Source organism: Metabacillus sp. 84, from assembly GCF_050107715.1.
Taxonomy (GTDB): Bacteria; Bacillota; Bacilli; order Bacillales; family Bacillaceae; genus Metabacillus_B.
On the sequence record NZ_JBNILN010000003.1, the window covers coordinates 340028 to 397698 of the forward strand.

A 57671-nucleotide genomic window follows, 5' to 3' on the forward strand; every position below is an offset into this window, starting at 1 on the left:
GAAACATTCAATCATCCTCTCACAACTATTTTTAATGAAGCTGATGCACAATAAGATACGTCTAGAAAACCGGATTATCCTTTAAATGCGGGCTGCAGTCCATTATATGCCGTGGGAATTCCTTTTGCTTGTTAAGCTTTAGCCGGGAAGAGTATAATGTGCATGGAGAAGCAGGGAGAGTGGATGAATGCATCACGAACATGGCAGGTACGATAAAACCGGTATGATGCTCACCGCCGGTTCTTATTTTTTATGGGGAATTCTTCCCTTGTACTGGAAGATGATCGATGAAGTCCAGTCGGAGGAAATTTTAGCTCACAGGATTGTCTGGTCGTTTATCTTTATGCTGGCCGTCATTACAGCAGCAGGAAAATGGAATGTATTGAAAACAGCCCTTTCTGAGATGAAGAGACATCCTATCGTTATTTTGAGTTTGATTTTATCTTCTGTATTGATCAGCGCCAACTGGTTTGTATATATATGGGCGGTTAACAACCACCATATTGTGGAAGCAAGTCTTGGGTATTACATTAACCCGCTAATCAGTGTCATGCTCGGTGTCCTGTTTCTTAAAGAGAAATTAAATGGCTGGCAGAAGCTTTCTTTTGGGCTTGCTTTAATCGGTGTCCTGATCTCAAGCGTTCATTTTGGAAGCTTTCCGTGGGTATCCGTCATTCTGGCCCTGAGCTTTGGACTATATGGACTAACGAAAAAACTGACAAGGCTCGATCCGGCAGCAGGACTTACTTTTGAAACACTGGCAGTTCTGCCCGCAGCAGCGGCCTATCTCGGAATGCTTCATCTAGAGGGAGATGCTGCTTTTCTATCTGGAGATGCCGGTCTTGATTTGCTCCTGGCGGGGGCCGGAGCAGTAACCGCTGTCCCGCTCCTTCTTTTTGCAGGAGGAGCGAAGCGAATTCCTTTATATTTGACGGGGATTTTGCAATATATTGCACCGACCCTTACCCTTATTGCAGGTCTTGTGCTATTCGGAGAAGCATTTACAGCGGTTGATATGATTACATTCACCTTTATTTGGTCTGCACTGCTTATATTTACCTTTTCGGGCACTAAAGCAGCCGGATTACCATCCGGTCGGAGAATAAAAAATAAGTCAGCTCGTATATAAAGGGTTTGCCTTACTGAGACAGCGCTTCATCCAAATCTAAAAGCTAAAATCCCCAATTTTAAATCCGGGAGTGGTGGTCAATGGACGAACAGCATCTTCTCGAATGCTACCGCAGGATATGGCATAACCGGAGGCTTGATTCACGCCTGCCGCCTGAAGAAGCATTGGAGGACGCTTTGATGAGGGATCTTCTGGATGAAGGAACACATCCCAGGGTCCGGAAAAGCATCACTGATAAGTACGCGCTTTCTGTCAGCCGGGTACAGGATTCCCTTCTGCAGAAAGAGGAAAAGAACGAGCTGATCATTAGATATAATACGGTTATGAACCGCTTATTGAATCATTGAATAAAGGAGCCTCAGCATGAAACCAATTGTACCTACTGAAATACAGGAATTTCTGGACAGGCACACGAATCAGGATGTATATATTCATCTTGAAACAACAACAGGTGCTTACAACGCGCATCAAAATGAGAACAGCATGACAGTCGTAGCCTTTATCAGAAATGCTAAATTGAAGTACTCCCTTGCAAAAATTACCGGCTTCGGCCCCTACCGTGTCGGCTTAAAGATGGAAGAAGGATGGACCTACGCAGAGGGCTTAACGGATTTTACGGAGGATGAACAAGGCCGCTTGCTGATTGCCGGACATCATCCTGATGGAAAACTGGCCATCGCCCTGCAGATCAGTACAAAACCATTTCCATCATGAGAAAAGGAGAATTAATAATGAATGAACATGTATTAGTTGTATTGCCGCATCCGGATGACGAATCCTATGGAGTTGCTGGCCTGATTGCCTTAAAAAGAAAAGCAGGGATTCCGGTTACATACGCATGCGGGACGCTTGGAGAAATGGGAAGGAATATGGGCAGTCCTCTGTTTGCTAACCGGGAAGTGCTTCCGCTGATCAGGAAGAGAGAGCTCGAGGATGCGTGCAAAGCAATGGATGTAACAGACCTTAGAATGCTCGGTCTCCGGGACAAGACCCTCGAATTCGAAGATATTGAAGAATTTGCCGATCGGATTGAGAGCATTATAGACGAGGTAAAGCCTACACTTGTCGTAACCTTTTACCCGGATCATGGGGTCCATCCCGATCATGATGCGACAGGCAGAGCGGTCATTCATGCCCTTAGAAGGATACCTGCTGATCAAAGACCTGTTACTTATTGCATCGCTATTACAAAAAACAGAGAAGAGGTCCTCGGACAGCCGGATGTCGTTCTTGATATCAGGGAAGCTGCAGAAATTAAGTTACAGGCCCTAAAAGCACATCGTTCCCAGACAGAAGGGTTAATGAAGCAGCTGGAGGAGAGCTTTAAAAAAGGCGGGCCTCAGCTGATGAATTTTTTCGAATCCGAAAGCTACTATCATTATAAATGGGATGCTGAAGCATAGGCACTCAAACAGGCAGTGGCTTATAAAGATTTGAAGATAAAGAATAAACCCGGGAAGCTCAAGGGGGCTGCCCGGGTTTTTTACAATTCGGTAAGCGTGATCATGGATGCAGACATAACGCTGGAAAATTTACTGCTTCTGTTGAACAGGGAGCCCAACCGTTTTTTGGATTTTTACAAGCCGCAGCGATAATCCACCAGCACCGGCTGCGAGCCCGGCAATTAAACCAATCCAGTATCCGAACGCCTCAAGACCTGTGTATTGAGCGAGGCAGAATCCGACCGGCAGGCCGATTGCCCAGTACGACACGAGAGCTGCATAAAAGGTAAAACGAACATCCTTGTAGCCCCGCAGTGCACCTTGAATCGGAGCAGCCACTGCATCGGAAATCTGGAAAAAGACCGCATAGATTAAAAAAGTTTTCGTCAGATTCAGAACCTCGGCATCCTCTGTATAAATAGAAGCGATTTGACCTCGGAACATGAGGATAACCGCTGCTGTGATCAAAGACAGGATGACGCCCGTCAGAATGCCTAAATAGCTGTATTGCTTGGCGTCCTGCCACCTTTTAGCCCCTGATTCAAAGCCGACAACGATCGTTAATGCCATTGAAATGGCCAGTGGAATCATGTATAGAAATGACGCAAAGTTCAGCGCTGCCTGGTGAGAGGCAATGGTCACCGTGCTGTATTCGCTCATAAACAATGTGACCGCAGCAAAAATGCTTGTTTCAAAAAAGATCGCCATTCCGATCGGAATCCCGATCGATAATATTTCTTTCCACTTTTGCAGAGAGACTTTATAAAATTGTTCAAAAAGAGAAAAGGAAGCAAGAGGAGCATGCTTTTTCAGCAGGATCAACGTTATGCCTGCAGCAGCCCAGTAGGTTAAGCTCGTTGCTGCTCCTGCCCCTGCTCCGCCGAGAGCAGGAAAACCGAATTTTCCGAAGATCAATAAATAATTCAAAATAAAATTGACAGGCAGGGTAAGAAGCGTAATTAGCATCGTAATTCTTGTCATACCCAATGAATCAATAAAACTTCTTAAAACTCCATAAATGAACAGCGGCAATATGCCGAAGGAAAGGGCAATCAGATAATCCTTTGCAATCGTCTCCACCTCGTTCTCAAGGGGCAGAAGCGAAAGTACCGGTTCTAGGGCCAGAAACCCTGTGAGCAGGACAACGATCGTCATGGCAACGGATAAATACAGCCCTTGAATGACGATAAATGGAACACCGTCTGTTTTTTTAGCTCCTGCAAGCTGCGCCACCATCGGAGTAACGGCCATAAAGATTCCGCTTAATCCGGTATAAACCGGGACCCATATGCTTGAACCGACCGCTACCCCTGCAAGATCCTCAGGGCTCACCTGGCCGGACATGGCCGTATCGAGGAAGGACATGGAGTAAAGCCCAAGCTGGGTAACCAGGATGGGAAAAAGTATCACGGTGAACAGTTTGATTTTTTCCTTATAAGTGTTTGTCTGATGCATCATTCCAACCTCTTCTATTCATGACATAATGTTGAATTATATCACGAATTGAAGAGAGTATTACGGCTTTTGCTTCTGGACTTTGTCAGGATTTTTTCTAAACATGCGGTAATAGAAGCATCCGAGGATAACGGTGCCGGAGATGGAAAACAAATATTGAAATATTTTGGCAGCGGTCAATGAAGCTGCACCTCCTTTACGAAACGTCTATCTATAGTATGTACCACCATTTTCCAATCAATTCCCGTTTTGATCACACCGGATCTGCAAAACCTAAACAAAAGGAGCGAATTAAAATGAGCATACCAGAGGACCAATTTGTACTGCACCAAATAAAGGGCAGCATCCAGCGAAATCTCCAGGACATCATCAACAGCTCAACCAGGATATTAAACGAACTCGGTGAAAGTGAGATGTGCCTCCTTTGTGAACTGGACGAAATAAATGGGAGGTTTAAAGTCATACAATCAGCAGCTTCTACCTTTTACTTGCAGGCGTACTTGTCCGCCTATACGGAAAGTTTTCACGCTCTTGCTTCTGCTATGCAGAATCTCTCCCAGAAGCAGCATGGCGGTCTGATTATTGTTGAAAGAGAGCAGGAGGTCGCCCCCTTCATTAAAAATGGAATCCAGGTCGGAGCGGATCTATCTGCTTCCCTTGCAGAGAGTATTTTTTATCCCGGCAATCCGCTGCACGATGGGGCGATGCTTGTAAAAGGAGATAAAATTCTTTCTGCCTCCAATGTCCTGCCGCTGTCGGATGCTTCCTCAGACGGGAGCAAATTGGGCACCCGGCATAGAGCCGCCATGGGACTTACTGAAAAAACGGATGCCGTTGTCCTGATCGTATCTGAAGAAACAGGAAAAATGTCGTTTGCGAAGGACGGCACCATTTATCCGATTAGTACAAATAATCTTTAAATTTTACCGTTGAATAAAGTTCTTTCTTCCCTGCGAATTGTAAGATATAATGTCGGATATGTTTGAAAAAAGGAGGTTTGAAGGTGAGCAGGATCATCGATCAATACTTTAAATTAACAGAGCGCAAAACCTCAATCAGGCAGGAGTTTCTTGCTGCCCTTACTACATTTGTAACCGTCAGCTATATTATCCTAGTTAATCCCGTTATTTTATCTGAAGCAGGTATACCAAAAGAGGCTGCCCTTGCCGCCACCATATTCGGAATTGTCATAACAAGCTTGATCATGGGATTTTGGGCAAATCTCCCAATTGTAATAGGCCCCGGAATGGGACTCAATGCTTTTTTTACATACACCGTTGTATTAAAACAAGGACTGTCTTGGGAAACGGCACTCGGTGCGGTTTTTATTTCCGGTTTGGTTTTTTTCCTTTTGTCCGTATTTGGAATCAGCGAAAAGGTAGTAAAGGCCATTCCCAAAACATTAAAAGCTTCGATTACAGCAGGTATTGGTTTGTTTATAGCCTTTATCGGCTTGAAAAACGGCGGAATCGTAGTACCGGATGAAGCAACTTTTGTGGCTTTAGGAGATATGTCGAACATCGGCACCATCCTCGCCCTTGCAGGAATCGTTCTCACAGCGGTTTTATCTGCTCTAAATGTAAGAGGCGGAATCATTCTATCTATTCTGGTCATTTCGGCGGCTTCCATCTTACTGGGGAATTCTCCGTCACCTAAGGGGATATCGGACTTTCTCTCCTTCCAAATCCCTTCCATTGAACCGACATTTCTGGCAATGGATTTAAAAGCAGCCGTCGGCTACGGAATCTTATCAATTATTTTCTCATTTACAATTGTAGAGCTTTTTGATACCCTTGCCACTCTGATCGGCCTGACGAAGAAGGCGGACCTTACAGATGAGAACGGAAATGTTCCCAATATGAATCGCGCTTTAACAACAGGTGCTTTCGGAACGATGGTCAGCAGTGCTCTTGGAAGCACGGCGATGAATACATATGTGGAAAACGCTACAGGAATTGCAGCAGGGGCAAGGACAGGATTAAAAGCTATATTTGCTTCGATCCTCTTCCTTTTGACGCTTCTGTTCGCCCCCTTTATTCAATTCATCCCGGCTGTTGCTACAGCACCTGCTCTGATTATTATTGGGGCATTTATGCTTACTGAGCTAAAGGAAGTTGATTTTGATGATTTAACGGAACTCATTCCAGCCTTTCTCGCTCTGATCATGATGCCGCTCACTTATTCGATTGCAGAGGGAGTAGCCTTTGGCTTTCTTTCCTACACATTAATCAAATTGTTTACAGGCCGTGCTGATGAGCTTCATTGGCTCATGTATGTGATTTCAGCGGCTTTTATTGTCAATTTCTTCCTGATAGGCTAATAAGGCAGGGCGCAGCCCCTGTCTTTTTTTGCAGGAAATTTCGGGTGGCGAAATATCTTCCCCGGTGCTATAGTTAAGGCATCTTACAAAATTGGAGAATGCATATGTGGAAAAATAAAAATGTTTGGATTCTGCTATCGGGGGAGTTTATTGCGGGTCTTGGATTGTGGATGGGCATTATTGGGAACCTGGAATTCATGCAGGCTTATATCCCATCGGATTTCATGAAATCGCTGCTCCTGATTGCGGGCTTACTTGCGGGAGTTGCAGTGGGACCGGCGGCAGGAAGAGTAATCGACAGCCATTCGAAAAAGAACGTGCTTATCGTATCCGGAATCGGCCGGATCCTCAGTGTAGTTTTTATGTTTGCAGCCATCTCCTATGGTTCGGTCTGGCTTATGCTGTTATTTTTAATCGGCATTCAGATTTCAGCTGCATTCTATTTTCCGGCACTTCAGGCAATCATCCCTCTTATAGTTAAGGATGAACATCTGATCCAAATGAACGGGATCCATATGAATGTTGCGACTCTTGCGAGGATAGCCGGAACGGCGCTTGCGGGAATCTTCCTCGTTTATATGAGTTTGACCGCGCTGTATGCATTGTCTACCGCTGCATATATCCTTCTGCTTTTTTCAACCTTCTTTCTGCAGATCAAGGATGATGGAGGGCAGGCAAGCAAAGGAAATAGCGGCGGGTTTCTGGAAGTTATGCCTATTTTAAAAGGAGCTCCGGTCGCTTTAACAGCCCTGATTCTCACAGTGATACCGATGCTGTTTATAGGCGGTTTTAACCTTATGGTCATTAATATAAGCGAGCTTCAGCAAAGCACAGAGATTAAAAGCCTGCTATACACAGTAGAAGGGTTAAGCTTTATGCTGGGCGCTTTTCTGGTCAAAAAGCTTACTGACCGCTTTAATCATGTTTTTCTGATGATTATGTTCTCTTTTATTACATCTATTGCGCATTTGTCATTGTTCTTCAGCGACCATTTTACCATGTCGCTTATATCATTCGGATTGTTCGGCCTGAGTGTGGGATGCTTCTTTCCGGTAGCCTCCACAATCTTTCAGACAAGGATCGCAAAGGAATATCATGGCCGCTTTTTTTCATTCCGCAATATGCTAGACCGCATCATGTTTCAAGTCGTTCTCCTTGGAACGGGCCTCCTCCTGGATACGATCGGCCTGCAATATATGGTTCTGGTGTTTGGAGCGGGATCCCTTGCCCTTGTGATTGGGTATGGGGGGAGACAGCTTAAAAACCCGAAAGACAGGGGAGGAGCTGTTTCTGTACCGGAGCCTGAAAAAGCAAGCAGCTGATCAAGGCATGCTTGAACTTCCCATTCTATGACATGCTATACTCTTAGAAGAGAGTATCCTAAATAAAGGGTGCTCTCTTTTTATTGCTCTACATGTACCGCTTATCGCCGGGATCCTCAAATCCCCTTTTATCCCCTCTTTCAATATCCTCATTAAACTGAACTCCTGCTAAATGAAAACAAAAATCAATTTTTAACAGGCCTTTAACCGCTGATTTGAAAGGAAGCTGGGATCAGATGGTAAATAATAGACTCTTTTCGCTATTTTTCCACAAAACAGTAGTTTAAGAGACGGTTGTCTAGTAAAATAAATGTAGAAATTAGAGGAGGCATACAGAATGAACCATAAAATTCTCGGTTTGACTGTTACAGCAGTAGCGGGAGCTTCATTTTTTGCAACCGCAGCTTCTGCAGAGAGTGTCAAAGTAAAAAGCGGCGATTCGCTTTGGGAGATTGCGAACAAATACGGCACATCCGTAGCGAAGCTAAAGGATGTAAACAAATTGACGCACAACACCATTTACATTGGACAGGTTCTTCATATCCCGGGCGCCCCAAGTGAGAAGCCGCAATCAGCTGATTCTCAATCTCAAACCAGTACATATAAAGTAGAAAGCGGCGATTCCCTTTGGGTGATTGCCAGAAAAAACGGAATGTCTGTTAGTGAACTAAAATCCATTAACAGCTTGAAAGGCGATACCATTTACATCGGGCAAGTGTTAAAGCTGAAATCCGGAAGCACGTCCGCTTCCCCTCAGCCAAACCCTCCTGCACAGAACAGCGGCGGCTCAAACGGACAGGGCACATACAAAGTCCAGCCCGGCGATTCACTATGGAAAGTGGCCAATAAATTTGACCTTACGATTGCAGAAATAAAGACAGCGAACAATCTAACAAGTAATGTAATCTATGTAAATCAGGTGCTGAAGCTTTCAGGCTCCGTAAAACCTGAAACAAAGCCGGACACAGGAAATAATGGGAACGATTATAGTGAAAGCAGCAAGATTGAAGGCATGATTGCAGAAGCGAAACGCCATATGGGTGTTCCGTATAAATGGGCCGGGAATACACCTTCGGGTTTCGATTGCAGCGGTTTTATCTACTATACAATGAATAAAGTGACTTCTGTTTCCAGGCTTAGTGCAGCTGGCTACTCCAGCATAATGAAGCCGGTATCCCAGCCGCAAAGAGGAGATTTTGTTTATTTCGAGACCTATAAGCCAGGACCTTCCCATATGGGGATCTACCTTGGAAACGGGGACTTTATCCATGCCAGCAGTTCACAGGGAGTGACGATTTCCAATCTGTCCAATTCCTATTGGAAATCTCACTACCTGGGAGCAAAACGATACTTCTAACAGTTAAGGAGAGCTATATGCTCTTCTTTTTTTTCTGGAAATTCAGGGAGCGGATTTGCCATCACGAGGGGAAAGAGTCTAATCGTTTAGATAAAGGGCATTATATTGCTGCACTGGCATCCGCCCTTCACCATACGGAAAGGATTTTTTGTCGGGAAGTTTTTTTTTCTGTATACTGATGAAAGAAAAAGATTTGTTGAAAAGAGGCTGACTGAAATGCAAGAATTAACGATAAACCTGCCTGCTGAAATTCGGGCTATTATGGAAAGAACATCTAATGCTTCGGAAAGAGATTTAACTTTAATAGGCAAGGGGGGCTTTATAACCGGAGATCTCTCCATTGTGGAGGACGCGGTAATTGCTTTGGCTCTGGGCAAAAATGTGCTGCTCAAAGGCCCTACAGGTGCAGGGAAAACGAAGCTCGCCGAGACCATTTCCTCCATATTCGGCCGCTCGATGCACAGCATCAACTGTTCGGTGGACCTTGATGCGGAAGCTCTGCTTGGCTATAAAACCATTCATTCTTCAGGAAATAATACATCGATTGAATTTGTTCCGGGTCCGGTCATAAAGGCCATGGAGAAAGGACACTTTTTATACATAGACGAGATTAATATGGCAAAGCCTGAAACACTGCCGATTTTAAACGGGGTGCTCGATTACCGCAAAATGATTACAAATCCCTTTACGGGTGATGTGGTAAGAGGGACAGAAGCGTTCGGTGTCATAGCGGCCATAAATGAAGGGTATGTCGGGACGGTTCCATTAAATGAAGCATTGAAAAACAGGTTTATGATTATTGATGTCCCGTACATTCAGGGAGCGGAGCTTGAGCAGATTATCAAAAGCCAATCCGGCTTAAAGGATGAAAGGTTAATCCAGTCGTTTATTCAGTTTTCTGCTGATTTGATTGTCCAGGTTCGAAATGGACAAGTCTCTGAAGAAGCGGCTTCCATCAGAGCTCTGCTGGATACGTGTGATCTGGCTGCATTTATCCCTCCTTTAAGAGCGATTGAGCGGGGGATTACGGAGAAGGTGGAGGATGACCGGGAAAAGGCTGCTATACGAAATATTGCGGAAACGCTGTTTGAGTGACGGGCGATGAGATTTATTAAATTTAACGACAGTCAAATCGATTCATTTCTATACATGGAGCTGGCTGATCTCGCCAAAACTCTCTCCAAAAATCCGGACCTGGAAATGGAATATGCGCCCTACTCCTATTTAAATCCGGCCGAAAACAAAATCTACCTCACCCATTTTTGGGATCACCGGCCGGCAGCCGACCAAATCAGCGGTCTGAAAAGCGACGTTTATCTGCATGCTGCCGGAAGTGTGTTTCACACCGGCATGGAAGAAACGCAAAATTTTATCTTAAAGGTGCAGCAACTGTCTGTAAAAGAGTTTGCCAAACAGCTTTTCATCATTCTGGAATCGGTCAGAATGGAAGAAATCATTAAAAAAGAGCGGCCCGGCACCAAAAAATACTTTGCCAGGAGAACAGAAATGTATAGAAGGCATTTCCGTTCCCAGCTAACGATTCATCTTGATAGAAACATTGCTGCAGATGCTTTGTTTAATGCTTTATATTTAAAGCTCACTGCTCAATCCCCGCTTGAGACAATCCCTGCCCTTAATGAAGATTTTGAAAGAATGCTGCCTTTTTTTCAAAGAGAGCTTGAGCAGGCCTATGAAAGCCGAAGCACTGCAGAAACAGCAGGGATCGCATACCGAATCAGTGAAGCAGCTGAAGAATTCCTTGAAAAGGATATGCTGAATACGTATTTCTTTCTTCCGGAACAAGGATACGCGGAGAACAGCGGTCTTTCATTTAAAGACTTAAAACGAATGAATGAGCTGGATAATGATGACACGCTGGAACTGGACCGTAAAGAAGAGCGTGATGTACATGATCAGGAAATGCCGACCTGGCACAGGGAGACAAGCAAAGCAACAGACAGTTTTCTGCAGTATGACCTGGAGCATGGGTCCAAAACAGATTTAATGGGGAACGGGCTCCGTGAAGGAGAAGACGGTGATCAGGCGATGGGGACTGTACAGGGCTCATCTAAAGAATCAAAACAAAATAAGTACGATCAGTCTGAAGTTTTGGAGAACCGCCAGGACGGAGACAGGACCGGGGATGAATTCACATTCGGCAAAGAAAATAAGTTTGCTTTTGCTGAAAATCTGGAACCTGTCAAACCAAATGATCAGGATAAGATAAGCTACAGCGAAAATAAAGCGGCAGTGTCCCATTATCAGAAAAAGCTTAAACAGATGATCAGGAAGACGCTCGAGCATAAGAAAACCAATCCCCGGACTAATCTCCATACGGGCCGGCTCGGGAAAAACCTTTTGCGGTGGGTTACAGATGACAATCCAAGACTTTTTTACAAAAAAGAGGAGCCCTCTATTCAAATCGATGCCGTCTTTACACTTCTCGTTGACTGCTCGGCATCCATGTACGATAAGATGGATGACACAAAGCTTGGCATTACGCTGTTTCACGAGGCGCTGAAATCGGTAGGGGTCGTCCATCAGATTACGGGATTCTGGGAAGATACAAACGATGCCACTGAAGTGCGAATGCCCAATTACTTTCACAGGGTTGTCCCATTCAAGACATCGCTTAACCAAAGCACCGGTCCGGAGATTATGCAGCTCAATCCGGAAGAAGACAACAGGGACGGGTACGCAATCAGGCATATGACGCAGGAGCTCGTGATCAGACCTGAAAAACAAAAGTTCCTTATTGTCTTTTCTGATGGGGAGCCGGCAGCCATGAACTATGAGCAAAAAGGGATTGTGGATACGCATGAAGCGGTAATTGAAGCGCGTAAAAGAGGAATAGAAGTGATCAATATTTTTCTTGCTAATGGGGAAATTGAAGAAAGCCAGCGCAATACCATCCAGGACATATACGGAAAGTTCAGCATCATCGTTCATAAAGTAAGTGATTTGCCTGATGTGCTTTTTCCTCTTCTAAGAAAGCTTTTAAAGAAAAGCATCCAGGGGGGATAAAAGAAGTGCAGACTGCAGAAAAAGTCGGAGAAATCCGGAAAGAGGCTCCGTGTTCTCCTGTTTTTTCCGCCTATTTCGATACAATTTTTTGTTTTTCAATATTATTTACAATTTTCGATAGATTATTGTTGGAAACACGAAATGGTAGTGTTAAAATATCTATGGAAGCGTTTTAAACAGTTTTTCATTAGACGCAGTCAGCTGAAATTTATTCCAGAATAATATCCTATTACTTACATTTGGTAATTATTAGTTGGGGGTAATGTGAAATGCCGCAAACAAAGTCAAAGGTCAATGTTACATGGGAAGATTTCCATGGTCCTAACCTTGGCTATGTCATGGACCTGTATGATCAATTTACGGAAAATCCCGAATCAGTTGAGCCTGAGCTACAGGAGCTGTTTCATCAATTGGGGCATCCGCCGGATAATGGCTCCACATCCGCTGCTGCTGCACCTGAATCCAATCAGACGAGAGCGGATTTCGGTCCTGAAAAAATTGTTAAAGTAGCTTCAGCTGTCAAATTGGCTGAAGATATTCGTACGTACGGACATTTAAATGCATCCATTTTCCCGATTGACGGGATGGGCGACAGTCAGGATTTGCTTAGCATTGAGGCATACGGGCTTTCTGAAGAGGATTTAAAGGAAATTCCTTCTGCTGTCCTGTGCGAGGACGCTCCATCCAGCGTAAAAAATGGATATGATGCCATTATGCACTTAAAAGAAAGCTATAAAAAATCCCTGTCATTTGAATTTGACCATGTTCATCGCTTTGAGGAAAAGAACTGGCTGAAACGGATGGTGGAAACTGGCGATTTATTTAAACCGCATACTAAAGAGAAGAGAAAAGCTCTTCTGAAAAGGCTTTTTGAAGTAGAAGGCTTTGAAAAATATCTTCATAAAACGTTTGTCGGCCAAAAAAGATTTTCCATTGAAGGTCTTGATATGCTTGTCCCAATACTGGATGAAATGGTGCAGAGCGCTGTAGAGTATGGGACGAAAACGATTAACATCGGAATGGCCCACCGCGGCCGGCTGAATGTTCTCGCCCACGTTCTCGGAAAGCCATATGAAATCATCTTTTCCGAATTCCAGCATGCACCGAACAAGGATCTAGTTCCTTCTGAAGGATCCACAGGAATCAATTACGGCTGGAGCGGCGATGTTAAATACCATTTGGGAGCGGACAGACAAATTAAAGATGAAAACATGGTGCGGGCCCGCATTACTCTTGCAAACAACCCGAGCCACCTGGAATATATTGATCCAATTGTAGAAGGCTATACACGCGCTGCGCAGGAAGACAGAAACGTGAGCGGCTTCCCTGAACTGGATACAAGCAAGTCTATGGCTGTTCTTATTCACGGCGATGCTGCTTTTCCTGGAGAGGGAATTGTTGCAGAAACGCTGAACCTCAGCCAGCTTAAGGGCTATCAGACTGGCGGAACCATCCATATCATAGCGAACAATATGATTGGTTTCACGACTGAAAGTACAGATTCAAGATCAACCCGCTATGCGAGCGATCTGGCTAAAGGATATGAAATTCCCATCCTCCATGTAAATGCGGATGACCCGGAAGCCTGCCTGGCTGCAGCGTATCTTGCATCTGAATACAGAAGGCTGTTTAAAAAGGACTTCCTTATCGATCTGATCGGCTACCGCCGTTTCGGACACAATGAAATGGATGAGCCGATGACAACACAGCCTCAGCTGTACACAAAAATCAAAGCACATGATACAGTCAAAACGCTTTATTCCAAAGCACTAAAAGAAGAAGAGGTTTTGACAGCTGAAGAGATAGAAGCTCTTGAAAATGAAGTGCAAAACAGATTTGAAACAGCCTACAAAAAGGTACCGGATAAGAAAGTTGCCCAGGTGCATGAAATCCAGCTTCCGGAAACGATTTCCCATGGAATCCCTTCCATAGACACAGCCGTCGATATCAGCAATATCCACGCTATAAACCGCGCGTTGGTTGAATGGCCGGAAAACTTTAATGTGTTTGGAAAACTGCAAAGAATTCTTGAACGCCGCTCAAGTGTATTGGAAGAGGACCACAAGGTCGAGTGGGGGCTTGCTGAAGCTCTTGCTTTTGGATCCATTCTTCTTGATGGGACTCCGATCCGTCTGAGCGGACAGGATTCTGAACGGGGAACGTTTGCTCAGCGGAATCTAATTCTGCATGACAGCGAAAATGGGGCGATCTACTCTCCGCTTCACAGGCTTGAGCAGGCAAAGGCTTCCTTTGCTGTTCATAACAGCCCGCTCTCTGAAGGCTCAGTAATCGGGTTTGAGTATGGCTATAATGTGTTTTCTCCAGAAACGCTCGTGTTATGGGAAGCTCAATACGGTGATTTTGCCAATGCAGCTCAAGTTTTTTTTGATCAGTTTATCTCAGCCGGACGGGCAAAATGGGGCCAAAAATCCGGACTGGTGATGCTTCTGCCTCATGGCTATGAGGGTCAGGGGCCTGAACATTCCAGCGGAAGATTAGAGCGTTACCTTCAGCTTGCAGCGGAAAACAACTGGACAGTTGCGAACCTTACAAGTGCAGCCCAGTACTTCCATATTTTAAGAAGGCAGGCGAAGATTCTTCAGATGGAAGAAGTGCGGCCGCTCGTTATCATGACTCCTAAGAGTCTTCTGCGAAATCCAAACACGGTTTCTGATGTACAGGAGCTAAGCAGCGGATCCTTCAAAAAGGTACTGGAGCAATCTGGTATGGGCGGAGACCGAAGCATGGTAAGCAGGGTTGTTCTCTGCAGCGGTAAACTCGCAATCGATCTTTCAGATAAAATCCGTCAATCAGAAGAGAACTCAGATTGGCTTCATATCCTGCGGGTGGAGGAATTGTACCCTTACCCTCAAAATGAAATCGACTCGATTTTTTCGAGATATGAAAACCTGCAGGAAGTTATCTGGGTTCAGGAAGAGCCGGAGAATATGGGGGCTTGGACTTATATCGAGCCGAGGCTGCGCAAATCAGCACCAGCCGGAGCAGAAGTATCATATATTGGAAGAGACAGGAGATCCAGTACGGCTGAAGGAGATCCGACCGTCCATAAAAAAGATCAGGAACGCATTATCATGCAGGCGATTACACGAAACTAAGGGGGAAATAATCATGGCTGAAATCAAAGTACCGGAACTGGCAGAATCAATCTCGGAAGGAACAATTGCTCAATGGCTGAAGCAGCCGGGGGATTTTGTAGAACAGGGAGAGTATTTGCTGGAGCTTGAGACAGACAAAGTAAATGTTGAATTAACAGCCGAGGAATCCGGGGTTTTAAAGGAAGTGCTCAAGGAAGCCGGGGATACCGTTACAGTAGGTGAAATCATCGGAACAATCGATGAAAAAAATGAAGCGGGCGGCGGGGAAAACAAAGAAGAGCAAAAGCAGGAAACGGCTGAAGCCAAGCCTGTGAAAGAAGAGTCCAAAAAAGAAGAACCAAAAACGGATCATATTCCTTCCAGAGAAAATGAAACACCGGTTCAGCAGGACTCCAGAAACCGGACCATTGCCTCCCCGGCAGCGAGAAAGCTTGCCAGAGAAAAAGGCATTGATTTAAGTTCAGTCAGCACTTCTGATCCGCTTGGACGGGTACGCAAGCATGATATTGAGAACCATCAGAACGTCCAGCAGCCATCTGCTCCTGCTAAGCAGACAGAAAAAGCACCTCAGCAGCAGGCAGATAATCCTGCAAAGCCTGTGGAACGCGTCAAAATGTCCAGACGAAGACAGACGATTGCTAACCGGCTCGTTGAAGTTCAGCAAACAGCTGCCATGCTTACTACATTTAACGAAGTCGATATGACAGCCGTTATGGATGTTAGAAAACGACGGAAGGATAAGTTCTTCGAGCAGCACGACGTGCGCCTTGGCTTTATGTCCTTTTTCACAAAAGCAGTTGTAGCTGCCCTTAAGCAATTCCCGCTGTTAAATGCTGAGATTCAAGGGACTGAGCTGGTCCTTAAGAAATTTTATGACATCGGGATCGCCGTTGCTGCTCCGGATGGACTTGTAGTCCCGGTGGTCAGGGATGCGGACCGCTTGTCCTTTGCAGGAATTGAAGGAGAGATCTCCAATCTTGCCAAGAAAGCAAAAGATAACAAGCTTGCGTTAAACGAGCTGCAAGGCGGAACGTTCACCATTACAAACGGAGGGGTTTTCGGCTCTCTTCTTTCCACGCCAATCCTTAATGCTCCGCAGGTAGGCATACTGGGAATGCATAAGATTCAATGGCGTCCGATTGCCCTTGATCAGGAAAGAATGGAAAACCGCCCGATGATGTACATTGCCCTTTCATATGATCACAGAATTGTTGACGGCAAAGAAGCGGTAAGCTTCCTTGCCGCGGTGAAAGAGCTTCTTGAAGATCCAGAGTCTTTGCTTCTTGAAGGCTGATAGCACCGGAGAAAGACCCATTCCGTCCGGAATGGGTCTTTTTGCAGGTGTTCGCTTTCCGTAAGAAAAATACCCGGGGTTCGTATTCATAGAATCTTGTATTTTAGCTTTTATACGAAATGGCTGAATCCATTGGCTGATGCTTTTTTTGATGCTATATTAAGAGTAATTAGGCCGCAAACAGACGAATAGGGCTGAACAAGAAATGCACGAAGCGGAGGGACAGTATATGATTCAGCTTATGATTAGTGAGGCATTGAGACAGAAAGACGGGATATTTGATAAATGGAAGGCTGACCTGAATCGAAGAGGAGAGGCTGAGTTCCTGCCATTTTTAGCACGGACTGGTGAGCTGGATCAGCTTTTTCAAGCAGTTTTTCACTATTTTACTGATTTTCAGAGCATAAGGACTGAACAGCTGGATGAGCAGCTGGTGAGGCTTTTAAAAGAAAACTGGCCGCCGGTTTTCTTGAATATGGCTCTTCAGTCCTTTCGAAATGCCATTGCAGAGACGATGGTCGACGGCTCCACTGAGGAACTGGATCTGCCGATTTTTTTCAAAACATTAAATGAGTGGATGGATGCCGTTATTAATCTCATTTCCCATAGAGCTGCTGAATCCAGGAACCCATAAGCCGGTGGGTAAGGTCAATAAGGAGTCCATCTTAGTTTTCTTGCTTCCATATACCGCTTCGATGCTTCCTGCCAATTCACAGTGTTCCACCAATTTGATACATAGGTGCTGCGGTCATTTTTATACTTTAAATAATAGGCATGCTCCCACATATCGAGGACGAGAATCGGGATGGCCTCCCATTGGCTTAAATTTTGATGCTTTTCAGCGTTTAGAATTTCCAGTCTTCCCGCTCTGGGGGACCAGACAAGCAGAGCCCATCCTGATCCTTCCACATTCACTGCCGCACTTGAGAAGTGTCGTTTAAAAGCATCAAAGCTTCCAAAATAACTGGTAATGGCATCCAGCAGGGGTCCTTTTGGTTCGCCGCCGCCGGCAGGAGACATGATCGTCCAGAATAGAGTATGAAGATAATGCCCTGCGCCATGGAAAGCAGCTTCCCGTTCCCAATGTTTAATCAAGGAAAAATCATTCGTCTCTCTTGCACGCTTCATTTCCAGTTCAGCTTTATTCAGTCCATCAACGTAGCTTTGATGATGCTTAAGATGGTGAAGTCTCATAATCTCTTCCGGTATATAGGGCTCAAGGGCATTATAGGCATAAGGGAGAGGAGGAAGCTGGTGTCCGCCTGCAGGGACTCCCTGGGACCGGGATTGAAGCGGATTCCCAAATTGCGTGATTTCTTCTGCTTCCTGAGTAAATCTTTCCAGCAGGAAAAAAAGTTCATTGGCTTCTTCGTACAGCCTGGAAACGGATACTTCAGGCATCCGTGCTTCGCTTTGAAGCCGGAGCTGACTAAAGCGCATTTCCCAATCCAGTATTTCATCAAGATGGACTCCCTGCAAAGCGAATGCTCTTATATCCGCCCAGGAAGAGCCGATTTGCCTGCACCAGGTCTGAATCGCAATGATGTAAGGATTAACTGCTTCCAAAACATAGATCCCTCCATTAGGAACAGCTGTATGATCCCCTTATATTTATTCAGTGGATAGGCCGACGATTCTGATTTTCCAATGTACGCTAAACTCAGGAAGGAGCTAAATCGTTAGAAAGGGGCGTTTGCCATTGAAGATTTCCTTGCTCAGCCATAAAAGTCCGGAAAAAAATGAAATTGAAGATGCCTTTTATGTATCTCCGAATCAAAAGACATTTGGTGTTTTTGATGGAGTGACACCACTGACTCCTGATCTGTTTAAAGGTGGCCATAATGGAGCTTATCTCGCATCGCATCATCTGGCAGGCACTTTGGAATCTGCAGAGGATGGGGAGAATTTAGCAGAGTGGCTCATTAGTGCGAATGACTCATTAATGAGGGTTATGAATGAAGCCGGAATATCCGTGGATGACCGGCATCTAAGGTGGGCATCCTGTGCAGCTGTGATCCGGATAACAGGGAATCGGCTGGAATTTGTCCAATGCGGGGACTGTATGATTGCAGCAGAAAACCGTGACGGCAATGTTCGGATCCTGACAGAGGACTCTGTGAAGGGGATTTCGGACCGGGCACGGCTTTATCGTGAAAAGGCCAGAAATCTGGGGGCAGCCGTGCCCCCGGAAAGCTTTTATGATGAAAATCCTGTGGAACGCATGAAAAGTCACAGGTCATTGGCTAACCGCCCTGAAGGATATTCTGTAGCAAACGGAGACAAGGAATTCAGGGAATACATTCAGACCGGGGAAATAGATCTGACTTCCGTTACCCGTATTTTTCTAATGAGTGATGGACTTTTTCACCCTGAATGGAGCCTGGAGGAAGTATGCAAAGAGGCATTTATGTATGGGCTGGAAAACTATGCTGAAGCCCTCAGATACAAAGAACATACGCTGGGTCACAGACATGACGACATGACGGGAATCATCATTGAGCGATGATGCTCGTCAATTTGCGAAAAAATTTAACGAATTTCCGAAAGAAGTCTCCCTCTTCAAGCGTGTGAAGGTGCGACAGCACCAACGGTAAGGCGGAGATGAATTTCGGTTGGGCGACAGCCCTAAGGCTTTTGTTCCTCAACTGTTTACGGTAAAATAAGAATAAAATATGGGTAGTTCCCTTGTGGCGCTGCAAAAGTATGCCAAGATTGAAAAGCATAAGAAGCCCGTCTAAATGAGGAGAACCAGCGCAAATTTTAAAAATAAATTCCAGTAAAGGGGTACTAAACCAATGAATCATTTAAATTGGCAGGATAAAGAAACCATTAAAACGGTCACTTGTGTACACACAGATGCAGAGAAATATATTGTGAACCGCAAGCTGACGAAAGGTGCAGCGTATGAGGTGAAAAATGAAACGGACGAGTTTTATTTTGTAGCCGACAACTCAGGGAAAATCAGCGGTTTTTATAAACATTACTTTCAAGATGCATAAAAATTATACAGGCAAAAGGAGGCTATAACATACGAAAGCGAGGTCTTGAGCTGTTGGAAAAACCGAAGGAATTGCTGCAAGGCGTTAACCCGGTCGGCCTGCTGAATTGTGTTGGGGAGTCTCTCATTCTCACAGATGGCGAGCTGAACATTGTTTGGTTTAATGATAGTGCAGAGAAACTGCTGAACACAGTGGCCCCCCATATGAACCTGCCTGACGCTGCATCTTTTACTGGCATGAATCTAAAAACGTTTCACAGGGAAGAACACATACATAAAATCGAGAACGGCCCGCTTCCTTTCTCCGCTTCCATCCAGCTTTTCCGGACCTATTCAGCCCATATCGTTGTAGACCGGCTTCCTGAAGCGCGTGGGTACATTCTTACCTGGAAGGATGTAACTCATTATGAAAATGAGCTGCTTTCCGGCCGTAAGATGATGGAAGAACTGTATACGCCCATTATAGGAACCATGCTGGATCATACTTTTTTAGTGGCGATTACAGGCTTTTTATCTGAGCCGCGAATGGAGCACATGACCACTAAGATTTTATCGTTTGCCGGTAAAAATCAAGCCCGCTTTATCCTGCTTGATTTTTCCGAAATGTATTCGGTTCCAGAAGAGGCGGTTGTAGAAAAACTTGAACAGCTTGTTAAAGCGCTGGCCCTGATGGGTGTGGAAACCATATGTGTAGGGCTGCGGCCGCAGATGGCCCGGCAGATGATCAGCAGAGGATACGGCTTATCGCTTCAAGCATTCTCCTCTTTTAAGCAAGGGATCCAATACATTTGGAATAAGCTCGGGTACAGTCTTGTAAAGTCATAACCCGGATGAAAATAAGTGATTATAATATAATTATGTAAACAAATAAACAAGGGCACAACGCGCTTGTTTTTTTCCTTGCAGCTGTAATACAATAATGGATTATAAACGAGGGCGGTCTTTCGATGCAGGAGGGATGTACATGAAAACTACGATATCCGATATTGCGGCAATGGCTGGAGTTTCTAAAAGTACAGTATCCAGGTATTTAAACGGCGGCTATGTTAGTGCTGTAACCTCTGAAAAAATACAAAAAGCAGTAGCTGAAACAAAATTTGAACCGAACTCCTTCGCGCAAAGTCTAAAGCAGAAACGAACCAATTTTATTGGAGTCATTATACCAAGACTTGATTCTTTTACGATGACAAAAATGCTGATGGGGATTGACGAGAGGTTAAAAGAACTGGGCTTTCAAATGCTCGTGGCGAATACCGATCAGCGGCTTGATAGGGAAATCGAAAACATTTATGCTTTTACAAGGCAAAAAGTTGCCGGAATTATTCTTATGGCAGCAGAATTAACTGATCAGCATGACGAAGCATTAAAAAGCGCGGATATGCCGGTATTAATTATCGGACAGGAAAATGACAGGTACCACTTTATTATTCATGATGATTACCATGCAGGATATGATTTAGGCAAATTTATTGATGGGAAAGGTCACCGAAATGTAATGTATATCGGGGTTAGTGAAAAAGATAAAGCGGTTGGTGTAGCCCGGAAACGCGGCTTCCTCGATGCACTAAAGCAGCGCAGCTCCTGTACGGTCCAAGTAGTAGAAGCTGACTTTTCTATGGAAAAAGCAAAAAAGGCAGCAGAAACAGCTTTAAGCAAGCACCATCCGGATATCATAGTTTGCGCAACTGACAATATGGCACTCGGGGCTATGAAAGCTATTCAGGAAAAAGGATATTCTGTGCCGGATGATATTTCTGTCGCGGGATTTGGCGGATACCGAATCTCTGAAATGGTCCATCCCGGATTGACTACCGTCAGCTTTCACTACTTTGATGTAGGGATGAATGCAGCCTGGTCCATCGTCTGTCTTCTGGAAGGAAAAAAAGTACCTCCAAAAATGGTGTCAGGATATTATATAGTCAGCAGAGAAAGCGTTAAAGAAATTCCTGTATCAGACTAAGCCCTTCGCAGGGCTTTTTTTATGGAATTGTGAGCCTTGACTGACGGACAAAAAAGAGCAGTTTTTATTAATAAATATATTTATCAATGGTCAGGCTGTGAACAACTCCCGGCAGGCTGTGGAAAAAGGTTCGATATAAAGAACTTATAGATCAGGGCCATCAGACTGTTTAAAGAAATATGAAACAACTAATCATACAGCGCAAATCTGTTTCACTAATAATTAAAAACTGTATCAATTGCCCGATGGTGCAGACGAATTAAAATGTTTATGCTATAATTTTTAAACAATAAGTGAACCGGAAAGTGGGAGCGGCATGAAAAAGCCAGTTATCTTATTTATAGGTGCAGGAAGAATGGCAGAAGCTATGATTGCGGGATTGACAGCAAAAAAGTCCGGTGAGATCAGCAAAATAATCGTATCGAATCAATCCAATATTTTAAGGCTGGATCGTTTAAAAAGACAATATGAGGCAGAGACGGCCCTGAATTGGCAGGAAAAAGTGCAGGAAGCAGATGTGATTGTCCTCGCTGTTCCGCCGGAAGAGCATAAAGACGTGCTGCCCAAATTAAAGAATTTAATAAGCGATCAGCTAACTGTCACGATTGCAGCGGGAATCGGTCCCTCTAAGCTGGAGAAGGCTCTGTCCGGGACCGCCGCTGCCTGGATCATGCCGAATACAGCAGCTCAGGTTGGACAGAGCATCTCTTTATACTGCACAGGGGGGACACCGCTCTCAGTCCTGCAAAGACACAGTCTGGAGCTCCTGCTGGATGCAATTGGGGATTCTGAAGAATGTACGGAAGAAGAAATCGGAATGCTTACAGCTATTACAGGAAGCGCACCTGCTTTTATCTATCTATTTGCTGAGGTATTGATTGAGAAGGCGGTGGAATACGGCATTTCCGAATCGAAGGCGGAGCTGCTTGTAAGCAGCATGGTATCAGGATCCTCTGCGATGCTTAAGAATACCGGAAATCCGGCATCGCTGAGAGAACAGGTCACAACTCCGGGAGGCTCTACAGCGGAAGGACTGGAGCTCTTGCAGGAACGGGGATTCGTATCCATGATTAAAGATGCTGTTACTACTGTAAACAAAAAATCCGGGACAGAAAAGCAGGCGGATTAACCCGATTCCTTCTCCTTTCCTATTGACATGTTCATTTAAAAGTTATATAATTATTTTTGATCGACTCGAAACTAGACTTGAGAGTACGTTAAGTTATATATGGGAAATAAACGAAGAAACATACTTTTCACCGCATTCTTACCCTCCAGGAGCATATCTTCAGTTTATCTGCTTAACAAGAAACCTTTTTCAAAACGAATTATTTGGTTTATCCAAACAACTGATTCATACTGGCACGGCCTAGGAGCCGTAAGGATGAAAGAGAGGCAGGGCTTTCGTTGTTTTGGTTTTTGGAGATTTATTCTCCAGTCTAAAGAAGCCGCTTCATAATCTCACGTATTGCGGAAATTGCGAGTAATAAAAGCTGCCTTATTTGGGTAGCTTTTTAGTTAGAGGTATAAAAGGAGGGTTTTGATCTTGTATAATAAAAAACCGGTTGAGGAAATTATTACAAAAGATACGAAAATCTGGACTTGTACAGCTGACCATTGCAATTGCTGGGTTCGGGATAATTTTAAAAGCAGTGATGAGCCTCAATGCCCGATTTGCAAAAGCCCAATGGCTACCCAGACTAAAGAGCTTCAAGTAGTCGATAATCCATGCTCATCCTTTTAAGACATCAATAAGCGGCCTGAATAGGCTGCTTATTTTTTTTGGAGAAAAATGATAAACTGGCAAGCTCTATTTGTTATTCCTCTGTTCATCTGAGGCGGGGAGAGGAAAATAAAAGAATAAAAAATTATTCCTTAACATTTACATTGTTCCTTTCAATTGTAGAATGAGGGGTGCTCCTGTTCCTGCTTACCCTATGATAAATATCTGAACATTTAGAATTAAACTTTAAAATGAGAGCGCTTACTCTCTTTCGTTGCGCGCATAACCCGCTTTTTTACGGTTTTTTCCCAGCTTGACACCATTTTCGGTCATGTTACGATAAATAACGTTAAAGAAAACACGAACAACAATGCGAACAGAAAAAATGCGGAATAACAGCTTTTAAACTAAGCTGCATATGAAAAGATTGGCTATCCGCAGCCACATGGATTGTTAATGTCAGCTAATTTTAAAGGGGGTCCTTACATTGAAGGAATGGAAAGTAGCATTTATTGGAGCAGGCTCTATGGCGGAAGCGATGATATCCGGGATGGCAAGCTCAGGAACAGTAAGAAAAGAGAACATTTTTGCAGCAAACCGGAGCAATTCTTTAAGACTTGCTGAACTTAACCGGAAGTACCAAATTAATGCGGTCAGCTTAAAGGACCTTCCATATGAAGAAATGGATGCGTTCATCTTAGCGATGAAACCTAAAGATGCCGAGAAGGCTCTGAATGCGCTTAAAGGAAATATCACTAGGAATCAAGCGGTTGTTTCAGTAATGGCCGGTATTTCAACGAAGTTTATGGAAATGAATCTTCATGGCGGACAGCAGATCATCCGGGCGATGCCCAATACATCGAGCATGATTAAGGAATCAGCTACAGCGCTGTCACCAAGCCCTTCAACTTCAATGGAAAACGTGTGGATGGCTGAAGAACTGATGGCTTCAATAGGATCCGTTTTTCTCATTAAGGAAGAACAAATGGATATATTTACTGGAATAGCAGGAAGCGGCCCAGCCTACTTTTACTATTTAATGGAGAGTATTGAACTAACAGCCGAGGAAAACGGAATGGATCCCGGCATTGCCAGAAAAGCAGGAGCGCAGACCATTCTTGGGGCAGCCAAAATGATGATGAGCCAGGAAGAATCACCTGCCCAGTTAAGGGAAAATGTAACTTCTCCGAATGGTACAACAGCAGCCGGTCTCGAAGCGCTGCGGTTTAATGGAGGCGGAAATGCAATCGCGCAAGCAGTACTGTCTGCAGCAGAACGAAGCAAAGAAATGAGCGAACAAATCCAGGAAGCGAATTTGGTGAAATCATAATGGCAGTAAATATAGGAGTGATTGCAGATGACTAACAAAAAACGGATTGTCATAAAAATCGGAAGCAGTTCTTTAACCAGCTTGCATGGAGAAATCAGCAGACGAAAGCTGAAAAGAATTGTTGAGGAAGTCGTCGAGCTGAAGGAAGAGGGCCATGAAGTGCTTCTTGTATCCTCTGGTGCAGTGGCGGCAGGCTACAGAAAGCTTGGCTGCATTGAACGTCCCACTGCTTTGACAGAAAAACAGGCAGCTGCTTCAATCGGGCAGGGGCTTCTTATGGAAGCATACTCTGAATACTTCCTTTCACACGGATATGTAGCTTCTCAGATTTTGATTACAAGAAGTGATTTTTCAGATGAAAAACGGTATATGAATGCCCGGAATACACTCAAAATTCTCCTTGACCGCGGAATCGTACCTATTGTTAACGAAAACGATACCGTGACCATTGACCGCCTTAAATTCGGGGACAATGATACCCTTTCTGCCAAAGTGGCAGGCCTGGTTGATGCAGAGCAGCTGATTATTCTTTCTGATATTGATGGACTTTATGACAGTGATCCCCGCGGCAATCCTGAAGCCAGGCTGCTTTCGAATGTACAGGAAATCACTCAGGAAATTGAAGACTTTGCCGGCGAACCTGGCAGCGATGTAGGCACTGGAGGAATGAAATCCAAGATCGATGCCTTCAAGATGACCATGGCATCGGGCATTCCGGCTTTCCTGGGAAAATCAGGTGTAAGAGGCCTCATTAAAGATGCGGTAGATGGAACCGCCAAGGGCACATATTTTAATCCAAGTGCGGATAACGGCAGTCTCGATCACCGGAAGCAATGGATTGCCTTTAATTCAGGTCCGGAGGGCATCGTAACGGTTAATGAAAAAGCAAAATCAGCCATTGTAGAAAACAGCGGTGAACTACATGCGCAGCATGTGCTGAATGTTTCCGGAAAGTTTAAAAACGGAGCTGTCGTCAGGTTAAAGGATCTGGACGGGGAAGAAATAGGTCTTGGTATTATCAATTATTCGTCTGACCAGCTTTCGAAATTGCAAAATACGGATTTCCAAATAGATGAAGATGAATTGGCCGTTGTTGACAGCGAAGGATTGGTTTGCCGTCTGGATCTTCCGATACCGGCAAGCGTATAAACGAAGGAGGAATTGGATGACTTTATTAATGGAGAGTCAAACAGTTGAACAGCAGGCTATTAACGCAAAGGAAGCAGCCAAAACATTGAAAATGCTGCCGACTAAAGATAAAAACGATGCTCTTATTATCCTCGCGGATGAATTAGATGATCATATCTCTTTCATTTTGGAGGAAAACAAAAAGGACCTTGAAAAGGGAAAAGAAAAAGGGTACGACAAAGCCTATATGGACAGGCTTACACTGACAGAAGACAGGATTAAGGACTTTGCAGATGGTTTGCGAAACCTTGTCGGCCTCGAAGACCCATCCGGAACGATACTTGAAAGCTGGGAGCTTGAAAACGGCCTTCAGGCGGAGAAAGTGGCTGTGCCGCTGGGTGTAATCGGTATGATTTATGAAGCGAGGCCCAATGTGACCGCGGATGCAGCCGGACTCGCATTAAAATCCGGAAACGCCATTGTATTAAAAGGAGGCTCTTCTGCCCTCCATTCCAATCAGGCGATTGTGAAAGTCCTTCACGGGGGGCTAGCAAAAACCTCCATACCAGAGGATGCTATACAATTTATCTCAAGTACAGACCGTAAAGCAGCACAGGAGCTGTTTACAATGGAAGAACACATTGATGTGCTGATTCCCCGCGGAGGCGGTGCACTGATCAATGCAGTAGTGGAAAATGCTACTGTGCCGGTTTTAGAAACAGGAGTAGGGAACTGTCACATTTATATAGACGAATTTGCAGATCCGGATAAGGCATTATCCATTGCCGTGAATGCAAAGACAGACCGTCCTGCTGTTTGTAATGCGGCAGAAACATTAATCATTCATGAAAACTGGATGGCAGAGCACCATGACAAGCTGAATGCCGCCTTGAAGCAGCATCATATCCAGGCTTATGGGGATGATGCGGCCCTCAAGTATATCGATGGAGCATTTCCTGCGTCAGAAAGCGATTGGGCTGAAGAGTATCTTAGTCTGGATATTGCAGTAAAAACCGCAGCAAATCTAGAAGAAGCAGTCCGTCACATAGACAAATATGGAACGAAGCATTCTGAAGCGATTATTACAGAGCATTCAGAAACTGCAGATCAATTCCTGAATGAAGTAGATGCAGCTGCCGTCTACCATAATGCATCCACAAGATTTACGGATGGCAGCGCATTGGGATTTGGAGCGGAGATTGGGATTTCCACCCAAAAACTTCATGCAAGGGGTCCGATGGGCCTGCCGGCTTTAACGACCACCAAGTTAAAGCTGAAAGGGAATGGCCAAATCAGATGACCTGTCAAAGCCGGCTCTAAACGGAGCCGGCTTTTTTTAAAACGCATATAATCGATCCTCTATTTTAGGGGAAACCATGACGAAAGAGGGGAATACGTGTAAGATAAAGAAGGTGAATGATCTATAGAAGCAAAGGAGACATACATATGAAACTGATTGCAATCGATCTGGACGGAACATTGCTTTCGTCTAAACTAAAGATCTCAGGTGCAAACCGAAATGCCATTTTAAAAGCGCAGGAAAAGCATCATATCATGATTTGTTCCGGCAGAGCACCGGAGGATATTCAGGCTGTATTAAAAGAATTCGATTTGAATTGTGATTTGGCAGGAAGCAACGGGACAGTCGTCTATTCAAATGGAGTACTTCTATCAAGGGTTTCGATTGAAGAAAAAGCAGCCAGGAAAGCAGCTGAGTTACTGGACAGAAGAAACGTACCATACAAGATCTATACAAACGAAGGAATTTTCGTGTTAAACAGCTGGTCAGAGCGGACGAAGGCGGCTCTTGAGGCCTGGGATGGCAAGGGCTCCATTTCTGAGAGCGAATACAGAAGAATCACAGAACAGCCTAAAGCAGACGGAGCGATTAAACTTTTTAATCAGATCGATGATTTATTGAATAAAGAAGGATTATCCATTCAAAAATTCTTTATCTTAACTCCTGACCCGGCCATTAAGCAGGAGCTGCTGCCTTTGCTTTCCCAGCTTGAAGGCATTGCTCCCACTTCATCAGGACCAAACAACCTGGAAATCATGAACCCCGAGGGGCATAAAGGTCGCGGGCTTCAAATAATGGCTGAACAGCTGGGCATAAAAATGGAAGACACAGTTGCAATTGGGGATAATTTCAACGATGTTCCCATGATGGAAGCCGCTGGTCTCTCTATTGCCATGGGGAATGCAGATCCGGCTGTAAAAGAGCTGTGCGATGAGGAAACCCTTAAGAATGATGATGATGGCGTGGCTCACGCCCTTGAATCGATCATTAATTGAGGAATCCCGATTATGCATAAAGAATGTGTAATAAAACCTTGCGACAGAACAAGCGGAGAGCAGGCTAAACACCATATCAATCAATTAACTAAGCCGCAGGGAAGCCTTGGAAAGCTGGAAACTCTGGCCGTCCGCCTGGCAGAAATTACTGGGCAGCCTTTTCCAGAAATAACACCGCCTGGCGTGATCGTTTTTGCGGCAGACCACGGAATTGCTGAGGAAGGCGTTTCTGCTTTTCCTTCTGAAGTCACGGCTCAGATGGCTAAAAACTTCAGCAGCGGAGGAGCTGCCATTAATGTTTTTGCCCGTCTTATAGAAGCCCAGCTTAAGGTTATTGACATCGGGATTAAAGGGACCGAATCCATCCCGGGAATTGAAGCATGCAAAATCCGGGAAGGAACCTCGAACTTTTTGAAAGGGAGAGCCATGTCAAAAAGCGAAGCGTCTGCAGCCGTTGCTTCCGGCAGAAGACAAGCGGAGGAAATGTTTCAGTCCGGCGTCAAATGCCTCATCCCGGGCGAGATGGGCATCGGCAATACTACATCCTCCACCGCGCTTCTGGCAGCTCTATCCGGTCAGAGCATTCAGTCCATTACAGGCTATGGCACCGGCATCAATGAGGCAGAGAAGCAGCGAAAAATCAGCTTAATCGAACAAAGCCTCGCCTTGCACCGCCCTGACTCAAAAGATGCGATGGATCTCCTTTCAGCTCTTGGCGGTTTTGAGATTGCCGGAATGTGCGGTGCTATTCTCTCAGCAGCAGAACATCGCATTCCTGTTCTGCTGGACGGTTTAATTTGTACAACCTCAGCATGTCTTGCAGTGCTGATCAACCCTAATGTAAAGGACTATCTCATCGCAGGTCATCTTTCCGAGGAACCGGGACACAGAGCGGCGCTAAACTGGCTCGGCCTCGAGCCGCTTCTTCAGATGGGGCTGAGACTGGGAGAAGGAAGTGGAGCGGCGCTTGCTTATCCGCTCTTGCAGTCTGCTGCATGCATGATCCGTGAAATGGCTACATTTGAACAGGCTGGAATTAAAGCGGAATAGTACTGAGCGAAATAGCGGAACAGAAAACCCCCGGCTGGAAACCGGGGGTTTTCTGTGTCATTAACATTCTGTTTAAATTAAGTCAGTTAACCAGATTTAAATCAGAGATAGTATGGAACGTACTTGCTAAACAGCCCCTGAACCACCGGCAAAATTTAGAGCAGAATAACGTGATAGAAATTAATAAAAACCCTTTTCAATAAATAATAGTATGAGAACAAATTTAATCTAATAAAAGTATGTTCTAAATAAACAATATATATTTATGGTGAAACACAAGCAGGATAAGGTCAGGGGTACACTTGGAGAATTAGAACGGCTGCTGTATTGGCAGATTGAGATATTAGCCTCACTAAACAAATCTATACAAGGCAATAATGAAAACGCCATTAATCAGTAAAAGTCCCTAGATAAACAGCAAATAAGACGTGCAGCATTCACCTGCTTATTAAAATCCAAAAGCAAATACATTCATACCTTTCTAAGCAAACTATGTTCTAAATAAACATATAGTATAAAAAAACGTAACAAAATGAAAAAAGAATCATTTTTCAGACTGTTAAAAGGAAATGATGTTCTATTAGCGAATGGTGTAGTATCGTATGGATAAAGGAGCTGATTTGATGCGTGAATCCAGGAACAGCAGCGGGTTTCTGCTTAAGCAGAGGGCATTCTTGAAATTGTATATGATTACGTTAACCGATCAGAAAAGGCTCTACGGGCTTAAATTGCTTGATACGATGAGGGATGAATTCAGACGGTTTGGCTACAAGCCGAATCATTCAGAGGTATATAAAGCGCTTCATGAATTGATTGATGATGGAGTCCTTAGACAAGTCAAGAAGAAGAAAGAGGGAATGAAGCTTCAGGAGGTTGTTTTTTATGAATTTAAGGATTACGAGGCAGCCATGCTTTACAAAAAGCAGCTGAAAGTGGAACTGGAGCGGTGTCAGGGGCTGATTGACAAAGCGATAAAAGATAATTTTTAACTGATTTAAAAAGACGATTCACAGGGAATCGTCTTTTTGCTTTTGTTCTTGAATTTTTTTGGCTCTTTTTTTCATGGAATTAACCATATACCCGCCTTTAAACGATCGCAGTTCATAGGAGGTCATAAACGCCTTAGGCTCAATTTCCTGGACGATATCCATAAGCTCCTGCTCACGGGAACGTTTTGCCACAATGTCAAGGCGGTAGCGCATAGAGTTTAAGCCCTGTCCGGTAAATACCGTTACTCCAAAGCCTGCATTTCTAAGGGCAATTACCAGCTCATCAGACCGCTCAGACAGATTGACGTGGTGGGTCACATATCCGATTGCCAGTCTTCTTTCAAGCAGTCCTCCCAGATAAAGCCCGACACTAAAACCGAGAACATAGGCAATAATATTATAAATGTTGGACAAATCCTGGAAGACGATGCCAAGAGCTACTATATAAATAGCAGCTTCAAGCAGTCCGACTCCTGCTGCGGCGCGGGTTTGGTTTTTAACTAAAAAAATCGTCCGAAGTGTAAGAATCGGAACGTACATAATTTGCAGAACAAAAATAAGCATTGGCTGTAACAGCAAAGTAAAACCCCATTTCATAGAGAAGCATTTCGTTTAACAAAGCTAAACAATAAGGAAATTATAGTACGTTTACCCTTTCATGAAAAGAAATTTTTCAGCTATGTGAAGATATATTGGTACCTTCCCTAAAAAGACAATTAAAAACCTATTTCGAACAGTAAAATCACCGGCTAGCCTCTAAGCAAGATGGGAAGCTTAAGAGAAGCTACTCTAAGCCCAGGGGAGGGCGTAAAATGTCAGATCAGGCTATACAGAGACCGAGCGGTAAAAACACACGCTGGTCTATATCCGCGCTGCTTTGCAGCATCATTATTTTAAATTATTTTGACAGGGTTGCAATTGCAGTGGCGGCTCCTGAACTTCAAGCTGGATTTAATTTATCTGCAACCGAAATCGGACTCGTTTTTTCGATTTATAATTATGCCTACACCTTGATGCAGCTTCCGATTGGATCCATGCTTGACAAGTGGGGTGTATCATGGGTAACAAGAATCGGGATGACGGTCTGGAGTGTTTTGACCATTCTCATTGCCTTTATATCCGGGAAGCTTTTATTGTATAGTTTGCGGTTTTTAACAGGGATTATGAGCGCTTCCGCCTTTCCGGCTGCTTCTAAAGCGACTGCCAACTGGTTCCCTTATCATGAAAGAGGGTTAGCTAATTCTCTATTTGATTCTGCAGCCAAATTTTCAAATGTGATTGGCGGACCTCTCGTAGCGCTGCTTATCACTTTTTTTGACTGGCGTACGGCCTTTCTTGTAATCGGCCTGATTAATGTGCTTTTTACCGTGATTTTTTGGAGGTATTATGATGAGCCGGGACGTCACAAAAAAATATCGGACGAAGAAATCAATTATATTCAAAAGTATGGAGCCAATTCTTCAGACATTCCGGTATACAGGGCTAAATATATATGGAAAAAGCTTTTTACAAGCAGAAAGGTTTGGGGTGTCGCCATTGGATTCACAGGATATGGGTATACTTTTAACCTTCTTCTCCTCTGGCTCCCGACATTTTTTAAAAACGAATTTCAAATGGATTTGCTTTCTTCTTCTCTTTTAACTGCTATTCCATGGCTGATTGCTTCAATAACCGGTGTAGCAGTCGGCGGGTGGCTGGTGGATGCTTTGATCAGAAAAGGCTATAAACCTGACAGGGTTTACAAAGGAGTCATCACAATCGGGATGCTTACCGGATTTTCATTTTTGGGAGCCGTGTTTACCGCTAATCCGATCCTATCCATGGTATACATATCAGCAGGTCTTGCAGGGATTTCGGCTACTGCACCGATTGGCTGGACAATTGCTTTAAAAATTTCTCCTCCGGGTGCGCAGGCACAAACCAGTTCCATCGTGAACTTCTCCAATAATCTGTTCGGCGGAATAATAGCCGCTGCTTTAACGGGCTGGATTGTGGATGTCACAGGTTCGTTTACCTTATCCTTTATCATTGCAGCGGTGGTGCTCGCTGTTGGTTTATTTTTTTACACGTATGTTCTTGGAGACATAGAGACCCTGAAATTTAATGAAGGAGAACAGAACTAGCCGGAAAGTGCGTAGCATTAGTGATGTTTTTGCAATCATCGGCATAAAATGTGGACAAGTCTTTTATGATCGGGAGGTTCACATGCCTGAAAATGACCGCCGACTGCCATTTCAGCTTTTGGCGCTTGCCGCTGTAGCTTTGTGGGGCATTTCATTCGTTTCCAGTAAAGCACTGCTTCAGAACTTGGACCCTTACACCATTGTGGCATCAAGATTCGGACTGGCTGCTGTTCTACTGGGAAGCATCTGTTTCTTATTCCGGATTTCTATTGCAATCCGCTTAAGGGATGCGGCGGCTTTTGTCTTGCTTGCCAGCACTGGAGTTTTTATTCATCAATGGCTGCAGGTTTCCGCACTTCAGCATATCGACGCTGTCTCGGCGGGCTGGCTTGTTGCATGCTCTCCGGTTTTTACGGTTCTTTTGACAGCTGCTTTTTATAAAAAGTCATTGAGCAGAGAAAACGGTTCAGGGATGACGGCAGCCTTAACAGGGATCGTACTCGTCGCGTCAAGTGAAGGCTTTACCTCATCCTCTGTCACAGGAATTGCACTGATGATTGCAAGCACTCTAAACTGGTCTGTTTATTCTCTGCTGCTGAAAAAGCTCCATCTTCCTTATCCCGCAGTTGTGGTTGCTTTTTATACAAGCCTCTTAGGCTCAATGGCTATGGTCCCATATATGATCAGAAGCACCGGGTGGAGCCAGCTTTTATTCCTGCCTGCTGCTCAATGGGGGCATCTGCTTTTTCTGAGTATCTTTGTTACAGCCGCAGCATACTGGTTCTGGGGAAAAGCGCTCTCCAGGCTGAGTTCTTCCAGTACGGCATCTTTTCTGTATACTGAACCGCTGTTTACGCTTGCCGCAGGAGCCTATATGTTAAAAGAGCCCATTACTTTTCCCGCTGTGGCAGGAGGCATCCTTATCCTGTCCGGAGTTTATATGATGAATCTAAAAAAATGTTCAGACAGCGGGCTGTGAACCTGTGCACAAGCTGATTGATTCCCTGTCATTATCTGTCTCCTGTATACTTTTTTTACAAAGGGGGATGAAAAATGAGATTTTTAGTTACCGGAGCTGGTGCAGTAGGGGGATATTTTGGTGGAAGGCTCTCAGAAAACGGACAGGATGTTACCTTTTTAGTCAGGGAAAAACGCAGGCAGCAGCTAAGCGAGTCAGGTCTTGTAATTAAGAGCATCCATGGAGATTACCACTGTCAGCCGCAAACGATCACTAAAGGGGACACAGGAACATTTGATGTGATTCTGATCGCTGTAAAAGCCTATCATTTTGAGCAGGCAGTATTAGACATTAAGCCATTTGTCCATGATCAGACAGTAATCATTCCGCTGCTGAATGGGATGATTCACATACATAAGTTAAAACAGCATTTTCAGGAACATCAGCTAGCAGGAGGTTTATGCTTTATAGAATCCCACATAACCGGTGATGGCGTGATTCATCAGACAAGCCAGGCGCACAGGATTATTTTTGGTGAATGGAATGGTCATTTCAGTGAAAGAATTCAATCAATTGAAAAGGCCTTCAGAGGAAGCAGCTTAGAAGCCGCTGCGAGTGATTCCATTGAACGGGACATGTGGGAAAAGTACTTGTTTATTTCAGTCATGTCAGGTGTTACTGCTTTGTTCAGGCAGCCGATTGGTCCAATCAGAGAGCTCAGGGAATCAAGGGAATTTCTCTGGAATTTTTTGAAGGAGATGGAGGCTCTAATGATTGCTTCCGGCTATCCATTGTCTGCGGATATTGCAGATCGGCATATGACTGCCATAGATGGATTGGACCGCACGATGAAGTCTTCATTGCAGCGGGATATGGAAAATGCCAGTCCTACAGAGGGAGAGCATTTGCACGGATACTTGCTGAGGTTGTCTGAGAATCAAAAGATACCGGTACCCTGCCTTAAAATCGTCTATGGGAATCTGGAGCTGTATCGCTCTTCCAGACAAGAGCCGTTTTAGCAGGGCTCTATTGGTGGTATAAAAGAATATAAGAGAGGAGAGATCGCTTGAAGCACGTAGTTTTTTATGACGCCCAATGCCCATTATGCTTTTACTTGAAAAAAACGCTGTCTTTATTGGATTGGAAGGATAAGATCCGCTGGTCCTCGGTTCAGACAATCGAAGAAACCCCTTATGCGTTTTTAAGAAACAGGCCCCTCTTGGAAAAAATTCATATGATAACAGACGAGGGAGAACTGTATTCTGGAGCGAAAACGATCAGGAAAATCTTCCTTTCTCTGCCTCTTACAAAGGTATTTGGCTACATGATGTTTATTCCCTTTGTTATGCCCGTGGCAGAAATCATCTATTCTAAGGTCTCTTCAAGCCGTATTAAATGGTTTGGGAGATATGAAGTACCGCGGTTCGAATAATCAAATCATAAAAAAGAGGCTGGGACAAAAGTATTTTAGCTAAAGGTAAACCCGAACTATTAGATGAGATTTTTACAAAATCTTTCGTCTAAAAGTTCGGGTCTCTATTTGTTGTTAATAGATTTGTGGAACTTACACATATTCTTTAAAAACTAGTGGAATGGAGCGGAGGACACTCGACTCCTACGGGAAATAGAGGAAAGGCTGAGACCCCGCAGGCGAAGCCGAGGAGGCTCAGCTTCCTCCCCGTGGAAAGCGAGTGGCCGTAGCGCAATGAAACGATCTTGTTTTTATTGCTGACGAATTAAAAAATACCAGCATAATATTCGTCTTTAAGCATGGTTAATTTAGTTATGTCCCATCCTCTTTTACATATAATGCCGGAGCATACAGGTAAGTTTTTGCGCAGGCCCAAAGATATTATTGAAAAATAGTTCGATTTACACATGCTGTCTTTATTATTCGTGATAGAATTTACTGGTGACCGTTCCAAAATTTTCTTATATGCCAGGTTTGGGGTTTGGGGAACAAAACTCCTCCACTGTGGCCGCTAAACAGGCTTCGCGCAGGATGGAGAGTGAAATGTTGTGAATCTTTTGGAGCTATTCATAAATTTTTGCAGATTTTGTTAAAAAAATGAAACAAATGCTGCCGGAATTTCGTTATATAAGGAGAAAGAAATAAATTGTGGATTGGGAGAGAGAGCAATTGCTTAAAAGAACTGCCATGGTATTAGGACTGATAATCGCCGGCGGATGTACAGCCTCAGCGGGTGAAACAGCAAAGGACATAAAGCCTGAAGACTTGATTAATAAACAGACGAGCCTTGAAATGAAAAGCTTTAGCAGGGAAGTTGAATTCATTGATAAGAGGACAAATGAGGTCCTGTATAAACACGAGACAGGATCAGGTGAAATTAACGGAGCTGAAGTGGCGGACGCCTTGGCAGCGGATCTTGATCAGCCTATGGTTCCCGCAAAAATCACGGAGGATGGGCAGTATTCAGAAGGTCAAAAGCGGGTGATTCTGGACGAGGATCAAACAGCAGAGATGCTTGAAAATATTCGTGCGTTTGACCGGACCATTGCATTGCCAATCGTTGAGAACGCTCCAAATGTAAAGCCGGAGGATATTGCAGGGATCACAAATCATGTTATTGGAGAGTACAAGACTGTTTTTGATCCGTCCGTAAAAGGGAGAGTCCATAATATTAAACTATCCTCGAACGCTATAAACAATGTCCTGCTAGGACCCGGAGACCGCTTTTACTACAATTTGATTCTTGGAGAAAGAACAGAAGCCAGAGGCTATCAAAAAGCTATGGAAATTGTTAATAAAGAATTGGTCGAAGGGATAGGCGGAGGGATATGCCAAACTTCCTCCACTTTATATAATGCAGTAGATGAAGCTGGACTGGGGATCATAGAACTGCATCATCATTCCAAGCAGGTGGGGTATGTGCCGAAAGACAAGGATGCAACGGTATCCTGGGGCGGTCCTGATTTTAAGTTTGAAAATACCAATGATTTCCCTGTGCTGATCCGCTCTGCTGTAGATGACGTTAAAGGCTCTATTACGATACAGGTATTGAGTGCCAATGAGCCCACAAAAAGTTAAAAATAAAAATGTCCGCCTGCAGCATGCAGGCGGGCATTTTTTCGAACGGAAAAATTAGATTTCAGGCAGCCCTTTTTTATACATTTCTGATGTCCATTAATACTTCCTGCCCGAACGTTTCAGAATGCAAAACTTCAAGGAGTTTTTCTGCTGCTAAGGATGCTGAATAGAGCTTCCCTTCTTCCTTTAAACGAATGAACCGGCTTTGCTCAGGGAATCGGCCCTCTTCCAGTCCTCGGATATGGTCCTGCATCCCGGTATCAATGACTCCTGGCGCGATTGAAACGCATTTAACGCCATCTTCCCTTTGTTTCTGTTCTTCAGCGGTGCAGCGGGTGAAATGGTCCAGTCCCGCCTTAGAGGCACAATAGCTGCTCCAAGCTTCATATGGCTTCCTTGCAGCTCCTGAAGAAATATTCATGATCCTCTTTTCCAGTTTTAGAGCGGCAGATCTTTTAATGAACTCTGACGTGAGAATCATCGGTGCAAGCAAGTTTAACGAGATATTCCGCGCCATATCAGATGCACTGGCTTTTTCAATAAAATCAACAGGATGAACCATTCCGGCATTGTTGATTAAAAAAAGAGAATGTAAATCAGGGAGAGGCAGCTGATTGAAAACCGTTTCCATTACAGCCGGAATCTGTGCATGCACGGTCAGATCCGCCTCGATTTCAAATAAAGCAGTGTGCTTTTCTTTTGCTTTCCGGCAGAGTTCCGTATTCTTTTTCCTGGAGATGCAAATTATATGATGCTCCGGATGGATCAGCTGCTCTGCCATTGCTGCTCCGAGACCTCTGGAAGTGCCTGTCACGATATAGGTTTTCAAGGGGCTTCCTCCTATCAAGTATGGTAAAATAGCAAAATATCAATTGATTCTACTATATCGCAGAAGAAGGAGCGGATGCCAGTGTTTACCCATAAACAGCTTCCGGCAGGAAAGATTGTTTTCATCGGAGACAGTATAACAGCTTCCGGCAGGCAAAAGGATCGAGATGAGCTTGGATTCGGGTATGTCAGGACCATCCGTGACATTTATATTTCAGAGGGAAAAGGGGCAGAAGTCCGTATCCTTAACCGGGGTGTAAATGGTGACCGGATAACGGATCTTGCAGACCGCTGGATGAAGGATGTGATGGAAGAGAAACCGGACTATCTGTCAATTTCGATAGGAATCAATGATGTGTGGAGACAGCTGGACCAGCCTGAGGAGAAGCAAGTCACGCCGAATGAATTCAGAGAAATCTACAAAACGCTTTTAGCCGAAACAACAGCAGGAACCAATGCCCGGATTATCCTGATGGAACCAACTGTCATAGAAGAAGATTTGCATTCTGAAGGAAATTCAAGGCTTATTCCTTACGTACACATCATCCGGGAGCTTGCGGAACAATATGACGCACTATTGATACCCGTCCATCAAGTATTCCGGGAATTTATTGAACAGTTCAGCGAGTATAAGTTAACTACAGATGGGGTGCACATGACTTCTTCAGGTAATATGCTGCTTGCGAAAACGTGGCTGGAAGCGGCAGGAAGAGCTTCTCAGTAAAATAAAAAAACGGGATGCCCTGAAGATGGGCTTCCCGTTTCATTTATCGCGCAACTACATATATTTCGTCATGGTCCATACTGTCTGTGCCGTTATCGAACACAAGCTTCGTTACAAATTTATAAGAGGTATCCGAATCTGAAAGCGGGAGCTCTTCCGGCAGCCGGCACGTAAATGAAATAGCCCGATTCTCCTCAGCCAGGACTGTAGAAGCAGTATAGATGCATCGATTCAAGATGAGAGAATCCTGACCCCTGTGGGTTTGAACAAGATCGGACTCAATTCTCTTTAGCTTTTGCTCGATTGTTCCCCCATAAATATCGTATCTTCCATTGATTACTTGTCCTACTTTGTACTGTTCCTGGTCTAAAACGAGATCAATTCTTGCAGCTCCAATTCCTAAACGGGACATCCATTTTCTAAGTAGCATCATGTCAACCTCTCCAACTTATTTCGATTACCTTATATACGCAGAAAAACATTTGAAGGTTTCAGTTTTTTAAGAAGGTTTCGGCTTAAGAATAACAGGAAAGATCATTTTGTGAAAATGAATATTTTGTGACATACGCTAACAGTTTGTAAAGAGGCCTTCTTATTGATATGACTTTGGCCAGACAGGCAGGAAAGGCTTTGCGCTGCTGCCGGAAACATCGGGTAAACACACCATGCGGCAATGCGCCTCCAGCGGCGGACTTCTGTAAGGATTAACATAGTTTTTGATTTAAAGGGAAAAAAATGCTATGTTTTTTACGCGAAAATATTTTGTAAAGGACCTGTTTCGGAAGGAGAATGGATGATGATCAGTCTAGAAGCTTATATGAATGTGAAGCCTGAATACCGGGAAGAATTTCTTGATAAGGTTATGCATGTTGTGGAGCAATCGTCTAACGAGGAAGGAAACATCAGCTACAGGTTATATGAAGAAGTAAACAATCCTAATCATTTCGTTATGCTTGAGCAATGGAAAGATCAGCAATCAATCGATTTCCACAATCAATCTGAACATTTTCAAACGTTCTTTGCAGCAGCTAAAAAAGTATTGGCAAAACCGCTGACATTAAAAAGATTTGTGAACGAAGACGAATGATGTAATCTCTATCCGATTCTGTCAAAGAGTCGGGTATTTTTTTGTCGCTATTTACAGACCGCCGGTCGGTTTTTATAATTAGGGCGGGAGGGATGTCGTGAAACAGGTAAAAAAAAGACTGCGATCCGAACATATGATTTTGGAATCTGCTAGACAGCTGATTGCAGAAAAAGGCTGTGAAAAGACGACGTTCGCTGAACTGATGAAAGCAACAGGACTTTCAAAAGGAGCGATTTATCACTACGTAACCGGGAAAGACGATTTAATGGCCAAACTGTTGCAGAATTTAACGCTTGAAAAGAATGAACAGCTATTTTATCAGCTGTCAGCAGGCGAAAAAACACTGCTAAACCCGGCCGATGTTTTAGCCCGGCAGCTTAAAGCCATAGAGGACCCTGATAAAATAATCGGGAAAATTTTTGTTTATCTCGTGTCAAGGTCCGAACATCAAACAGCTAAGGATGCGCTGGATGAGTTTTATGAAAGCCTGTTCCAATTTGCCGTTTTATGGATCAGATCCGGTCAGCAGAACGGAACGATCCCGCGGAATACGGATCCTTACAAGGCTGCGGAGCTATTCATGCTGATTCTGGATGGCTTCCGTCTAAGAACAAGGCTGTATCATTCCGATTTTTTTCTTGGGTCAACCGATTTGGAGGGAGTAATTAAGCGGCTCTTCGGTCATGAAACAGCCCTTTTCCCATTCGAGTAAGCATATCGGAAGCGTTTAAGGACAAAACTTGTTACGATGGGTTCGTACAATTCATATCATAACAGGAGGTTTTATTGATGACTCAGCAATCCTTAGGCGGTCAATTCCAACAGTACTTAGAAAAATTCAAAAAAAATGCATCGGCCAAAACCCAGGAAGATATGGAAAAAGCAATCCGTGAGCTTGAAGAATCCGAAGAAGGCAAAGGCTTGAAGGTTGGAGATCAGGTGCCGGACTTTATCCTGCCGGATGCACAGGGAAATGAAGTCAGTATCGCCAATGTTTTAAAAAAAGGGCCTGCAGTCATTACGTTTTATAGAGGCGGCTGGTGCCCATATTGCAATATGGAGCTGAAGGCTTACCAGGATATTCTCCATGAAATTCACGATGCTGGTGCTGAATTAATTGCCATCAGTCCTGAAAATCCAGATGCTTCATTAAGCACGAAGGAAAAAAACGATCTCGCCTTTCATGTACTTAGTGATCAAGGGAATAAAACAGCACGTGACTTTAACCTTGTTTATGAGATGCCTCAGTACCTGATTGATATTTATAAAGAAAAAGGGCTGGATGTTCCAGGACACAACGGGGATGAATCGTGGACTTTGCCTGTATCAGCTACCTATATTGCCGATCAAAGTGGAAACATTGTCTACGAATATACGAAAGCCGATTACAAGGACCGTGTTGAGCCGCAGGAAATTCTAAAACAGCTCAAACAAATCACTCGTTAATAAAAAATGGCGGCCGGACAAATTCCCCGGCCGTTTCTTCTACATAGGAGGGAGAAAAATGAATGAAAAAAAACAGGCAGGAGAATATGCAGCCTCATACATAAAAGACGGCATGACCGTAGGGCTGGGTACAGGCAGCACGGTCTTTTTTACAATAGAGAAACTCGGAGAGCTCGTAAAGCAGGGCATGAGTGTGAAGGGTGTAGCGACCTCAGAGAAAACAGCCCTTCATGCGAAAAGCCTGAACATCCCTTTAATAGATTTGAATGATGTTCAGCGAATTGATGTGACAATTGATGGAGCGGATGAAATTGACCCCCAGTTTAATGGGATAAAAGGGGGAGGCGGAGCACTGCTGAGAGAAAAACTAGTCGCAAACGCTTCAAGAAAAATTGTATGGGTTGCAAGCCATGAAAAACTCGTTCAGCATCTCGGTAAATTTCCCCTGCCAGTTGAGGCAGTGGCATTTGGTTCAGCCCACATTGAGAAAAAGCTTGAAAAACAAGGATTACATCCCATTTTGAGAAAAAACACAGCAGGCAAACCGTTTTTGACGGATAGCGGAAATGTGATTTATGATCTCCATCTGAAACGCATTGAGGATCCTCACAGACTTGCAGCTGAACTGAAGCAGCTTTCCGGAATCGTAGACCACGGGCTGTTTCTTCAACATCCGCATGTGGTGATTACCGGACTGAACGGCAGTATCGTAATAAGAGAAAACAGCAAGCAAGGAGAGAGAAAATGAAAGCTTTAGCTTTTGATCATTCGGTGGACCCGGCTTTTTACCACATAAAGAGATCCCGGACCCGGTCATTAAGCCAGATGAAGTTCTTGTCCGCATAGCATCTGCTTGAACTAGCACTTTTATAAGCATTGATGAACTTTGACAATTCCGAATCAGGCTGAGCTTTGAACAAGATGTGAGCATGGTCCATCTCATGGTTTCACTCGAACAATGTTATAGTGTGATGTTCGGCCAATGGGATAAATTTATCTTTGGCATAGTCTGAAATGGGCATCATCCATAACATTCCTTCTATATTTCACGGCCAAAACAAGATGATCATACATCCAGAACACTGAATGGTTATTACTATCTAATTTCACTGAAATACCAGTATGCATAAAGCAAAAGTCTTTAGCCCGTCGCCTAACCGAAACCCTTACCGCTCATGCTGTTGCACCTTCACCTGTATGAAGAGGGAGACTTCTTTTGGAAGTACGTTAATCTCAAGCATGCATTGGATTAAAACAGCTCATAAATCCAAGAAGGAGTATGCTCCAATGCTTTTTCCCAGTAGGGAAGCTCTTCGTACATATCTTCCGTAAGGCTGCGGCTGGAGGAAATATCTTTCTGCAGCTCCTTTTTTATTTTGGAAATAAACGGCTGGGAGTAAAAAAGACAGTTCGCTTCATCATTTAAAAAGAGACTTCTTTTATCCCAGTTTGCCGTTCCGATATCGGCAACCGTGTCGTCTATCACGAACACTTTTCCATGGAAAAATCCTTTCTGGTACAGGTAAACGTCTGCTCCTTCTTTAAGGAGTTTTCTGGTGCGGGGATAACTCGGCGGTTTCGTGTACCAATAATCGGGTTTATCCGGGATTAACAGCTCAACCTTCACTCCCCGTCGGATAGAAGAAAGCAGTGCGTCCATCAGTGCGTCGGTTGGGATGAAATAAGGAGTTGCGATCATGATGCTTATCTTAGCCTTGCCAATCAGTTCAATCATTTTCTTTTCAAGATCTGGTCCAGTGGAATAAAGGAGCTGATACCTCTCAGACCCAGGTTCAGCTTTTGCCCGCGAGACAGGTACCGAAAGTCTTATACCCGTGTCCTCCTCCCAGTCTTTTAAAAATTGTTCTGCGATGGAATGTGAACCGGGTCCTGTAAGCCGGACATGATAATCCCTCCAGTAGCCGAATGAGGGATCCTTTCCAATGTATTCTTCTCCTACGTTAAACCCGCCAATATAGGAAACGGTTCCATCCATCACCGCAAGCTTGCGGTGATTTCTATGGTTTAGACGGTAGAAGAAATGTTCGGCAGAGATTGGCCGGCTTTTCGTGAACTGAACCCCGCTTTTTTCAAGTTTCGAAATCAGGCTGTCTGTGATTTCGTTTCCTCCAATGGCATCAACAGACAGCTTTACCTCAATCCCTTCTTCCGCTTTATCTTCTAATAAATTTAAAAATTTTCTGCTGATCCCATCGTTGCGGATTATAAAGAAATGAATGTATATATAGTGTTCAGCTTGATGGATGTCGTTAAATAGCGAATGGAGCAGCTGATTTCCGTCTGTAAGCAAATCAGCATCCCCATAGGACACCTTTGAGGCAGCAAGTGGATGCTGCCCGCTGTAAACCTCAGCTTGAGAGCGAATGTCCCGGAGAGCATGGTATCCGATTCCAAATAGCGTGATGGCCGTGAGAGCCCCCGTCAGCAGCAATTTTTTTAGCATCCTTTTCAAACTCCCCGCAGCAGCTGTGCAAATCCTTTTAACGGGTAGTATGCCGCAACTCGGCAAAGTTATAAATAGAGTTCAGCGAGCCTTTCAAAAGACTGTACTTTGTGCTCGAACGAATGCAGATTGGTCAAAACCATAAATTCTTCTGTTTCGTAGCGCTCTGATAACTCGGCCAATTCATTTTTTACTTTTTCCGGACCGCCGATGATCATTCTTTTACGGTTGCGTAATACGACGGTCCGGTCTGATTCAGAATAGGAGGCCGCTTTCGCTTCTTCAATACTTGGCACTCTGCTATCCAGGCCCTTTTCCACTCTTAACAGCCATAAGTCCTGGCTGAGCGCCCTTTCTTCTGCCTCTTCATCGTTCTTTCCGCAAATTACGAATACAGCGGATAGCGATCCCGGGGCTGGCGAAAAAAGGGAGGGTTCAAAGGATTTTCTATAGGCCGTAAAAGCCTCTTTGCCGCGTGACGGATTAATAAAATGCCCAAAAACATAATTCAGGCCAAGACCTCCAGTCAATTCAGCGCTGTTCTCTCCAAGTCCCAGCACCCAAATGGGCGGGACGGTTTTGGTGAAAGGTGCCGCCTTAATTCCGTGGTAAGGATGGTCTGAAGGAATCGAATCGGTTATATAATAAATCAAGTCATTCAGCTGCCTTGGAAATTCTTCCATGCTTTTGGCGGATCCGTCCAGAAGGGCATTGCGGATTTTTCTTGTGCCCCCCGGCGAACGCCCTACTCCCAGGTCTATTCTTCCAGGAAAAAGTGCCTCGAGCTGACGGAAATTCTCAGCTACTTTATAGGGGCTGTATTGGGGAAGAAGGACACCCCCTGAACCGACTCTGATTGATTTTGTATTGGAAGCAATATAGGACATTAGAATTTCAGGGGAAGTGCTGCCCATTCCCCTAGTGCCGTGATGTTCTGCAAACCAATATCTGCTGTAGCCCATTTCTTCTGCATGCCGGGCCAGCTTGAGCGTACCGCTGAGCGCTTCCGTAACAGAGGTGTTTTTAGAGACAGGAACCTGATCCAATATACTTAATTTCATCTATAAAATCCTTCCTGCAGGCTTTTTCTGTTAGAATGCCACAGCGGCAAGGCTTAAAGCAAGGAGCACGCTCTTTAGTTTTTCAAACCGTCAAACAGGGAAAAGAAAAAACAGTTCATTTAAAGGAGGTTCACTATGCAAACCGCTTTTTCTTCTCTACTCACTAAAGAGGATATGACAAATCCGGATCTTGTACCAGATTGGCTTTTGAAAGAATATCAGAATTTTCATGGTGTTGTGACAGATGCAACGTTTCCCTGCTATTTTGGCATGAAGGCTGAAAAGAAGGGGGAGCTGCGTTATGCATACATAACGAGAGAGGATTGGTCCAATCTTCCAAAAGCGGTCGGTCAGTTTTTGGAACTATTTAAAGATCCTCCCTATACACGGCATGGGCTTTTTGTCTTTATGGAGCCTGAAGAAGAAGAAGGGGAGCTTGAATTGTACCGCAAACGCTTTTGGGATATTCTGCAGTATCTTCACGAGCACGATCCAAAACCGTGGCCGAAGGATGCACCTAAGGATCCGGAGCATCACCTGTGGGACTTTCATTTTGCAGGGGAACCATTTTTCATTTTCGGAAATGCCCCCGCATATAAGCAAAGGAAAACAAGAGACCTTGGAAACAGCCTGGTTCTTGGATTTCAGCCAAGAATGATTTTTGAAGGGCTGGAGGGGACAGAAAAAGGCGGCATCATGTCCCGTGAAAAAGTACGGGAGCGGGTGGAAAAATGGGATCAGCTCCCTACTCATCCGGATATCAGCCACTATGGTGACGTGAACCATAACGAATGGAAACAATATTTTATCGGGGATGATGTGGAACCCATCAAAGGAAAATGTCCGTTTTCGCATAAATAGAAGAAGGTAAGGGCCGGCAAATTTTTTGCTGGTCCTTTATTAATGTAATAATATGGTATAATAAGCGAAGAATGGACAGATAAACTCTGAATGCTAATCGAAGGAACCTGTACACCGTCATGGCAGGGGAATTTGTCTGCTTTAAGCCACGTTCTAAAAAAGGTTTGGCTATAAGCTGAATAAACCTATAAACTTTTCGAAAATAGGATCTGCAGGATATTAGAAAGAAGGGGTGGCGGATAAAAAAACACATGAAGGCCATGCCAGGAGGGGAATTATTGAATTATATAATCAGGATACTATTTTCCATAGTTACAGTTTTTATTCTTGCAGGATGCATGCAGCAGCATACTGACAGAAGTATGAAAGAGCATGCTGGCAAAGAAGTTTCTGCTGCAGCAAAGGAACAAATAACAATTCAATCCAAAGAGGAATGGATGAAAATTGATGCGATAAAGCAACCAAGCGCATCTGCTATTACATATGAATTAAGCAAATCAAATGAGAGTTTTACGGCCCCGTTCCCAAGGAAATACCAGGATATTAATGGAATTCTCACCTTTAGAGCAGGTCCCTTCCGAAACAATGCTTACACCGGCTCCACGATTATAAAAGAGGAGAGCCTGATGAATAATTGGGCTTTTCAAACTTCTTCTTCTCCTAAGTGGGGAGGAGGGGGAGGCTGGGTTGGACAGCCTAGTGTTGTAGCCTGGAAGGCAAAAGAAAAAGAAATAATGAATTTATATCCTGAATATAAAAGTAAAAAAAATTTTAGAGAAGTCGTTTTTGCATCCCTTGATGGAAGGGTATATTTTCTTGACTTGGAAACCGGCAAAGCGACTAGAAAACCCATTCATATAAAAAATCCCATCAAAGGAAGTGTGGCTCTGGATCCTCGGGGGTATCCACTGCTGTATGTGGGGCAGGGGGTTCCTCATACTGGAGAAATAGGCTATAGGATTTACAGTTTGATAGATGGGTCGCTTCTGTCCTTCATACCGGGTGAAGATCCCTACGCCTATAGAAAATGGGGGGCCTTCGATGGCTCTCCACTCATCCATAAAGAAGAGGATGCAATGATTATTGCAGGGGAAAACGGGATTGTTTATTCTATAAAATTAAATACCGAATATATACCCTCTGAAGGCAAAATATCGATTAATCCTGCAATTTCTAAGTATCGGTATAAACAGGAGGGGAACGACTATCAGGGAGTAGAAAACTCAATAGCTGTTTACAAAAACCTTGCCTATTTTGCAGATAATGGCGGAGGTATACAAGCTATCGATCTAATTAAGAATGAACCGGTATGGGCCAATGCCCCCTATGATGATACGGATGCCACGCTCGTTGTAAGCAATGAGGAAAACACACCGTTTCTTTATACGGGTTCACAAATTGACAAGCAAGGGGCAGCGGGGTATGCCAGAATCCAGAAAATTAATGGTTTAAACGGGAAGATAGAGTGGGAAAAGAAATTACCTGGCTTCTCCTTACTGGGTGAAAGGCCAGTAAATGGCGGCGTGCTTGGAACCCCAGTAGTAGGGGAAGGGGCGCTGGAAGGGCAGGTTATTTACAATATATCCAGATACAAATCATTTAATGGGGGACTTTTAATTAGTTTTGATACAAAAACAGGGGAAGAAAAATGGCGCTGGGAAATGGATGATTACAGCTGGTCCTCCACAGTGGCTGTTTATACCGAAAACGACAAAGCCTACTTAGTTCAAGGGGACTCTGCCGGAAATTTATATCTTCTCAATCATAATGGCAACATTGCTGATAAAATAAATCTAGGCACTAATATAGAGGCTTCTCCCATTGTAATTGACCAGAGTATTGTAATTGCAACCAGAGGTGGTCAGTTATTTAGTATAAGAATGAAGTAGAAATAAAGATTACCTAAATGAAAAATAAGTATTGGTTCCAGTGATATGGATTTATGATATCAATTGACGCAAGTCTCAATGTTAGCCAGTCCAGCTTAAGAGTAAAATGATCAGTTTTATCAGTGCCATGCATAAGTACATTCTGCTATCATCAAAATGCTCAAGCATAAATGCAGACCGCATTTCCTGTAGTTACGAAATGTTATGGACCGGCAAATTTTTTGCTGGTCCTTTAATATGTAATAATTTGGGGAAGTTCAGAATTGATGGTAGAATAATAGAGACTAAATTCCTTATTTGTCAGAGAGGGAGATGAATCTGTGGGTGTCACATTGCGTAAAGGGCAAAAGGTAGATTTAACGAAAACAAATCCGGGACTATCCAAAATAGCAGTGGGATTAGGCTGGGATGTGAATTCGATGGGCGGAGCATCCTATGACCTGGATGCATCGGTATTCCTGTTGGGGGAGAATGGTAAAGTTCCCTCGGACAGCGATTTTATTTTTTATAATAACCCCAATGGTGCAGCGGGCTCTGTGCTGTACTGCGGAGACAACCGGACCGGAGCTGGTTTTCAGGATGATGAACTCATTAAAATAGATCTAAGCAGGGTACCCCCGAAATTTCAAAAAATAGCTTTTACCATCACCATCCATGATGCGGTGGAAAAAAGACAGAATTTTGGGCAGATTTCCAATGCTTATGTCCGGATCTACAATGAGGACAATGGGATGGAGTACATCCGTTACGAGCTTGGGCATGAATTTTCTGTAGAAACGGCGATTGTTGCTGCAGAGCTTTACCGCCACCAGGCTGAGTGGAAATTTAATGCGATTGGCAGCGGGTTCGGAGGCGGCCTGGCTGCACTCTGCCGGAACTTTGGTGTAACCGTAGACGACGAACCTGCAGCTGCACCTTCGTTCAGCCACCAGACTCCCCCTTCCTTTACACCGCAGCAGCCGGCGCAATCGCAGTCGGGATACATACAGCCAGGCCAGCAGAATTATCAGCAAAATCAGCAGGGCTTCCAGAACAGTCAGCAGAGCTATCAGCAAAATCAGCAGGGCTTTTCTCAAGGTGCATACCAGGGAGGTCAGGGAATCAGCTCTAATCCATATCAGCAAAATCATGGAACAGTCCAGCCTTACCCCGGCAGCAATCAAAATGCTCAGCCATCCTATAGAAGCGGCGTCGTTCAGACGAATGCAGCCAGCGGCACAGCTTCCTGTCCCAGATGCCATTCTCAAAATGTCCGGGCAGGCAAGAAAGGGTTTGGCATCGGGAAAGCAGCTTTAGGAGGACTGGTACTTGGGCCGGTAGGCTTGCTTGGTGGATTTATAGGCGGAAATAAAGTTCAATTCAACTGCAATCAATGTTCTCATAAATGGTCTCCTGATCAAAAGGATTTTGCCGCTTGGGCCAATGAACAAAGACGGAATGCCCAGGAACTGCTGCAGCGCTTTAAAAGCCAGGATGTAATGGATGCAATCGTTGCAGGCTGTGCTCTCGTCAGTCTTGCTGATGGACACATATCCGACGCAGAAAGACAAAAAGTAAATGAATTTTTCAGCAGCAGCCAGGAGCTTCGTGTCTTTGATACAGCAAAAGTGAATCAAAAGTTCAATCAGTTTGTCATGTCCTTAGAAAGAGACTGGATGTCTGGAAGGGCAGAGGCAATGAGAGCGCTTGGGAATGTCCGCTCAAAGCCTGAGATTGGGAGACTTGTCGTCCGCTATTGTGTGGCCATTGGATTTGCAGACGGAAATTTCGATCCTTCAGAAAAGCAGGCAGTGGCAGACATCTGCCAAGAGCTGGGACTGAATCCTGCTGAATTTTTATCATAATTCGGAACGGCCTGTGCACTCAGGCCGTTTTTATGGTTAATCCCTTTAAAAACAGGAGGTGCAATCGTGAAAAAATTCATGCTATTGTTTCTTGCCTTCACAGCCGCAGCTGGATGCTCTGTCCAGGATGAAGCCCAAGAGGATGCCAGGGAAACTGCAGCTGGAGAAAATAAGAGAGCAGAAATAATCGCCGATCAGCTCGACATTCCATGGTCCCTTAACTTCAGCAGCGGTGTACTCTATCTTTCCGAGAGGACAGGTTCAATTGTTAAGGTAGAAGGAGAGAAGAAAACGAGGATGAAAACCGAGCTGGAGAAGCCATTTGCTGATGCGGCAGAAGCCGGGCTGCTGGGGCTTGCCTTACACCCTGATTTCTTAGAAAACAGGAAGGCTTTCGCCTACTATACTTACGATAACGATGGAAAGGCCTATAACCGTCTGATCGAGCTTCAGCTGGATAAAGACACATGGAAGGAAAGGAAAACGCTTTTGGATAAAATACCGGGCGGTCCTGTACATCAAGGCGGGAGAATTGAAATCGGACCCGACCAAAAGCTTTATGCCACAGCTGGAGATGCTTCAGAAGATCAAATCGCCCAGGATCCGGAGCAATTCGGAGGAAAAATCCTGAGGATGAATCTGGATGGAACCATTCCTGAAGATAATCCATTTGAACATTCATATGTGTTTTCTTACGGACACCGTAATCCGCAAGGGATCTCCTGGACAGCGGATGAAGTGATGTACAGTACAGAGCATGGACCAAGTGGATATGATGAAATCAACAGGATTGAACCAGGTGGAAATTATGGATGGCCCGCAATAACCGGTGATGAAAAAAAAGAGAACATGAAAACACCCATTGCCCATTCCGGTAATTATTCCTGGGCACCATCAGGCTCTGCAATAAGTGGAGAAACCCTCTATTATGGAGGGCTGGGAGGACAGGGGATCTATAAGTTTCAAACAGGTTCAGAAAAAGTGGAAAAAGTCCTTAGCGGCTATGGAAGAATACGGGACGTTTTACTGGAGGGAGATCATCTCTACTTTATTACGAATAATACGGATGGCAGGGGAAACCCAAAGGCGGATGATGATAAGCTTTATAAGATTAGTCTTAAGGAACTGTCCTCTTGAACGGCAATGAATAAAAGCGGTCCGCACAAGCCGGGCCGCTAATTTAATGGGATTGATAATTGCGGGATCAGGGACTGGAAGGAGGGTCTATACATTCATTGGTTCAGCCTGCATGGAGTGAGGCGCTCTGCTTATCCGGAATAATAGATGCACTGGACAGAAGAATGGGTTGCCGATTATAGGAAGATTCAAGAGGATATTACGCTTTAGATTTATATAAATGGCTAACGGCTTTTAAGATGAACAGCTTTTCTTTTGCCGAGAGCATTTTCCAGCTTCCTGCTCTGATTACCATGATGCTCCCCCCTTAATTTGAGATTGTTACCTATCTAATACCGTCTTTTTCGCGGGATAAAACATTTGAGCGCTCCGCGAATTCTGATTACTTTCTGGAAAATATTCGAAAAGATCCTCAATTGCCGCTTTTATATGAAGATGGAAGGGGGGATTTGTATGTTTTTGATAGGCAAATCCGGTCATTTTTTGAAAGTTGAAAGGAAAAATTGACGAACGTTTATTTATTATTTTTATCTCTGGGATCAAGTTCTTTTGAGAATTCTGACCCAAAAGCAGGACGGCTGGCACGGACAGGAGAACTGGGAGCGAAGGCTGCCCGGTCAAGCAGAAATAAATGAACAAGTATCTCACCCGCAGTAAAAATCACAGCCGAAATAATGCTCCCCCATGCGATTTGCAAATAGTTTTCATATAGCACCGACCCGAAAATCCATACACCTAGATAAACAGTAAAAAATTCCGTAATAACAGCGGCCCGGCTTCCAAGGGCAGGAAAAATGACCCGGTCTCCCAGCAAATAAGTAGCCAACGCGGCAAATAGACTAAAGGAAAGAATATCCGGCACTCCGGCTTCAAAGAATAAATCAAGGCCAATGGCGAAGGCGGCCGCAGCGATAATAAATTTAACACTTATAACAGCAAGCTGATTCACGCTATTCACTCCTTTTTCTTCAGTGTTGTCAGAAAAAGATCCATTCATACCTATTCAGGAAGGTTTAGCCTGGTGGTGCAGATCATTCGAAATTTAGCGGGACATATAGTAAAGTTGTCCTTATGATTTGATCATTTAATGATTTGTTTTGATAAATTCTACGTGCAATGGAGGAATAGATGTGTTTGAACGGAATTATGCCGACCAAGACAATAAACAGCTTCATGAAATAAAACTTTCTGTATTAGACTTGGCCCCGATCGTATCAGGCAGCCATGCAGGCGAGGCGCTTGCCAATTCTTTGGACCTTGCCCGGCATGCTGAAAAATGGGGATACAACCGTTATTGGCTTGCAGAGCATCATAATATGAGGGGAATCGCCAGCTCAGCTACCTCCGTGGTCATTGGCCATATTGCCAATGGCACTTCCACAATCAGGGTAGGTTCCGGCGGAATCATGCTGCCAAACCATGCACCCCTTGTTATCGCAGAGCAATTCGGAACATTGGAATCTCTTTTTCCGGGAAGGATTGATCTTGGTCTCGGACGAGCGCCTGGAACAGATCAGCTCACAGCTCAAGCGCTAAGGAGAGAATTGAGCACAGGTGAAGATTTCCCCGAGCAGGTAGAAGAACTGAGGGCTTACTTTAAGCCTTCAGAATATAGCCACGTCAAGGCAGTACCGGGTGAAGGGCTCGACATCCCGGTTTGGCTCCTCGGATCAAGCGGCTTCAGTGCCCAGCTTGCCGGACAGCTGGGTCTGCCATTTGCCTTTGCAAGCCATTTTTCACCGGATCACACCACTTCAGCTCTCAATATTTACCGGAAGCATTTCCGGCCTTCTGACTTGCTGGACAAGCCTTATGCAATGGTAGGGATGAATGCTGTGGCAGCTGAAACAGAGGAACAGGCCCGCTATTTATCCACATCCATGAAGCAGCAGTTCCTTAATCTGGTAAGAGGGCGTCCAGGCCAGCTGAATCCGCCAGTAGATGATATGGACGCTCTATGGAATGAATATGAAAAAGCTTCTATTCAGCAAACATTAAGAGCATCAGCTATCGGAAGCCCTGAGCAGGTAAAAGATAAGATGCAGAAATTTATCGATGAAACACAGGCGGACGAAATTATGATCACCGCAAACATCTTTGACCATCAGGCAAGATTAAAATCCTATGAATTAACATCCCAAGTGGCAAAGAACAACTGAAGGAGAAATGATGATGGAATGTAAAATAAACCGCAATGCGGCAAAAAAGCTAAAGCAAATGCTTGAAAGTGAAGAAGGACAAGGAAAAATGATCCGCGTATTCATAACCGAAATGCACGGAGATCATGCCCATTATGATGTGAGGCTTGATACACCTGCAGAGCACGATGAAATTGTCCATACTGACAAGGGGATAGACATCTTAATGGACAGCAGAGAAGAGTTTTTGGACGGCGTCTGGATTCAATTCTTTTTCGTACCGCAAGAAAGATTTGAAATTATTAACAAACGCAAGGGCTGGCATAACCATCATTAATCTCATGATGCGCCGCTCCGGTAAGCGGGGGGCGCTTTCTTTATGGGCTTTACGAAAAAGCGTTAGAAAAGTACTCGGGAAGGGGAGCATCATTCATGGAAATTTTAATAAATGAGAGGCGTTTCGAAGGAACCGGCTTTGTACATGACCGTGCTGGCGGATTGCATCAGATTACCTTTAACTTTAAAGTCAGAAGCGGACAAGAATACCATGAAGTCACAACGCTCCTGTATAAGAAGGATTTTCACATACAAGTTCCTGAGGAAGGATTGTCTTTCCAAGCCGTAATCCAGAAATATTCCACCTCGGCTGTGAATTTGTATGAGGAAAATGCAATAGCAGATTACCACATTCAATTGATTGAGAAAAAGGCCGGAGAATGATTCCGGCCTTTTAATTTAAGCTATCATCTTGAACTGTTCCGATATTTTTAAATGAGGGCTTCCATCCGCAAAATTATTATGGATTTCGTCAGGAATGTAACACCATTCGTTCAAGGATGACCTCCGATAGCCTGATAGATGCGTTATTCTAGGCTTCACAAGTGCCTGTATGTTTCAGATAGAAGCTGATTTTGATCATTTTTAGACTGTTATTTTAATTTAATGTCCGTACTTCCGTTTTAATGTCCGTATTCTAGATATATTGTCCGTACTTCCGTTTTATTGTCCGTACTCACAATATATTGTCCGTACTCTAAATATAAAGACTTTTCGACACAATTCGCCACCGCCTCTGCCGTTCACCCAGCTCGGACTACCAAAAAAAGACCTCCACTCCAAGGCCTCTTTCATATTTAACCGTTTGAAAAACATTCATGTGCAATGAGCTCATAGGATCGGATTTTTTCGTGCTCTAAGTGCGTGATTGTAACCATCATTACTTCATCTGCTCCATATTCAGCGATTAATCCCTCGAGCTTTGCTTTGATGGTTTTAGGTGAGCCGATTGCCATTGAAGCTTTCAATTTATCCAGTCTTTCCAAATCTTCATCCGTTTTAAGATAGGCTTTTGCCTCATCAAAGGAAGGCACACCTTGTGCTCCTTCTCCTTTCTCAATCATCAGCTGCCAAACGAGAGAGGGGATTGCGATTTTCTCAGCGAGCTCCTCTGTTTCCGCACAAATAACCGGGACGGCCAAAATGGCCTCAGGTGCATCCATGCCATTGCTTGCAGCAAAATATTTTTTGTAATCCTTAATTATATCTGGATCATGACTTCCCATAAATTGACCAAACGCATAGCCTGTTCCATTCTCTGCAGCAAGTTTCGCACTTTTTCTGCTTGTCCCTAAAACAAAGGGACGCGGAGAAGATGCCGGAACAGGTGAGGGGTTCAGTGCTCTGAATGGATGGTCCTCTGGGAAATCATCTCTTAAAAAGTGTAAGAGCTCTTCCAGTGAGGAAGGCAGGTTTTTTACATTTTCAAGAAAATTTCCGGAAAGAGCCATGGAGGCCTCAGCAGATCCTCCAGGAGAACGGCCGATTCCCAAGTCGATCCGGCCAGGGAATAGAGTAGAGAGGAGATTAAACGTTTCAGCTACTTTGTAGGGTTTATAATGAGGCAGCAGAATGGCTCCCGCACCAAGTCTAATTGTTTTCGTCCTTGCTCCGATCCAGCTGATGATGACCTCAGGGGCTGAGCTTGTTAAACCGGGAAAATCATGATGTTCCGCGATCCAATAGCGGTGATATCCAAGCTTTTCACCAGCTATAGCTAACCGGAGCGAAGTATCAAGTGCATCTTTAGGTGTTTTTTCAGCTGATCTGGGTGATTGATCTAAAATACTAAGCTTCATCGTATTCCTTCTTTCTTTCTTGCAGATGACTTTATTTTAGCTCAATAGGCGGCTGTTGAAAAAATGTTTGCATTAGTCGTTCATTTTACTATTTATCAAGAAAAGAGGTGATAAGCATTTTAGTGCCATGATAGACTAATAGGGACGCCGTATTGATTGGAGATTCACTTAATGAATGTATTTACCGGGAGCCATGAAGACTTTCCATTCGCGATGTATGGAGACACTCACATAGCGGCACTGGGAGTTCTGCTGCTTTTAGTGTGGGCGCTGTATGCTTGTAGAGCGGTATTGCAAAAGATGAATATGAAGCGGTATGAAAGGATGCTTGCCATCAGCTTAATCGCGTTCGAGCTTCTCTATCATGTTTGGCTGCTCATTCATGATAATTGGGAGCTCCGGCATGCCCTCCCGCTGGAGCTTTGCAACATCAGTTTTATCATGACCTTCCTGCTTCTCCTGACAGGAAAAAGAGTGTTTTATGAAATTTTGCTATTTATAGGTCTGATGGGTGCCTCTCAGGCTGTATTAACGCCTGTCCTTGATATAGGCTTTCCGCATTTCCGCTTTTTTCACTTTTTCTATACTCACATCTGGATTATGGCCGTGCCGCTTTATTACACATGGACAAAAGGGTATAGACCAACAATTTTTTCAGTAGTAAAAACGATTTTATTTTTGAATCTGATTTTGCCTGTGGTTTTGTTTGTTAACAGCCAAACAGGTGGAAACTATATGTTTTTGGATCATAAGCCGTCAAGCGGAAGTCTGCTGGATCTGCTTGGTCCTTATCCATGGTACATCCTTTCACTGGAAGGTATTGCGGCAGGGATGAGTGTGCTCCTTTGGCTCATCTTTAAGGAAAAGTCCTCTGACAGCCGGTTCATAAAATCAAAAGCCCAAATGTGAAGGGAAAGTTCCGGGGCAAAATAAATACCCAGGAATGCTCATTCCGCATTCTTGGGTTCATGATTGGAATTCTTCTTATAGTCGCCGCTCCTGCCGCCTGTTTTCTTTAAAAGACAGGTCTCTTTGATGACCATGCTTTTGTCCACTGCCTTGCACATGTCATAGAACGTTAATGCGGCAATGGACGCAGCGGTCAGGGCTTCCATTTCCACGCCTGTTTTCCCGTCGCATTTGACAGCAGCGGTAATGACGAGATCATAGCCCTCTGCCGTCTGGATGTACCGGAACTCAAAATCGGTCCCCTGAAGCTGAATGGGGTGGCACATGGGAATCAGTTCCGCCGTTTTTTTTGCACCCATGATCCCTGCGATTTGAGCAACCTGCAGGGGGTCGCCTTTTTTAATTACGCCTTCCTGAATTGCCGCGTAAAGCTTATTTGAGATCGAGACAATAGACTGCGCTGCTGCGGTTCTGTCCGAGTCTGCTTTATCGGATATGTCCACCATCCTCGGTCGGCCTGATTCGTTCCAATGGGTAAACTCCATTCCCATTCCCCCTAGTAATCTTTACTCCAGTCTTTCGCATGATTGATGTTGATAAAAGCAGGATCATCCTCTGAAAAAGGGATGGTTAAGACATGCAGGTCATTTAAAAGCTGGGAAAGCTTATGTTCTTCCGCTTCCAGCATCTTCTCGAGATGCTGCATCGTCCTTCTGTGGTAGAGCGCCATTAATGGCTGGATACGTCCTCCTTGAACAGGGACCACAGCATCCGCATCAGATTCCTCTGCAAACTCGAGCATTTCATTAACGAACTCATTTGTAACAAATGGAATGTCACAAGAAAGGATGAAAAACCATTCCGGGTCATCAACCCTGCTCATGACATTATGAATGGCAAACAGTGGACCTTGGTAGGATAATTTTTCCTCTTCAACTATGAGGCGTATGTCCTCCCGTTTGAACTGGGCTGAAAGATCTTTGTTTGTCGAAATGATCAGCGGAGAAAGTCCGTTGTTCTTAAGAGCGTCCAAACTGTGTTCATAAAACGTCTTGCCATTATGTATCTCAAACATCTTAGGCTTGCCGAATCTTGAAGATCTTCCTCCGGCGAGCACAACTCCGGCTGTTTTCATAAGCGGTTTAACTCCTCAATGAAATGCTGGATGGTTGGAAGAATCAGCTTCTCCATCCCGAGTTTCACAGCATTTTCGGACCCCGGGAGAAGGTAGATGGCGCGCCCATCCAGGCTTCCCGCCGCCGCTCTGCTGAACATGGCTTTAGGGCCGATTTCATCGTAGCTTAAACTGCGGAACAGCTCTCCAAAGCCGTTCATTTCTTTATCAAAGAGCCGGGATACCGCTTCATAGGTTACATCTCTCGGACTGAAGCCAGTTCCGCCTGTAACAATGATGGCCTGGATCGAACGGTTTTCACACCAGCCGGTAACCGTCCGGGATATGAGGCTCTGTTCATCTTTCATAATGCTGTATGCTATCGTGCTGTGGCCATGCTTGGTTAAAAGATTTTGAATGAGCGATCCGCTCGCATCATTCTCTTTTGTTCTCGAATCACTGACTGTTAATACGGCTGCATCAACCGCAATTGTCTGGTCATGCTTATGCACGCTGGATCAGCACTCTCCTTTAAATGGATGCTTTACTTACACTTTATCAAAAACGCAGGACAAATACAGTCTTTAAGAATGAATGATTGCTGAAATTCATTTCTGCAAGGTTATTTTAATCGTTTTCTCTTTTTCTCTATTTCCTCCGTGACGGCAAATGCAAGGTCTTCGTTGCCAAACAATGATAGAACACCAAGCAAGGTATCATCTGCAATCGGACCTGCTTCCTCTTTTGAAACGGTAAGTTCCAGTGCTTCCCGGAGGGCCTGGTTCTTTTGCTGGCCCGGATAGGCAGATTGATAGAGTGACTCTGGATCCAAGCCATGATTGATACACCATTGGGCAAAAACGAGAATCATCATTTTCTCATCCTTTTGATAGTTTTGGATGATTTGGTTTTCTACTTCTTTGCTGTTCATCAATTCACTTCCTAGTAAGATTCAATGGTTATAGCAGGGCTATACGGACCTAAGTCAAGGTCAGAGTCCATTCCAAGAGTAAGCTTAGCGAGCTCAGCCCCGATATACGGACCCATTGTCAGACCGGAAGAACCTAGTCCGTTAACGGCAAACAAGCCCCTCCAGCCAGGCAGTTCTCCAAATACCGGCAAAAATCCTTCTGTAAATGGCCGGTAGCCGTATTTTGCTTCTGCAAACTGGCTGTTTTTCAAACCGGGAGCCGTTTCCATCACCTTGCCGAGTACCTCGTGGATCCCCGCTGCTGTTGGACCAGGTTCGAAGGATAGGGTATCTTCATGAGTAGTGCCTGCAGCGATCCTTCCATTTGAAAAAGGAACTAAATATTGAGTGCCCGGCGGCAGAAGAACAGGCCAGTTGTCCGTTTTTTTCTCTGTATGCTCAAGATGGACAATTTGCGCTTTCTGAAAGGTAACGTTAAAGCGGATTCCGAGCGGAGCCAGCAGCTGGGAGGCCCATGCACCTGCACAAACGATTACTTTTTCTGCCCGAATGGTTTCCCCTCCAATTACAGCCCCTGTAACTTGGTGATCCGTAAAGAGCAGCCGGGCATCACCGGTCAGATAAGATGCTCCATTTCTTACCGCTGCCTGGATAAGGGCGCTGCAGATTTTCCCTCCGTCGACTTTCGCTCCCCCAGTAACGTGTAAGCCGTAAAAATGATCAGATAGACCAGGGAAGAGCGCTGACGTCTCAAAAGGAGAAAGCCGCGAGATTTCTCCGATTTCCGGGGCATCTGCTTTTCTTTTGATTGCCATTTCCTCCATCTTCATAATCTTTTTTTCTTCAGAATGGAGACTGATGGCCCCTGTTTTTGCGTAGCCGGTTTCCGTCTCGCCATCCGCTTCGAGCTGTGAAATCAATTCAGGGTAATAGCGGGCCCCGTTTTTAGCAAGCAGATACCAAGCTTTATTTCTTCTCTGTGAGAGCCATGGGCACACGATTCCCGCTGCAGCACCTGTGGCCTGACCGGGCTCTTCCCTG

The 57671-nt window shown here is 44.4% G+C and carries 58 protein-coding genes and 1 pseudogene (2 of these 59 running past the window's edge); 43 read left to right on the plus strand and 16 right to left on the minus strand.

From position 1 onward, the window contains the following. Positions 1 to 7: the 5' end (the start) of an Hsp20/alpha crystallin family protein gene (locus tag ACQCV8_RS08545; RefSeq protein WP_426844156.1), read on the minus strand. 461 nt of this gene lie to the left of the window's left edge; 7 of the gene's 468 nt are visible here — the first part of the coding sequence; the start codon lies at positions 5 to 7; its stop codon lies off the left edge, out of view. Between the two features lie 180 nt (positions 8 to 187). On the opposite strand from ACQCV8_RS08545, the gene rarD reads away from it, so the two are divergent. The 4 genes from rarD to bshB2 all read left to right on the plus strand — a co-directional run bounded on the left by rarD (position 188) and on the right by bshB2 (position 2532). Next, positions 188 to 1129: an EamA family transporter RarD gene (gene rarD / locus ACQCV8_RS08550; RefSeq protein WP_426844157.1), complete on the plus strand. Its 942-nt coding sequence runs from the start codon at positions 188 to 190 to the stop codon at positions 1127 to 1129. Between the two features lie 80 nt (positions 1130 to 1209). Next, positions 1210 to 1476 carry a hypothetical protein gene (locus ACQCV8_RS08555; RefSeq protein WP_426844158.1) on the plus strand — a complete coding sequence of 89 codons (267 nt, stop codon included), beginning with the start codon at positions 1210 to 1212 and terminating at the stop codon, positions 1474 to 1476. Between the two features lie 16 nt (positions 1477 to 1492). Beyond that, positions 1493 to 1843, plus strand: a complete 351-nt coding sequence (locus ACQCV8_RS08560) for a YojF family protein (protein ID WP_426844159.1) — start codon at positions 1493 to 1495, stop codon at positions 1841 to 1843. A gap of 17 nt (positions 1844 to 1860) precedes the next feature. Further along, entirely contained in the window at positions 1861 to 2532 is a 672-nt protein-coding gene (gene bshB2, locus ACQCV8_RS08565; RefSeq protein WP_426844160.1) for a bacillithiol biosynthesis deacetylase BshB2, read from the plus strand. A gap of 129 nt (positions 2533 to 2661) precedes the next feature. Here bshB2 and ACQCV8_RS08570 read toward each other — a convergent pair whose 3' ends face one another. Continuing rightward, positions 2662 to 4026 (minus strand): MATE family efflux transporter, encoded by a 1365-nt coding sequence (locus ACQCV8_RS08570; RefSeq protein ID WP_426844261.1) that lies wholly within the window; start codon positions 4024 to 4026, stop codon positions 2662 to 2664. 296 nt (positions 4027 to 4322) lie between these two features. Between ACQCV8_RS08570 and cdaS the strand changes: the two genes are divergently transcribed. The 9 genes from cdaS (at position 4323) to ACQCV8_RS08615 (ending at position 17093) form a co-directional block, all read left to right on the plus strand. Beyond that, a complete protein-coding gene (gene cdaS / locus ACQCV8_RS08575) occupies positions 4323 to 4946 on the plus strand; it encodes a sporulation-specific diadenylate cyclase CdaS (RefSeq protein WP_426844161.1) in 624 nt (207 codons plus the stop codon). An 83-nt stretch (positions 4947 to 5029) separates the two neighbouring features. Further along, complete coding sequence (locus ACQCV8_RS08580; RefSeq protein WP_426844162.1) at positions 5030 to 6346, plus strand: NCS2 family permease; 1317 nt, start codon at positions 5030 to 5032, stop codon at positions 6344 to 6346. A gap of 104 nt (positions 6347 to 6450) precedes the next feature. After that, positions 6451 to 7668, plus strand: a complete 1218-nt coding sequence (locus ACQCV8_RS08585; protein WP_426844163.1) for an MFS transporter — start codon at positions 6451 to 6453, stop codon at positions 7666 to 7668. Between the two features lie 337 nt (positions 7669 to 8005). Further along, positions 8006 to 9025: a LysM peptidoglycan-binding domain-containing protein gene (locus ACQCV8_RS08590; RefSeq protein ID WP_426844164.1), complete on the plus strand. Its 1020-nt coding sequence runs from the start codon at positions 8006 to 8008 to the stop codon at positions 9023 to 9025. Positions 9026 to 9286: 261 nt separating this feature from the next. After that, positions 9287 to 10120 (plus strand): ATP-binding protein, encoded by an 834-nt coding sequence (locus ACQCV8_RS08595; protein WP_426844262.1) that lies wholly within the window; start codon positions 9287 to 9289, stop codon positions 10118 to 10120. Positions 10121 to 10126: 6 nt separating this feature from the next. Then, positions 10127 to 12049: a vWA domain-containing protein gene (locus tag ACQCV8_RS08600; protein ID WP_426844165.1), complete on the plus strand. Its 1923-nt coding sequence runs from the start codon at positions 10127 to 10129 to the stop codon at positions 12047 to 12049. A 269-nt stretch (positions 12050 to 12318) separates the two neighbouring features. After that, on the plus strand, positions 12319 to 15165 hold the full coding sequence (gene sucA, locus ACQCV8_RS08605; protein WP_426844166.1) for a 2-oxoglutarate dehydrogenase E1 component: 2847 nt from the start codon (positions 12319 to 12321) through the stop codon (positions 15163 to 15165). Positions 15166 to 15178: 13 nt separating this feature from the next. Further along, positions 15179 to 16459, plus strand: coding sequence for a 2-oxoglutarate dehydrogenase complex dihydrolipoyllysine-residue succinyltransferase (odhB, locus tag ACQCV8_RS08610; protein ID WP_426844167.1), 1281 nt, complete (start codon positions 15179 to 15181; stop codon positions 16457 to 16459). A gap of 229 nt (positions 16460 to 16688) precedes the next feature. Next, a complete protein-coding gene (locus ACQCV8_RS08615) occupies positions 16689 to 17093 on the plus strand; it encodes a hypothetical protein (protein WP_426844168.1) in 405 nt (134 codons plus the stop codon). Between the two features lie 14 nt (positions 17094 to 17107). On the opposite strand, the gene ACQCV8_RS08620 is transcribed toward ACQCV8_RS08615, so the two are convergent. Then, the gene (locus ACQCV8_RS08620; protein WP_426844169.1) at positions 17108 to 18025 is read right to left on the minus strand and encodes a superoxide dismutase; all 918 of its coding nucleotides are present in this window, start codon (positions 18023 to 18025) and stop codon (positions 17108 to 17110) included. A gap of 133 nt (positions 18026 to 18158) precedes the next feature. Between ACQCV8_RS08620 and ACQCV8_RS08625 the strand changes: the two genes are divergently transcribed. From ACQCV8_RS08625 to ACQCV8_RS08680, 12 genes are all read left to right on the plus strand, one after another. Next, positions 18159 to 18965 (plus strand): protein phosphatase 2C domain-containing protein, encoded by an 807-nt coding sequence (locus ACQCV8_RS08625; RefSeq protein ID WP_426844170.1) that lies wholly within the window; start codon positions 18159 to 18161, stop codon positions 18963 to 18965. A 289-nt stretch (positions 18966 to 19254) separates the two neighbouring features. Further along, on the plus strand, positions 19255 to 19458 hold the full coding sequence (locus ACQCV8_RS08630) for a DUF6501 family protein (protein ID WP_426844171.1): 204 nt from the start codon (positions 19255 to 19257) through the stop codon (positions 19456 to 19458). Between the two features lie 53 nt (positions 19459 to 19511). Next, positions 19512 to 20282 carry a hypothetical protein gene (locus tag ACQCV8_RS08635; protein ID WP_426844172.1) on the plus strand — a complete coding sequence of 257 codons (771 nt, stop codon included), beginning with the start codon at positions 19512 to 19514 and terminating at the stop codon, positions 20280 to 20282. A gap of 139 nt (positions 20283 to 20421) precedes the next feature. Then, positions 20422 to 21417, plus strand: a complete 996-nt coding sequence (locus ACQCV8_RS08640) for a LacI family DNA-binding transcriptional regulator (protein ID WP_426844173.1) — start codon at positions 20422 to 20424, stop codon at positions 21415 to 21417. A gap of 316 nt (positions 21418 to 21733) precedes the next feature. After that, positions 21734 to 22546, plus strand: a complete 813-nt coding sequence (gene proC, locus ACQCV8_RS08645; RefSeq protein WP_426844174.1) for a pyrroline-5-carboxylate reductase — start codon at positions 21734 to 21736, stop codon at positions 22544 to 22546. Positions 22547 to 22963: 417 nt separating this feature from the next. Further along, positions 22964 to 23161 (plus strand): cold-inducible protein YdjO-related protein, encoded by a 198-nt coding sequence (locus tag ACQCV8_RS08650; RefSeq protein ID WP_426844175.1) that lies wholly within the window; start codon positions 22964 to 22966, stop codon positions 23159 to 23161. A 466-nt stretch (positions 23162 to 23627) separates the two neighbouring features. Further along, on the plus strand, positions 23628 to 24470 hold the full coding sequence (gene proC, locus ACQCV8_RS08655) for a pyrroline-5-carboxylate reductase (RefSeq protein ID WP_426844176.1): 843 nt from the start codon (positions 23628 to 23630) through the stop codon (positions 24468 to 24470). 27 nt (positions 24471 to 24497) lie between these two features. Continuing rightward, positions 24498 to 25619, plus strand: coding sequence for a glutamate 5-kinase (proB, locus tag ACQCV8_RS08660; protein WP_426844177.1), 1122 nt, complete (start codon positions 24498 to 24500; stop codon positions 25617 to 25619). A 16-nt stretch (positions 25620 to 25635) separates the two neighbouring features. After that, positions 25636 to 26898, plus strand: a complete 1263-nt coding sequence (locus ACQCV8_RS08665) for a glutamate-5-semialdehyde dehydrogenase (RefSeq protein ID WP_426844178.1) — start codon at positions 25636 to 25638, stop codon at positions 26896 to 26898. A gap of 146 nt (positions 26899 to 27044) precedes the next feature. Beyond that, positions 27045 to 27893: a Cof-type HAD-IIB family hydrolase gene (locus ACQCV8_RS08670; protein ID WP_426844179.1), complete on the plus strand. Its 849-nt coding sequence runs from the start codon at positions 27045 to 27047 to the stop codon at positions 27891 to 27893. A 12-nt stretch (positions 27894 to 27905) separates the two neighbouring features. Beyond that, positions 27906 to 28943 carry a nicotinate-nucleotide--dimethylbenzimidazole phosphoribosyltransferase gene (gene cobT / locus ACQCV8_RS08675; RefSeq protein WP_426844180.1) on the plus strand — a complete coding sequence of 346 codons (1038 nt, stop codon included), beginning with the start codon at positions 27906 to 27908 and terminating at the stop codon, positions 28941 to 28943. Positions 28944 to 29566: 623 nt separating this feature from the next. Further along, positions 29567 to 29932, plus strand: coding sequence for a Replication termination protein (locus tag ACQCV8_RS08680; protein WP_426844181.1), 366 nt, complete (start codon positions 29567 to 29569; stop codon positions 29930 to 29932). A gap of 18 nt (positions 29933 to 29950) precedes the next feature. Here the strand turns inward: ACQCV8_RS08680 and ACQCV8_RS08685 are convergent, their stop codons facing one another. After that, entirely contained in the window at positions 29951 to 30508 is a 558-nt protein-coding gene (locus ACQCV8_RS08685) for a DUF2179 domain-containing protein (RefSeq protein WP_426844263.1), read from the minus strand. 236 nt (positions 30509 to 30744) lie between these two features. Between ACQCV8_RS08685 and ACQCV8_RS08690 the strand changes: the two genes are divergently transcribed. The 5 genes from ACQCV8_RS08690 to ACQCV8_RS08710 all read left to right on the plus strand — a co-directional run bounded on the left by ACQCV8_RS08690 (position 30745) and on the right by ACQCV8_RS08710 (position 36062). Continuing rightward, positions 30745 to 32055, plus strand: a complete 1311-nt coding sequence (locus tag ACQCV8_RS08690) for an MFS transporter (RefSeq protein ID WP_426844182.1) — start codon at positions 30745 to 30747, stop codon at positions 32053 to 32055. Between the two features lie 82 nt (positions 32056 to 32137). Continuing rightward, positions 32138 to 33034: a DMT family transporter gene (locus ACQCV8_RS08695; RefSeq protein ID WP_426844183.1), complete on the plus strand. Its 897-nt coding sequence runs from the start codon at positions 32138 to 32140 to the stop codon at positions 33032 to 33034. Between the two features lie 74 nt (positions 33035 to 33108). Next, entirely contained in the window at positions 33109 to 34032 is a 924-nt protein-coding gene (locus ACQCV8_RS08700; protein WP_426844184.1) for a ketopantoate reductase family protein, read from the plus strand. 47 nt (positions 34033 to 34079) lie between these two features. Further along, complete coding sequence (locus ACQCV8_RS08705) at positions 34080 to 34445, plus strand: thiol-disulfide oxidoreductase DCC family protein (protein ID WP_426844185.1); 366 nt, start codon at positions 34080 to 34082, stop codon at positions 34443 to 34445. 708 nt (positions 34446 to 35153) lie between these two features. Continuing rightward, positions 35154 to 36062, plus strand: a complete 909-nt coding sequence (locus ACQCV8_RS08710; RefSeq protein ID WP_426844186.1) for a VanW family protein — start codon at positions 35154 to 35156, stop codon at positions 36060 to 36062. A 76-nt stretch (positions 36063 to 36138) separates the two neighbouring features. Here ACQCV8_RS08710 and ACQCV8_RS08715 read toward each other — a convergent pair whose 3' ends face one another. Continuing rightward, positions 36139 to 36891 carry a (S)-benzoin forming benzil reductase gene (locus ACQCV8_RS08715; RefSeq protein WP_426844187.1) on the minus strand — a complete coding sequence of 251 codons (753 nt, stop codon included), beginning with the start codon at positions 36889 to 36891 and terminating at the stop codon, positions 36139 to 36141. 81 nt (positions 36892 to 36972) lie between these two features. Between ACQCV8_RS08715 and ACQCV8_RS08720 the strand changes: the two genes are divergently transcribed. Continuing rightward, on the plus strand, positions 36973 to 37614 hold the full coding sequence (locus ACQCV8_RS08720; protein ID WP_426844188.1) for an SGNH/GDSL hydrolase family protein: 642 nt from the start codon (positions 36973 to 36975) through the stop codon (positions 37612 to 37614). Between the two features lie 43 nt (positions 37615 to 37657). Here ACQCV8_RS08720 and ACQCV8_RS08725 read toward each other — a convergent pair whose 3' ends face one another. Beyond that, on the minus strand, positions 37658 to 38047 hold the full coding sequence (locus ACQCV8_RS08725; RefSeq protein WP_426844189.1) for a sporulation protein: 390 nt from the start codon (positions 38045 to 38047) through the stop codon (positions 37658 to 37660). Positions 38048 to 38410: 363 nt separating this feature from the next. On the opposite strand from ACQCV8_RS08725, the gene ACQCV8_RS08730 reads away from it, so the two are divergent. The 4 genes from ACQCV8_RS08730 (at position 38411) to rpiA (ending at position 40895) form a co-directional block, all read left to right on the plus strand. Next, positions 38411 to 38701 carry a putative quinol monooxygenase gene (locus ACQCV8_RS08730; RefSeq protein WP_426844264.1) on the plus strand — a complete coding sequence of 97 codons (291 nt, stop codon included), beginning with the start codon at positions 38411 to 38413 and terminating at the stop codon, positions 38699 to 38701. 97 nt (positions 38702 to 38798) lie between these two features. Further along, entirely contained in the window at positions 38799 to 39413 is a 615-nt protein-coding gene (locus ACQCV8_RS08735; protein WP_426844190.1) for a TetR/AcrR family transcriptional regulator, read from the plus strand. Positions 39414 to 39490: 77 nt separating this feature from the next. Then, positions 39491 to 40147 (plus strand): peroxiredoxin-like family protein, encoded by a 657-nt coding sequence (locus ACQCV8_RS08740; protein ID WP_426844191.1) that lies wholly within the window; start codon positions 39491 to 39493, stop codon positions 40145 to 40147. A 58-nt stretch (positions 40148 to 40205) separates the two neighbouring features. After that, positions 40206 to 40895 (plus strand): ribose-5-phosphate isomerase RpiA, encoded by a 690-nt coding sequence (rpiA, locus tag ACQCV8_RS08745; protein ID WP_426844192.1) that lies wholly within the window; start codon positions 40206 to 40208, stop codon positions 40893 to 40895. Positions 40896 to 40968: 73 nt separating this feature from the next. On the opposite strand, the pseudogene tnpA reads toward rpiA, so the two are convergent. The 3 genes and pseudogenes from tnpA to ACQCV8_RS08760 all read right to left on the minus strand — a co-directional run. Continuing rightward, a pseudogene (gene tnpA / locus ACQCV8_RS08750) lies at positions 40969 to 41257 on the minus strand (IS200/IS605 family transposase); the annotation flags it as partial. A gap of 139 nt (positions 41258 to 41396) precedes the next feature. Next, positions 41397 to 42611, minus strand: a complete 1215-nt coding sequence (cls, locus tag ACQCV8_RS08755; RefSeq protein WP_426844193.1) for a cardiolipin synthase — start codon at positions 42609 to 42611, stop codon at positions 41397 to 41399. A 68-nt stretch (positions 42612 to 42679) separates the two neighbouring features. Further along, positions 42680 to 43672, minus strand: coding sequence for an LLM class flavin-dependent oxidoreductase (locus ACQCV8_RS08760; protein WP_426844194.1), 993 nt, complete (start codon positions 43670 to 43672; stop codon positions 42680 to 42682). Positions 43673 to 43807: 135 nt separating this feature from the next. Between ACQCV8_RS08760 and ACQCV8_RS08765 the strand changes: the two genes are divergently transcribed. The 4 genes from ACQCV8_RS08765 to ACQCV8_RS08780 all read left to right on the plus strand — a co-directional run bounded on the left by ACQCV8_RS08765 (position 43808) and on the right by ACQCV8_RS08780 (position 49403). Continuing rightward, the gene (locus ACQCV8_RS08765; RefSeq protein WP_426844195.1) at positions 43808 to 44533 is read left to right on the plus strand and encodes a YqcI/YcgG family protein; all 726 of its coding nucleotides are present in this window, start codon (positions 43808 to 43810) and stop codon (positions 44531 to 44533) included. A gap of 278 nt (positions 44534 to 44811) precedes the next feature. Further along, positions 44812 to 46422 (plus strand): PQQ-binding-like beta-propeller repeat protein, encoded by a 1611-nt coding sequence (locus tag ACQCV8_RS08770; RefSeq protein ID WP_426844196.1) that lies wholly within the window; start codon positions 44812 to 44814, stop codon positions 46420 to 46422. 320 nt (positions 46423 to 46742) lie between these two features. Beyond that, positions 46743 to 48266, plus strand: coding sequence for a TerD family protein (locus tag ACQCV8_RS08775; RefSeq protein WP_426844197.1), 1524 nt, complete (start codon positions 46743 to 46745; stop codon positions 48264 to 48266). A 66-nt stretch (positions 48267 to 48332) separates the two neighbouring features. Beyond that, on the plus strand, positions 48333 to 49403 hold the full coding sequence (locus ACQCV8_RS08780; RefSeq protein WP_426844198.1) for a PQQ-dependent sugar dehydrogenase: 1071 nt from the start codon (positions 48333 to 48335) through the stop codon (positions 49401 to 49403). Positions 49404 to 49917: 514 nt separating this feature from the next. Here the strand turns inward: ACQCV8_RS08780 and ACQCV8_RS08785 are convergent. Beyond that, positions 49918 to 50352: a DUF2512 family protein gene (locus ACQCV8_RS08785; RefSeq protein WP_426844199.1), complete on the minus strand. Its 435-nt coding sequence runs from the start codon at positions 50350 to 50352 to the stop codon at positions 49918 to 49920. 181 nt (positions 50353 to 50533) lie between these two features. Here ACQCV8_RS08785 and ACQCV8_RS08790 point away from each other — a divergent pair, with 181 nt between their 5' ends. From ACQCV8_RS08790 to ACQCV8_RS08800, 3 genes are all read left to right on the plus strand, one after another. Then, positions 50534 to 51562, plus strand: coding sequence for an LLM class flavin-dependent oxidoreductase (locus ACQCV8_RS08790; protein ID WP_426844200.1), 1029 nt, complete (start codon positions 50534 to 50536; stop codon positions 51560 to 51562). A 13-nt stretch (positions 51563 to 51575) separates the two neighbouring features. Continuing rightward, on the plus strand, positions 51576 to 51878 hold the full coding sequence (locus ACQCV8_RS08795) for an iron-sulfur cluster assembly accessory protein (protein WP_426844201.1): 303 nt from the start codon (positions 51576 to 51578) through the stop codon (positions 51876 to 51878). Positions 51879 to 51973: 95 nt separating this feature from the next. Beyond that, positions 51974 to 52261, plus strand: a complete 288-nt coding sequence (locus tag ACQCV8_RS08800) for a DUF3219 family protein (protein ID WP_426844202.1) — start codon at positions 51974 to 51976, stop codon at positions 52259 to 52261. Positions 52262 to 52674: 413 nt separating this feature from the next. Here ACQCV8_RS08800 and ACQCV8_RS08805 read toward each other — a convergent pair whose 3' ends face one another. Next, entirely contained in the window at positions 52675 to 53676 is a 1002-nt protein-coding gene (locus tag ACQCV8_RS08805; RefSeq protein WP_426844203.1) for an LLM class flavin-dependent oxidoreductase, read from the minus strand. A 171-nt stretch (positions 53677 to 53847) separates the two neighbouring features. Between ACQCV8_RS08805 and ACQCV8_RS08810 the strand changes: the two genes are divergently transcribed. Then, on the plus strand, positions 53848 to 54585 hold the full coding sequence (locus ACQCV8_RS08810; protein WP_426844204.1) for a TIGR02206 family membrane protein: 738 nt from the start codon (positions 53848 to 53850) through the stop codon (positions 54583 to 54585). A 38-nt stretch (positions 54586 to 54623) separates the two neighbouring features. On the opposite strand, the gene moaC is transcribed toward ACQCV8_RS08810, so the two are convergent. The 5 genes from moaC to ACQCV8_RS08835 all read right to left on the minus strand — a co-directional run. After that, positions 54624 to 55130, minus strand: a complete 507-nt coding sequence (gene moaC / locus ACQCV8_RS08815) for a cyclic pyranopterin monophosphate synthase MoaC (protein WP_426844205.1) — start codon at positions 55128 to 55130, stop codon at positions 54624 to 54626. An 11-nt stretch (positions 55131 to 55141) separates the two neighbouring features. After that, complete coding sequence (locus tag ACQCV8_RS08820; RefSeq protein ID WP_426844206.1) at positions 55142 to 55720, minus strand: molybdenum cofactor guanylyltransferase; 579 nt, start codon at positions 55718 to 55720, stop codon at positions 55142 to 55144. Further along, positions 55717 to 56211, minus strand: coding sequence for a MogA/MoaB family molybdenum cofactor biosynthesis protein (locus ACQCV8_RS08825; protein ID WP_426844207.1), 495 nt, complete (start codon positions 56209 to 56211; stop codon positions 55717 to 55719). The genes ACQCV8_RS08820 and ACQCV8_RS08825 overlap by 4 nt, the downstream gene beginning before the upstream one ends. 110 nt (positions 56212 to 56321) lie before the next feature. Further along, positions 56322 to 56630, minus strand: a complete 309-nt coding sequence (locus tag ACQCV8_RS08830) for a hypothetical protein (RefSeq protein ID WP_426844208.1) — start codon at positions 56628 to 56630, stop codon at positions 56322 to 56324. Positions 56631 to 56641: 11 nt separating this feature from the next. Further along, positions 56642 to 57671: the 3' portion of an NAD(P)/FAD-dependent oxidoreductase gene (locus tag ACQCV8_RS08835; protein ID WP_426844209.1), read on the minus strand. The gene runs 92 nt beyond the window's last position; the window shows 1030 of its 1122 coding nt (coding positions 93-1122); its start codon lies off the right edge, out of view — the gene reads right to left on this strand; the stop codon is at positions 56642 to 56644.

Coding starts and splice junctions, on each gene's coding strand:
- rarD (WP_426844157.1), top strand. CDS start 188: ATGCATCACGAACATGGCAGGTACGATAAAACCGGTATGATGCTCACC.
- ACQCV8_RS08555 (WP_426844158.1), top strand. CDS start 1,210: ATGGACGAACAGCATCTTCTCGAATGCTACCGCAGGATATGGCATAAC.
- ACQCV8_RS08560 (WP_426844159.1), top strand. CDS start 1,493: ATGAAACCAATTGTACCTACTGAAATACAGGAATTTCTGGACAGGCAC.
- bshB2 (WP_426844160.1), top strand. CDS start 1,861: ATGAATGAACATGTATTAGTTGTATTGCCGCATCCGGATGACGAATCC.
- ACQCV8_RS08570 (WP_426844261.1), bottom strand. CDS start 4,026: ATGCATCAGACAAACACTTATAAGGAAAAAATCAAACTGTTCACCGTG.
- cdaS (WP_426844161.1), top strand. CDS start 4,323: ATGAGCATACCAGAGGACCAATTTGTACTGCACCAAATAAAGGGCAGC.
- ACQCV8_RS08585 (WP_426844163.1), top strand. CDS start 6,451: ATGTGGAAAAATAAAAATGTTTGGATTCTGCTATCGGGGGAGTTTATT.
- ACQCV8_RS08590 (WP_426844164.1), top strand. CDS start 8,006: ATGAACCATAAAATTCTCGGTTTGACTGTTACAGCAGTAGCGGGAGCT.
- ACQCV8_RS08595 (WP_426844262.1), top strand. CDS start 9,287: ATGGAAAGAACATCTAATGCTTCGGAAAGAGATTTAACTTTAATAGGC.
- ACQCV8_RS08600 (WP_426844165.1), top strand. CDS start 10,127: ATGAGATTTATTAAATTTAACGACAGTCAAATCGATTCATTTCTATAC.
- sucA (WP_426844166.1), top strand. CDS start 12,319: ATGCCGCAAACAAAGTCAAAGGTCAATGTTACATGGGAAGATTTCCAT.
- odhB (WP_426844167.1), top strand. CDS start 15,179: ATGGCTGAAATCAAAGTACCGGAACTGGCAGAATCAATCTCGGAAGGA.
- ACQCV8_RS08615 (WP_426844168.1), top strand. CDS start 16,689: ATGATTCAGCTTATGATTAGTGAGGCATTGAGACAGAAAGACGGGATA.
- ACQCV8_RS08630 (WP_426844171.1), top strand. CDS start 19,255: ATGAATCATTTAAATTGGCAGGATAAAGAAACCATTAAAACGGTCACT.
- ACQCV8_RS08640 (WP_426844173.1), top strand. CDS start 20,422: ATGAAAACTACGATATCCGATATTGCGGCAATGGCTGGAGTTTCTAAA.
- proC (WP_426844174.1), top strand. CDS start 21,734: ATGAAAAAGCCAGTTATCTTATTTATAGGTGCAGGAAGAATGGCAGAA.
- proB (WP_426844177.1), top strand. CDS start 24,498: ATGACTAACAAAAAACGGATTGTCATAAAAATCGGAAGCAGTTCTTTA.
- ACQCV8_RS08665 (WP_426844178.1), top strand. CDS start 25,636: ATGACTTTATTAATGGAGAGTCAAACAGTTGAACAGCAGGCTATTAAC.
- ACQCV8_RS08670 (WP_426844179.1), top strand. CDS start 27,045: ATGAAACTGATTGCAATCGATCTGGACGGAACATTGCTTTCGTCTAAA.
- cobT (WP_426844180.1), top strand. CDS start 27,906: ATGCATAAAGAATGTGTAATAAAACCTTGCGACAGAACAAGCGGAGAG.
- ACQCV8_RS08680 (WP_426844181.1), top strand. CDS start 29,567: ATGCGTGAATCCAGGAACAGCAGCGGGTTTCTGCTTAAGCAGAGGGCA.
- ACQCV8_RS08690 (WP_426844182.1), top strand. CDS start 30,745: ATGTCAGATCAGGCTATACAGAGACCGAGCGGTAAAAACACACGCTGG.
- ACQCV8_RS08695 (WP_426844183.1), top strand. CDS start 32,138: ATGCCTGAAAATGACCGCCGACTGCCATTTCAGCTTTTGGCGCTTGCC.
- ACQCV8_RS08700 (WP_426844184.1), top strand. CDS start 33,109: ATGAGATTTTTAGTTACCGGAGCTGGTGCAGTAGGGGGATATTTTGGT.
- ACQCV8_RS08725 (WP_426844189.1), bottom strand. CDS start 38,047: ATGATGCTACTTAGAAAATGGATGTCCCGTTTAGGAATTGGAGCTGCA.
- ACQCV8_RS08730 (WP_426844264.1), top strand. CDS start 38,411: ATGATCAGTCTAGAAGCTTATATGAATGTGAAGCCTGAATACCGGGAA.
- ACQCV8_RS08740 (WP_426844191.1), top strand. CDS start 39,491: ATGACTCAGCAATCCTTAGGCGGTCAATTCCAACAGTACTTAGAAAAA.
- rpiA (WP_426844192.1), top strand. CDS start 40,206: ATGAATGAAAAAAAACAGGCAGGAGAATATGCAGCCTCATACATAAAA.
- cls (WP_426844193.1), bottom strand. CDS start 42,611: ATGCTAAAAAAATTGCTGCTGACGGGGGCTCTCACGGCCATCACGCTA.
- ACQCV8_RS08760 (WP_426844194.1), bottom strand. CDS start 43,672: ATGAAATTAAGTATATTGGATCAGGTTCCTGTCTCTAAAAACACCTCT.
- ACQCV8_RS08765 (WP_426844195.1), top strand. CDS start 43,808: ATGCAAACCGCTTTTTCTTCTCTACTCACTAAAGAGGATATGACAAAT.
- ACQCV8_RS08795 (WP_426844201.1), top strand. CDS start 51,576: ATGGAATGTAAAATAAACCGCAATGCGGCAAAAAAGCTAAAGCAAATG.
- ACQCV8_RS08800 (WP_426844202.1), top strand. CDS start 51,974: ATGGAAATTTTAATAAATGAGAGGCGTTTCGAAGGAACCGGCTTTGTA.
- ACQCV8_RS08805 (WP_426844203.1), bottom strand. CDS start 53,676: ATGAAGCTTAGTATTTTAGATCAATCACCCAGATCAGCTGAAAAAACA.
- ACQCV8_RS08810 (WP_426844204.1), top strand. CDS start 53,848: ATGAATGTATTTACCGGGAGCCATGAAGACTTTCCATTCGCGATGTAT.
- moaC (WP_426844205.1), bottom strand. CDS start 55,130: ATGGAGTTTACCCATTGGAACGAATCAGGCCGACCGAGGATGGTGGAC.
- ACQCV8_RS08820 (WP_426844206.1), bottom strand. CDS start 55,720: ATGAAAACAGCCGGAGTTGTGCTCGCCGGAGGAAGATCTTCAAGATTC.
- ACQCV8_RS08830 (WP_426844208.1), bottom strand. CDS start 56,630: ATGAACAGCAAAGAAGTAGAAAACCAAATCATCCAAAACTATCAAAAG.